45 protein-coding genes, 1 tRNA gene and 1 pseudogene are annotated in these 57,209 nt (G+C 73.4%); 16 read left to right on the forward strand and 31 right to left on the reverse strand.

What is annotated here, in order from left to right:
- The 3 genes from IE265_RS33920 to IE265_RS33930 form a co-directional block, all read left to right on the forward strand.
- Positions 1 to 289 (forward strand): phosphoglucose isomerase-related protein (locus IE265_RS33920; RefSeq protein WP_506005206.1); only part of this gene is annotated, 289 nt, incomplete at its 5' end.
- 6 nt (positions 290 to 295) lie between these two features.
- The gene (gene gnd, locus IE265_RS33925) at positions 296 to 1,174 is read left to right on the forward strand and encodes a phosphogluconate dehydrogenase (NAD(+)-dependent, decarboxylating) (protein ID WP_190039610.1); all 879 of its coding nucleotides are present in this window, start codon (positions 296 to 298) and stop codon (positions 1,172 to 1,174) included.
- A 5-nt stretch (positions 1,175 to 1,179) separates the two neighbouring features.
- Complete coding sequence (locus IE265_RS33930; RefSeq protein WP_190039611.1) at positions 1,180 to 1,767, forward strand: histidine phosphatase family protein; 588 nt, start codon at positions 1,180 to 1,182, stop codon at positions 1,765 to 1,767.
- 145 nt (positions 1,768 to 1,912) lie between these two features.
- Here IE265_RS33930 and IE265_RS33935 read toward each other — a convergent pair whose 3' ends face one another.
- Positions 1,913 to 3,706: a bifunctional sugar phosphate isomerase/epimerase/4-hydroxyphenylpyruvate dioxygenase family protein gene (locus IE265_RS33935; RefSeq protein WP_190039612.1), complete on the reverse strand. Its 1,794-nt coding sequence runs from the start codon at positions 3,704 to 3,706 to the stop codon at positions 1,913 to 1,915.
- A gap of 216 nt (positions 3,707 to 3,922) precedes the next feature.
- Complete coding sequence (locus IE265_RS33940; protein ID WP_190039613.1) at positions 3,923 to 4,825, reverse strand: shikimate dehydrogenase; 903 nt, start codon at positions 4,823 to 4,825, stop codon at positions 3,923 to 3,925.
- Positions 4,826 to 5,039: 214 nt separating this feature from the next.
- On the opposite strand from IE265_RS33940, the gene IE265_RS33945 reads away from it, so the two are divergent.
- Complete coding sequence (locus tag IE265_RS33945; RefSeq protein WP_190039614.1) at positions 5,040 to 5,705, forward strand: TetR/AcrR family transcriptional regulator; 666 nt, start codon at positions 5,040 to 5,042, stop codon at positions 5,703 to 5,705.
- Positions 5,706 to 5,928: 223 nt separating this feature from the next.
- Complete coding sequence (locus IE265_RS33950; protein ID WP_190039615.1) at positions 5,929 to 7,281, forward strand: MFS transporter; 1,353 nt, start codon at positions 5,929 to 5,931, stop codon at positions 7,279 to 7,281.
- Positions 7,282 to 7,445: 164 nt separating this feature from the next.
- On the opposite strand, the gene tgmB is transcribed toward IE265_RS33950, so the two are convergent.
- From tgmB to ribA, 7 genes are all read right to left on the reverse strand, one after another.
- On the reverse strand, positions 7,446 to 8,435 hold the full coding sequence (tgmB, locus tag IE265_RS33955; RefSeq protein WP_190039616.1) for an ATP-grasp ribosomal peptide maturase: 990 nt from the start codon (positions 8,433 to 8,435) through the stop codon (positions 7,446 to 7,448).
- Positions 8,436 to 8,451: 16 nt separating this feature from the next.
- Complete coding sequence (gene tgmA / locus IE265_RS33960) at positions 8,452 to 8,643, reverse strand: putative ATP-grasp-modified RiPP (RefSeq protein ID WP_190039617.1); 192 nt, start codon at positions 8,641 to 8,643, stop codon at positions 8,452 to 8,454.
- Positions 8,644 to 9,591: 948 nt separating this feature from the next.
- Positions 9,592 to 10,755 (reverse strand): saccharopine dehydrogenase family protein, encoded by a 1,164-nt coding sequence (locus IE265_RS33965; protein ID WP_190039618.1) that lies wholly within the window; start codon positions 10,753 to 10,755, stop codon positions 9,592 to 9,594.
- 7 nt (positions 10,756 to 10,762) lie between these two features.
- Positions 10,763 to 11,809, reverse strand: coding sequence for a saccharopine dehydrogenase (locus IE265_RS33970; protein ID WP_190039619.1), 1,047 nt, complete (start codon positions 11,807 to 11,809; stop codon positions 10,763 to 10,765).
- Positions 11,806 to 12,960, reverse strand: a complete 1,155-nt coding sequence (locus tag IE265_RS33975; RefSeq protein ID WP_268255896.1) for an NAD(P)/FAD-dependent oxidoreductase — start codon at positions 12,958 to 12,960, stop codon at positions 11,806 to 11,808. Before IE265_RS33975 ends, IE265_RS33970 begins: the two co-directional genes overlap by 4 nt.
- Entirely contained in the window at positions 12,957 to 13,112 is a 156-nt protein-coding gene (locus IE265_RS33980; RefSeq protein ID WP_190039620.1) for a hypothetical protein, read from the reverse strand. Before IE265_RS33980 ends, IE265_RS33975 begins: the two co-directional genes overlap by 4 nt.
- Before the next feature lie 380 nt (positions 13,113 to 13,492).
- Positions 13,493 to 14,152 (reverse strand): GTP cyclohydrolase II, encoded by a 660-nt coding sequence (ribA, locus tag IE265_RS33985; protein ID WP_190039621.1) that lies wholly within the window; start codon positions 14,150 to 14,152, stop codon positions 13,493 to 13,495.
- A gap of 39 nt (positions 14,153 to 14,191) precedes the next feature.
- Here ribA and IE265_RS33990 point away from each other — a divergent pair, with 39 nt between their 5' ends.
- Entirely contained in the window at positions 14,192 to 14,983 is a 792-nt protein-coding gene (locus IE265_RS33990) for a creatininase family protein (protein WP_190039622.1), read from the forward strand.
- Positions 14,984 to 15,186: 203 nt separating this feature from the next.
- Here IE265_RS33990 and IE265_RS33995 read toward each other — a convergent pair.
- The 5 genes and pseudogenes from IE265_RS33995 to IE265_RS34015 form a co-directional block, all read right to left on the reverse strand.
- A pseudogene (locus tag IE265_RS33995) lies at positions 15,187 to 16,194 on the reverse strand (lysylphosphatidylglycerol synthase transmembrane domain-containing protein); the annotation flags it as partial.
- Positions 16,194 to 17,207, reverse strand: a complete 1,014-nt coding sequence (locus IE265_RS34000) for a class I SAM-dependent methyltransferase (RefSeq protein WP_190039623.1) — start codon at positions 17,205 to 17,207, stop codon at positions 16,194 to 16,196. The pseudogene IE265_RS33995 and the gene IE265_RS34000, both read right to left, overlap by 1 nt.
- Positions 17,204 to 18,304 (reverse strand): glycosyltransferase family 4 protein, encoded by a 1,101-nt coding sequence (locus tag IE265_RS34005; protein ID WP_190039650.1) that lies wholly within the window; start codon positions 18,302 to 18,304, stop codon positions 17,204 to 17,206. The genes IE265_RS34000 and IE265_RS34005 overlap by 4 nt, the downstream gene beginning before the upstream one ends.
- A 23-nt stretch (positions 18,305 to 18,327) precedes the next feature.
- Entirely contained in the window at positions 18,328 to 18,726 is a 399-nt protein-coding gene (locus tag IE265_RS34010; RefSeq protein WP_190039624.1) for a 6-pyruvoyl trahydropterin synthase family protein, read from the reverse strand.
- 451 nt (positions 18,727 to 19,177) lie between these two features.
- Entirely contained in the window at positions 19,178 to 20,185 is a 1,008-nt protein-coding gene (locus tag IE265_RS34015; RefSeq protein WP_190039625.1) for an NAD-binding protein, read from the reverse strand.
- A gap of 123 nt (positions 20,186 to 20,308) precedes the next feature.
- Here IE265_RS34015 and IE265_RS34020 point away from each other — a divergent pair, with 123 nt between their 5' ends.
- Positions 20,309 to 21,148, forward strand: coding sequence for a CDP-alcohol phosphatidyltransferase family protein (locus IE265_RS34020; RefSeq protein ID WP_190039626.1), 840 nt, complete (start codon positions 20,309 to 20,311; stop codon positions 21,146 to 21,148).
- A gap of 531 nt (positions 21,149 to 21,679) precedes the next feature.
- On the opposite strand, the gene IE265_RS34025 is transcribed toward IE265_RS34020, so the two are convergent.
- Together IE265_RS34025 and IE265_RS34030 are read right to left on the reverse strand one after the other, a co-directional pair.
- Positions 21,680 to 24,268: an FtsX-like permease family protein gene (locus tag IE265_RS34025; protein WP_190039627.1), complete on the reverse strand. Its 2,589-nt coding sequence runs from the start codon at positions 24,266 to 24,268 to the stop codon at positions 21,680 to 21,682.
- Entirely contained in the window at positions 24,268 to 25,038 is a 771-nt protein-coding gene (locus IE265_RS34030) for an ABC transporter ATP-binding protein (protein WP_190039628.1), read from the reverse strand. Before IE265_RS34030 ends, IE265_RS34025 begins: the two co-directional genes overlap by 1 nt.
- Positions 25,039 to 25,329: 291 nt before the next feature.
- Between IE265_RS34030 and IE265_RS34035 the strand changes: the two genes are divergently transcribed.
- Positions 25,330 to 26,631 carry a sensor histidine kinase gene (locus tag IE265_RS34035; RefSeq protein WP_190039629.1) on the forward strand — a complete coding sequence of 434 codons (1,302 nt, stop codon included), beginning with the start codon at positions 25,330 to 25,332 and terminating at the stop codon, positions 26,629 to 26,631.
- The gene (locus tag IE265_RS34040) at positions 26,600 to 27,271 is read left to right on the forward strand and encodes a response regulator (protein WP_190039630.1); all 672 of its coding nucleotides are present in this window, start codon (positions 26,600 to 26,602) and stop codon (positions 27,269 to 27,271) included. Before IE265_RS34035 ends, IE265_RS34040 begins: the two co-directional genes overlap by 32 nt.
- A 271-nt stretch (positions 27,272 to 27,542) precedes the next feature.
- On the opposite strand, the gene fusA is transcribed toward IE265_RS34040, so the two are convergent.
- The 3 genes from fusA to IE265_RS34055 all read right to left on the reverse strand — a co-directional run bounded on the left by fusA (position 27,543) and on the right by IE265_RS34055 (position 32,809).
- Positions 27,543 to 29,726, reverse strand: a complete 2,184-nt coding sequence (gene fusA, locus IE265_RS34045) for an elongation factor G (RefSeq protein ID WP_268255897.1) — start codon at positions 29,724 to 29,726, stop codon at positions 27,543 to 27,545.
- Positions 29,727 to 30,226: 500 nt separating this feature from the next.
- Complete coding sequence (locus IE265_RS34050) at positions 30,227 to 31,036, reverse strand: N-formylglutamate amidohydrolase (RefSeq protein ID WP_190039631.1); 810 nt, start codon at positions 31,034 to 31,036, stop codon at positions 30,227 to 30,229.
- Positions 31,037 to 31,045: 9 nt separating this feature from the next.
- The gene (locus IE265_RS34055; RefSeq protein WP_190039632.1) at positions 31,046 to 32,809 is read right to left on the reverse strand and encodes a serine/threonine-protein kinase; all 1,764 of its coding nucleotides are present in this window, start codon (positions 32,807 to 32,809) and stop codon (positions 31,046 to 31,048) included.
- 615 nt (positions 32,810 to 33,424) lie between these two features.
- Here IE265_RS34055 and IE265_RS34060 point away from each other — a divergent pair.
- Both IE265_RS34060 and IE265_RS34065 read left to right on the forward strand, forming a co-directional pair.
- Entirely contained in the window at positions 33,425 to 33,907 is a 483-nt protein-coding gene (locus tag IE265_RS34060; RefSeq protein WP_190039633.1) for a carboxymuconolactone decarboxylase family protein, read from the forward strand.
- Between the two features lie 226 nt (positions 33,908 to 34,133).
- A complete protein-coding gene (locus IE265_RS34065; RefSeq protein ID WP_190039652.1) occupies positions 34,134 to 35,330 on the forward strand; it encodes a L,D-transpeptidase in 1,197 nt (398 codons plus the stop codon).
- Positions 35,331 to 35,551: 221 nt separating this feature from the next.
- On the opposite strand, the gene IE265_RS34070 is transcribed toward IE265_RS34065, so the two are convergent.
- Positions 35,552 to 35,636, reverse strand: a tRNA-Leu gene (locus IE265_RS34070).
- Between the two features lie 141 nt (positions 35,637 to 35,777).
- On the opposite strand from IE265_RS34070, the gene IE265_RS34075 reads away from it, so the two are divergent.
- Positions 35,778 to 37,124, forward strand: coding sequence for a DUF2254 domain-containing protein (locus IE265_RS34075; RefSeq protein WP_190039634.1), 1,347 nt, complete (start codon positions 35,778 to 35,780; stop codon positions 37,122 to 37,124).
- Between the two features lie 76 nt (positions 37,125 to 37,200).
- On the opposite strand, the gene IE265_RS34080 is transcribed toward IE265_RS34075, so the two are convergent.
- The 3 genes from IE265_RS34080 to sucC all read right to left on the reverse strand — a co-directional run bounded on the left by IE265_RS34080 (position 37,201) and on the right by sucC (position 40,933).
- A complete protein-coding gene (locus IE265_RS34080) occupies positions 37,201 to 38,742 on the reverse strand; it encodes an aldehyde dehydrogenase family protein (RefSeq protein ID WP_190039635.1) in 1,542 nt (513 codons plus the stop codon).
- A gap of 149 nt (positions 38,743 to 38,891) precedes the next feature.
- A complete protein-coding gene (gene sucD / locus IE265_RS34085; RefSeq protein ID WP_190039636.1) occupies positions 38,892 to 39,791 on the reverse strand; it encodes a succinate--CoA ligase subunit alpha in 900 nt (299 codons plus the stop codon).
- Positions 39,792 to 39,802: 11 nt separating this feature from the next.
- Positions 39,803 to 40,933, reverse strand: coding sequence for an ADP-forming succinate--CoA ligase subunit beta (gene sucC, locus IE265_RS34090; RefSeq protein ID WP_190039637.1), 1,131 nt, complete (start codon positions 40,931 to 40,933; stop codon positions 39,803 to 39,805).
- A gap of 187 nt (positions 40,934 to 41,120) precedes the next feature.
- On the opposite strand from sucC, the gene IE265_RS34095 reads away from it, so the two are divergent.
- From IE265_RS34095 to IE265_RS34110, 4 genes are all read left to right on the forward strand, one after another.
- Complete coding sequence (locus tag IE265_RS34095) at positions 41,121 to 42,806, forward strand: thiamine pyrophosphate-binding protein (RefSeq protein WP_190039638.1); 1,686 nt, start codon at positions 41,121 to 41,123, stop codon at positions 42,804 to 42,806.
- A gap of 10 nt (positions 42,807 to 42,816) precedes the next feature.
- Positions 42,817 to 44,082 (forward strand): formyl-CoA transferase, encoded by a 1,266-nt coding sequence (frc, locus tag IE265_RS34100; RefSeq protein WP_190039639.1) that lies wholly within the window; start codon positions 42,817 to 42,819, stop codon positions 44,080 to 44,082.
- Positions 44,083 to 44,085: 3 nt separating this feature from the next.
- Positions 44,086 to 46,230, forward strand: a complete 2,145-nt coding sequence (locus IE265_RS34105) for an acetate--CoA ligase family protein (protein ID WP_190039640.1) — start codon at positions 44,086 to 44,088, stop codon at positions 46,228 to 46,230.
- A gap of 123 nt (positions 46,231 to 46,353) precedes the next feature.
- Positions 46,354 to 47,742: an OFA family MFS transporter gene (locus IE265_RS34110; RefSeq protein WP_190039641.1), complete on the forward strand. Its 1,389-nt coding sequence runs from the start codon at positions 46,354 to 46,356 to the stop codon at positions 47,740 to 47,742.
- 335 nt (positions 47,743 to 48,077) lie between these two features.
- Here IE265_RS34110 and IE265_RS34115 read toward each other — a convergent pair whose 3' ends face one another.
- The 8 genes from IE265_RS34115 to IE265_RS34150 all read right to left on the reverse strand — a co-directional run bounded on the left by IE265_RS34115 (position 48,078) and on the right by IE265_RS34150 (position 56,989).
- Complete coding sequence (locus IE265_RS34115) at positions 48,078 to 49,133, reverse strand: sugar phosphate isomerase/epimerase family protein (protein WP_190039642.1); 1,056 nt, start codon at positions 49,131 to 49,133, stop codon at positions 48,078 to 48,080.
- Positions 49,134 to 49,179: 46 nt separating this feature from the next.
- Positions 49,180 to 50,724 (reverse strand): alkaline phosphatase family protein, encoded by a 1,545-nt coding sequence (locus tag IE265_RS34120; protein ID WP_229916841.1) that lies wholly within the window; start codon positions 50,722 to 50,724, stop codon positions 49,180 to 49,182.
- A complete protein-coding gene (gene eboE / locus IE265_RS34125) occupies positions 50,721 to 51,890 on the reverse strand; it encodes a metabolite traffic protein EboE (protein ID WP_190039643.1) in 1,170 nt (389 codons plus the stop codon). The genes IE265_RS34120 and eboE overlap by 4 nt, the downstream gene beginning before the upstream one ends.
- Positions 51,891 to 51,893: 3 nt before the next feature.
- Positions 51,894 to 52,823 carry a TatD family hydrolase gene (locus IE265_RS34130; protein WP_190039644.1) on the reverse strand — a complete coding sequence of 310 codons (930 nt, stop codon included), beginning with the start codon at positions 52,821 to 52,823 and terminating at the stop codon, positions 51,894 to 51,896.
- Positions 52,823 to 53,530, reverse strand: coding sequence for an EboA domain-containing protein (locus tag IE265_RS34135; RefSeq protein WP_190039645.1), 708 nt, complete (start codon positions 53,528 to 53,530; stop codon positions 52,823 to 52,825). Before IE265_RS34135 ends, IE265_RS34130 begins: the two co-directional genes overlap by 1 nt.
- Positions 53,527 to 54,639: a sugar phosphate isomerase/epimerase family protein gene (locus IE265_RS34140; RefSeq protein ID WP_190039646.1), complete on the reverse strand. Its 1,113-nt coding sequence runs from the start codon at positions 54,637 to 54,639 to the stop codon at positions 53,527 to 53,529. Before IE265_RS34140 ends, IE265_RS34135 begins: the two co-directional genes overlap by 4 nt.
- Positions 54,636 to 55,661 carry an SCO3242 family prenyltransferase gene (locus tag IE265_RS34145; protein ID WP_373303086.1) on the reverse strand — a complete coding sequence of 342 codons (1,026 nt, stop codon included), beginning with the start codon at positions 55,659 to 55,661 and terminating at the stop codon, positions 54,636 to 54,638. Before IE265_RS34145 ends, IE265_RS34140 begins: the two co-directional genes overlap by 4 nt.
- A gap of 170 nt (positions 55,662 to 55,831) precedes the next feature.
- Complete coding sequence (locus IE265_RS34150) at positions 55,832 to 56,989, reverse strand: inositol-3-phosphate synthase (protein ID WP_190039648.1); 1,158 nt, start codon at positions 56,987 to 56,989, stop codon at positions 55,832 to 55,834.
- Positions 56,990 to 57,209 lie beyond the last annotated feature (220 nt).

Raw genomic sequence — 57,209 nt, forward strand, 5'->3', positions numbered from 1 at the left:
GGACCTGGTGGCGCACCGGACGTTCGCGGGCAACCGTCCCACGACCACGATCCTCGCCCCCGAACTGACCCCGTCCGTCCTGGGCCAGCTGATCGCCCTCTACGAGCACAAGGTGTTCGTCCAGGGCGCCATCTGGGACATCGACTCCTTCGACCAGTGGGGCGTCGAACTCGGCAAGGTCCTCGCCAAACGCATCGAACCCGCCCTCACCGACGGCACCACCGTACCCGGACTCGACCCCTCCACCACCGCCCTCGTCGCCACCTACCGCACTCTCCGGAAGAAGTGAACTGACATGCAACTCGGTCTGATCGGTCTCGGCAAGATGGGCGGCAACATGCGCGAGCGCATCCGCCGCGCGGGCCACACCGTCATCGGATACGACCGCAATCCCGCCCTCTGCGACGTCGGCGGCCTCGCCGAACTCGTGCGCAGCCTGGAGGCGCCGCGTGTGGTGTGGGTGATGGTTCCGGCCGGGGCCGCGACCCAGTCCACCGTCGACGAGCTGGGTGAGCTGCTGGAGCCGGGCGACGTCGTCGTCGACGGCGGCAACTCCCGCTGGACCGACGACGAGAAGCACGCCGAGGAGCTCGCCGCCAAGGGCATCGGATTCGTCGACGCGGGCGTCTCCGGCGGCGTCTGGGGACTCCAGAACGGGTACGCGCTGATGGTCGGCGGCGACCCCGGGAACATCGCGAAGGTCCAGCCCGTCTTCGACGCCCTCAAGCCCGAGGGCGACGCCGGCTTCGTCCACGCGGGCAAGGTCGGCGCCGGCCACTTCTCCAAGATGGTCCACAACGGCATCGAGTACGCCATGATGCAGGCCTACGCCGAGGGCTGGGAGCTCCTGGAGAAGGTCCACTCGGTCACCGACGTGCGCGAGGTCTTCCGCTCCTGGCAGGAAGGCACGGTCATCCGCTCCTGGCTGCTGGACCTCGCGGTCAACGCCCTCGACGAGGACGAGCACCTGGACGGACTGCGCGGCTACGCCCAGGACTCCGGCGAGGGCCGCTGGACCGTCGAGGCGGCCATCGACAACGCCGTCCCGCTGCCCGCCATCACCGCCTCCCTCTTCGCCCGCTTCGCGTCCCGCCAGGACGACTCCCCGCAGATGAAGATGATCGCCGCCCTGCGCAACCAGTTCGGCGGCCACGCAGTCGAGTCCGCGAAGTAGGCGTCGTGGGCGACCTCCTGCTGGTCCGCCACGGCGAGACCGAGTGGAGCGCGTCGGGCCGGCACACCAGCTGGACCGACCTGCCGCTCACACGGCACGGCGAGGAGGAGGCCGCGTCCCTCGCCCCGCTGTTCGCCGGGCGCTCCTTCGCGCTCGTCCTCACCAGCCCGCGCGCCCGTGCGATGCGCACCGCGCGGCTCGCGGGCCTCGGTGGCGCCGTCTCCGATCCCGACCTGCGCGAGTGGGACTACGGCGCGTACGAAGGCGTGCCCACCGTCGACATCCACCGCACCCGTCCCGACTGGTTCCTGTGGACCGACGGGGTGCCGCCGGGGCCGGACGGGCATCCCGGCGAGTCGGCGGCCCAGGTGGGCGAGCGCGCCGACCGCGTGCTCGGCCGCGCGGCCGAGGCCCTCGCCGACGGTGACGTGGTGCTGGTGGCCCACGCCCATCTGCTGCGGGTCCTGACCGCGCGGCGGCTCGGCCTCCCCGCCGAGGACGGCCGGCTGTTCCGGCTCGGCACGGGCACGGTGAGCCGGCTGTCCACCGAGCACGGCCGTCCGGTCGTCGCGGAGTGGAACACCTCGCCGTAGGGCACGCCGGACCGGACCGGACCGCGCCCGCAACGGCGGGGCGGCCCGGTCCCACCGCGGACGCGTCCGTGACGCGGGTCGGCGGTGGCGCCGACGGGCCGGCGGGTTGCTGTGCACGAGGGGCCGGGAACCCCGTACGTCCGGGTCAGCCGACCGGCCGCCGGCCGTGCTGCGCCGCGAGCCGCACCGGGGCGTTCTGGGCGCCGTACCCCCGGTGGCCCGGGTCGCGCTGGACGAGTTCGAGGAAGACCCGGCCGACGGTCTCCGTGTAGCAGTGGCGGAACGCGCCGCCCGCGTCGCGGTCGTAGAGGATGCCCAGCTCCCGGTAGGCCTCCAGGTCGGCGTCCGGAAGGGCGTACTTCGCCGCCAGGTCGTCGTAGTAGTTGGCGGGCACCGGGAGGAGGCGGCCCCCCGCGTCGCGGAACCGGCGGGCGGCGGCGACGAGGTCGCCGGTGGCGAACGCGATGTGCTGGGCGCGGCCGGCCTCGTCGGCGGTGGGGGCGGGGCCCACCCCGAGTGCGATCCGTACGCTGCCGTCGTCGTTGGCGACGGCCCGGCTGCGCAGCAGTCCGTACGGGTCCGCGACGTCCACGCTCTCCTGTGCGGCGAGCCCGAGGACGCTGCGGTGGAAGAGGGCCGCCTCGTCGAACTGGTGCCAGGGCTGGGTGAGGGCCAGATGGTCGACGTGGAGCAGGCCGCCGGTGGGCGGCCGGTGCTCCACGGCCTCGAAGTCGCTTGTCCAACTGGGCAGTCCGGGCCGGTCCGTCGCACAGAAGAAGAGTTCGGTGCCGTCGGGCGCGGCGACCGCATCGAGTTCGACGTCCCCGGGGGCGCGGCGGCGCGGCAGGACGGGGGCGAGCAGTGCCTCGGCGCGCTGGGCCGCGCCCGCGGGGTCCGGCGACTCCAGGCCGACGGCGGCCAGCCGGGTGCCGTCGCGGCGGGCGGCGGGGCCCGTGTTGAGCAGTACGCGGGCCCCGCCCTGCTGCCACAGGTCGACGGGCTTGCTGCGGTGCCGGGCGGTACGGGCGAAGCCGAGCGCTTCCAGCAGTTCCGTGACCGGTTCCACGTCGGGGGTCACGAGTTCGGCGAAGGCGATGCCGGTGGGGACGACGGGTGCGGGCGGCGCGCTCACCCCGGCGTCCTCCTGGAGGACGAGCAGGGAGCGCAGGGCGTCCACGGCGGTGGGGCCCGCCTCGGCCTGGCGGAACACGTCGTTGAACACCTCCAGGGAGAGCGGCCCGTCGTATCCGGTGCGCAGGACGTGGCCGACCAGCCCGGCGACGTCGAGCCCGCCCTGCCCGGGGAAGCAGCGGTAGTGGCGGCTCCACTGGAGGACGTCCATCGCCATCAGCGGGGCGTCGGCGAGCTGGAGGAAGAAGATCTTCCCGCCGGGGATGTCCTCGACGCCCTTGGGGTCGGAGCCGCGGGCGAGGATGTGGAAACTGTCCAGACAGGTGCCGAGCGCCGGGTGGTCCGCGGCCTCGACGATCCGCCAGGCGTGGTCGTACGTGCTCACGTGGCGGCCCCAGGCCAGTGCCTCGTAGGCGACGCGGATGCCGGCGTCGTGGGCGCGCTCGGCGAGGCGCCGCAACTGCGAGGCGGCCAGCGCGTCGTCGTCCAGGGCGAGCGGGGAGACGCTGGAGCAGACGAGGACGGTGTCGGCGCCGAGCCGTTCCATCAGCCGGAACTTGTGCTCGGCGCGGCGCAGGTTGCGCTCGAACTCGTCCGCCGGGACTGCCTCGATGTCGCGCATCGGCTGGTACAGGTCGATGCTCAGGCCCAGGTCGGCGCAGCGCGCACGGACCTCCTCCGGTGTCAGGGGGCTGGCGAGGAGGTCGTTCTCGAAGATCTCCACCCCGTCGAAGCCCGCCCTGGCCGCGGCCGTGAGCTTCTCGGTGAGGGACCCGCTGAGTGAGACGGTGGCGATGGACGTGCGCACGGGGTGCTCCTTCGATCGGGCTCGGGGCCGGGGGCTCGGATGCGGGAGGGGTCGGGTTCGGGTGCCGGGGCTCGGACGCCGGCGGAGGCTCGGGCGCCGGCGGGAGTTCGGGGCCCGGAGGCTCCGGGGCCTGGGAGGTCGGTTCCGGTTCGGGCGCCGGTCGCGTACCGGGGGCCCGGGGCGGACTCCGACGGCGGACCGTCCGCGGCGGGTCCCTCAGCCGCGGACCCCGGCCGCGTCGGACTCCCCGGCGGCGGGGGTCCCGGCGGCCAGCTCCGCGATGTCCGCGAGCATCCGGGTGCTGTCGGGTTCCCGGCCCGTGAAGAGCCGGAACGCGTCCGCGGCCTGGAAGACGGCCATGCCGCCGCCGTCGAGCGTCGGGCAGCCCACCGCGCGGGCGGTACGCAGCAGTTCCGTCTCCAGGGGGCGGTAGACGACCTCGGCCACCCACAGACCGGGGTGCAGCAGTCCGGCCGGGAACGGCAGGCCGGGGTGGGCGGCCATCCCGGTGGGCGTGGCGTGCACGACGCCGTCGGCGCCGGCGAGCAGGGAGGCCAGCCGGTCCGGGGAGCCGGCGGCCGCGCGGCCCTCGCCGAAGTGCCGGTTCAGCGCGGCGGCGAGGTCCGAGGCCCGGTCGGGCAGCGGGTCCACGACGGTGACGTGCCCGGCGCCGAGGGTGAGCGCGGCGTGCGCGACGGCCGCCCCCGCGCCGCCGGCACCGAGCTGCACGACCCGGTCCAGCGGGGCGTCGGGCAGGCCCCGCGCGAAGGACGCGGCGAACCCGGTGACGTCGGTGTTGTGGCCGATCGCGCGGCCGTCCTCGAAGACGACGGTGTTGACGGCGCCGAGCGCCTCGGCCTGCGGGGCGAGCGCGTCGAGGTGCCCGATGACGAGCTGCTTGCACGGGTGGGTGATGTTGAGCCCGTCGAAGCCGAGGTCCCGGGCGGCGCGCACCAGGTCCCCCACCGCGTCGGGGGTGACGCCGAGGGTGTCGATGTCGATCAGGCGGTAGAGGTAGCGCAGGCCCTGCCGGTCCGCCTCGCGCTCGTGCAGCGCGGGGCTGAGCGACGGACCGATGCCGGAGCCGATGAGCCCGACGAGAAACGACTCCTGGGCCATCACGGTCCTCCTGGCTGACGTCGACGCCAATGTACGAACTGGTTCGTTAGTCGTATCACGGGGCAGGACACCGGGGAAGAGGCGCACGGCACGGAATCGCCCCCGCGCCCGGCCGGACGACCACCGCTCCGCGTCCCGGGCGGCGGCTTCTACAATCGCGGGCACCGGCGCCGCCCGACCGCGCGGGCCCTGGACCTCTGCCGAAGGACACCCGATGACCACTGTCGAAGAGCCGGCTCGCCCCGGGGGCCGCATCCGGGACGCCGCCCGCACGAAGGCCGAGATCCTCGACGTGGCGACCCACGAGTTCGCCCGGGCCGGGTTCGCCGGGGCGCGGGTCGACGAGATCGCGGCCCGCACCCGCACCACGAAGCGGATGATCTACTACTACTTCGGCGGCAAGGAGCAGCTCTTCACCGCGGTCCTGGAGCGCGCGTACACCGTGATCCGGCACGCCGAGCAGGAGCTGGACGTCGAGCACCTGGACCCGGTCGCGGCCATCAGGCGGCTCGCCGGGCTGACGTTCGACCACCACGAGGCGCACCCGGACTTCATCCGCCTGGTGAGCATCGAGAACATCCACGAGGCCGAGCACATCGCCGCCTCCGAGGAACTGGGCAGGATCGGCTCCCCGGCCCTCGACGTGATCCGCCGCATCCTGGAGTCGGGCCGCAGCTCGGGGCTGTTCACGGCCGACGTCGACGCCGTGGACCTGCACGCGATGATCAGCTCGTTCTGCTTCTTCCGGGTCGCCAACCGGCACACCTTCGGCGCGCTCTTCGGCCGCGACCTGACCGCCCCCGACCAGCGGGAGCACTACCGGACGATGCTCGGCGACATGGTCATCGCGTATCTGACGGCGGACCGCTCGGCGGACTGACGCCGGCCGGCGGGCCCCCGTCGTGCCGCGGGATTCCCGCGCCACGACCCCTTGACACCGGAGAAACGCGGGCGCAACATCCGTAGCCATCCACTACTAACTACCCAGTGGGTTAATTAATCGGGCCACGGCCCGGCACAGCCGACCCGCTCACCCCCCAGGGCCCGGCACCCCTCCCGTACGTCACTCCGCGTCCCCCGGAGTCCCCTCGAAGGAGCACGCCGTGTCAGTCCCCGCAAGCCCGCCCGCCGCCCCCGCGGGCCAGCCGAAGAAGGCCGCCACGGCCGCCTGGATCGGCAGCGCGCTGGAGTACTACGACTTCTTCATCTACGGCAGCGCCGCCGCGCTGATCTTCCCGGACGTCTTCTTCGACGAGTCGGACCCGGCGACCGCGACCCTGCTCTCCCTGGCCACCTTCGGCGTCGCCTACGCGGCCCGTCCCGTCGGCGCGCTCTTCCTCGGCCACTTCGGCGACCGGCTCGGCCGCAAGAAGATCATGGTCTTCACGCTGATGCTGATGGGCGTGTCGACGTTCCTCATCGGCTGCCTGCCCACCCGCGACCAGGTCGGCACGCTGGCCCCCGTCCTGCTGGTCCTCTGCCGTGTCCTGCAGGGCATCTCGGCCGCCGGCGAGCAGGCGAGCGCCAACTCGATGTCGTTGGAGCACGCGCCGCCGGACCGGCGCGGCTTCTTCACCAGCTTCACCCTCAGCGGCACCCAGGGCGGCCAGCTCCTCGCCACGCTCGTGTTCATCCCGGTCGCGGCGCTCCCCGAGGACCAACTGCTCTCCTGGGGCTGGCGCGTCCCGTTCTGGATGAGCATCGCCGTCGCCGTCGTGGGCTACGTCATCCGCCGCACGCTCGAGGAGACCCCGACCTTCACCCGGCAGGCCGCCACCGAGGGCGTCGCGAAGATGCCTCTCGCCGTGCTGCTGCGCGACTACTGGGCCGACGTCCTGCGTGTGGTGGCCGCCGCCCTCGTCGCCTCGGTCAGCACGATCTTCACGGTGTGGGCGCTGGCGTACTCGACCAGTGACGCCGTCGGCATGGACCGTACGTCGATGCTCTGGGTGGGCGCGCTCGCCAACCTCGTGGCCCTCGCCGCGATCCCGCTGTGGGCCACGCTGTCCGACCGCGTCGGCCGCCGCCCGGTCTTCCTGATCGGCGCCGCGGGCAGCGCGGTGATGATGTTCGCCTACCTGTGGGCCATCTCCACCGGCTCGTACCCGCTGGTCATGGTCCTCGGAATCATCACCTTCGGCGTCGTCTACAGCGCCGCGAACGGGGTCTGGCCGTCCTTCTACGGCGAGATGTTCCCGACCCGGGTGCGGTTGTCGGGCATGGCCGTCGGTACCCAGATCGGCTTCGCGGTCGCCGGGTTCGCGGTGACCTTCGCCGCGCAGATCGCGGGCCCCGACGGCGACGACTGGAAGGCCGTGGCGCTGTTCACCGCCGCGCTGTGCGTCCCGCCGGTGATCGCGGCGATCACCGCGCGCGAGACGCACACCGTGCCGACGGAGCGGCTCGGCGAGCGGGCGGGGACGAAGTCCCCGGACCGGGCTACCGTGTCGGCCTGAGCCGTCCCGGGCGACGGCCCGCACCCCTTCGACGCGGTCGGTCCGTCACGGCCGTCACGACCCGTCCGGACCCCCGGCAGCTCCCGCTGTCCGGGGGTTCCGGCGTCCCCGGGCCTCCGGGCGCGGGCTTCCGACGGGGTCCGCGACGCCCGGGTCCGTACGGCTCAGTGGCCCTCCAGGAGCCAGGCCCTGCCCCCGTTGGACGGGACCGGGTCAGGTCCGGGGGCCGCCAGCCAGTCGGCCACCGAGCGCGCGACGGGCTGGCCGGACTCGATCTGGACGAATCCGAACTGGCCCGACTGGTTGCACTCCAGGAACCACCACGTCCCGTCGCCGTCCTCCGCGAAGTCGAAGGCCCCGTAGGCGAGGCCGGCCTCCCGCAGGTAGGTGCGCACCCCGGCGGCCACCCGCGGCGGGGGCTCGACCGGGAGCCACGTGGTGTCGGACGTGGCGAAGCGCACGTCGACCTCGTCGGGGTCGGCGTCCGGGCCGACCGCCTTGCGGGCGGCGTGGATCCGGTCGCCGACGCAGGTCATCCTGATGTCCGCCCGCTTGGCGACCCGCCGCTGGAGCAGGGTCGGGCCGTAGGCGACGGCCGAGAAGTCCGCGTCCGGGGCGACCCTGCTGGTGGGCACGGCCCGCGGCGGCTCCTGCGGATGCGCGCCCGAGACGGGCTTGACCACCAGGTCCGGGAAGCGGTCCGCGAAGTCCCTGGCGGCCTGCGGGAACGTGGTGATCAGCGTGGCGGGTACGGGAAGCCGGCTGCGCTGGGCGAGGCGGAGCTGCCAGGGCTTGTGGCGGGCACGCCGGGCGGCGTCGGGGTGGTTCATCCAGCGCGCGTCCGTGGAGCGCAGCATGCCGTACAGCGCCTGCGAGGTCTCCTCGCTGAGCCAGTCGGAGGGCTCGGCCGCACGGGTCGCGGGAACGCCTGGCCTGCGCACCCAGACGGACCTCAGCCCGCTCATGCTCACCATGCGGCCGCCGGCGGACAGATGGCCGCGGAAGGCGCCGTGCACGTACTCGCCCGACAGGGCCACCGGGCCGGGCAGGTCCGCGGGATCGAGGCGGACGACCGGGACGCCACTCCCGTCGAGTTCCGCCACCACCATGTCCGCGGTCACATCCTGTTCGCACGTCAGGATCAGAACCGTCATTGTCGCGGGTCCGGATTCAGTCGTCGAAGTGGGTCTTCGAGCCCGCCGTGGACGTGGTGGCCCCCAGGTCCCGCAACACGGCGTAGTCGTGCGCGGCGAGCCGCCCGTCCGGAAGCACGTTCAACTGCAGTCTGGAGTCATAGGCATACGGAACGCTGACCTCCAACTGCTGGGCCGGACGGGCGTAGTTGAGCGCGAACGGTCGCATCGGTTCTCCTTGCTCGGTGCGTACCCGTCAAGCGGATCGTGACGCTCCGACGTCACGTCGCCCGACGGGTCTGCTGGGCTTCCACGGAGATATACGAATCGAACTGGAGAATGGTTGCCTTACTCTGCGTAGTCATCGGAGGAGTACGGTCCGTGAACGGCTCCGGCTCCCGCCGTCCTGCGCGCACAGGGCGGGCGTCCACCTCGTAGGACGTATGCCCCGGAGGTACGGATCCGGGGCCGCGCGGAGGTCGGCGCGCGGGCGCGCCCGAGCGTCTGGTGGTCGCCCAAGGCGCCGTCCGGGTGACCGCGGACCGGCCGGTCGGCATGCCGCGGCAGCCCGGCCCGTCGTGTCCGCAGGGCTCTGGCCTCGCGTTTCATCCGGAGAACACCTCCCTCTCACCCGTCACGTCCGCCAACCGGAGCCGGACGGCGCACCGTTCGCCCCGGGACGGGGACCCGCCCCGCGCGGGGCCGGGCGTCCCGGCCGGACGGTGCCGGCCCGGCCGGACCGCGACGCCGTCCCGGTGCGGACGACGCTCTTGTTCCCGGGTACCTGGGTTCCGTGTCCCGTCACGGATGTGTCGCACATCTCACGTCGAACGGGCCGCGCGACGGGGCGAACGGGGTTTGCGCGGCGGGTCGGAGGGAAACGCGGAACCCGACGCGCGCACCGGGGGCCGCAGTCGGCGCACATCGCCCCTCGACGCACATCGCCCGCGGCCGAACCGGGCCTGCCGGATGCGCGTCCTGACGGCGGCTCAGGGAGGCCCACGCGCGAACCGGTGCGCCGAGTGCACCCGGCCCTCGACCGAACGGCCCGGACAACTCGGACGGCTCGAACGGCTCGGACGGCTCGGACAATCCTGAAAACCCGGTCGGCCCGGACCGTCCACCCGACCCGGACCGCCCGGAGCCGGGTCCCGGGGTGACGTCCCGGGGGGTCAGGTCAGGCCGGCTCGTCCGTTCGCAGACCGAAGTCGAGCCCCTCGGCGGCGAGTTCGGACAGCCACCGCTCGGACCGTTCGGCCGTCTCCGCCGCCCTGCTGAGTCCCGGCGGCAGATCGCCGTCCAGGACGTGCCGCACGCCGAGCGCGAGCGTACGGGACACGCAGCGGGCCATCGCGCTCTCCCGCGCGTCCCCCTCCTGGTCCAGCAGGTACCGGCCCGACCAGGTCCGTCCCGAGCCGTCGCGCACGTCGAGCGAGACGGCGAGGACCACCCGGTCGCGGTCGGCGCCGGTCATCGGGTGGCGGGCCGCCAGTTCCGCCGCGAGCCCGGCGATCCGCTCGTCGTCCCCTCCGCGGAGTTCCTCGAAGACCGGCTGCCAGGCGTCGAGCCAGCCGTCCAGGCGCAGGGTGCCGCGGATGAAGGTACGGGGCGTCCAGGCCCGCGGCAGTCCGTACTGGGCGAGGAACGGGAGGCTGTCGCGGTTCGGGTAGGCCTCGAACGGCTCGCCGTCCACCAGGTGCGGCCGGGTGGCCTCCCAGGGCCGCTCCACCGTCGTCTCGGCCCCGTCCTCCAGGTAACGGGCGGGCGAGCGCAGCGCGTTGAGGACTCCGGTCGGAGCCCAGCTGAAGCGGTACCTGAAGGCGTTGGGGACCGCGGGGACGCCACCGCAGTAGGAGGTGAGGTCGGCCTCGGCGGTCCCGGTGCCCAGCCGCTCCCGGGCTCTCGCGATCAGCGAGTGCGCGAAGAGGTGGTCGATGCCCGGGTCGAGTCCCGCCTCGGTGAGGACGACGAGCCCCGCCTCCCGCGCCGCCGGGACGTGTTCGAGGACCGCGTCGGAGACGTAGCTGGAGCACGCGAAGTGGGCCCCACGCGCCACACAGGCCGCCAGCAGCGGCGCGTGCCCGGTCGCGGGCAGCATCGAGACCACGACGTCCCCGGGCGCCAGTTCGGCGGTGAGCGCGGGGGGTGTGAGGGCGCGGGGCTCCGCGCGCCCGGTGAGCCCGAGGGCCGCGAGGGCTTGCACGGCCCGCTCCCGCGTCCGGTGCCACAGGCGTACGCGGGCGCCCGAGTCGACGAGCGCGGCGAGGCCGCTGCCCGTGGAGAGGCCGGCGCCGATCCAGTGGACGGTGCCGGAGGCGGGGACTGCGCTCGGAGCGTTCATCGCGGGCTCATCCCTCCGTCAGTCCGAGTGCGCGGCACGTCTCGTCGAACCTGTCCCGGCAGCGCTCCCACTCCCCGCCCGACGCAAAGGCGGGCAGCCGGGGCGCCAGCGCGGCCGAGAAGTCCCTACTGGCCTCACGGGGCAGCAGGGAGGGCAGGTTGTCGATGGCGACGAGGTCGAGGACGGGCCGCTCGTGGAGACGCCGTACGGGGTCCGTCCAGTCGGTGACCGTGTCGTAGACCGGCAGGACGTTGTAAGGGGAGCCGACGTCGCAGGTCACGTCGCACACCGTGCGCAGCCGGCGGCCCGGTTCGTCCAGGTCCTTGTCGGTGAGGAAGGGGGTGACGGGCCCGGTGGTCAGGACGGTGTTGACCATCAGCTCGTGCGCGAGCAGGGCCGCGCGGTCCAGGTCTCGGGTCTCGGCGACGTCCCAGCAGGTGGGGGCGGCGCCGGCCTCGGCGAGCGCGGCGCGCGCGCCGACGCCCGAGCGGCCCAGCGCGCCGATCACCAGCGCGTCGAGGCGGTCCTCCCCGGGGACGGGCCGCAGCGCCTCGTCGAGTTCCTCCTTCGAGGTGGGGCGCAGCGGGGCCGTCAGCCGGCCCCGGTGGTGCAGGACGGCCAGCGCGGCGCCCACGTAGCCCGCCCAGTGGCCGAACGCGGCGAGCCTGCGCCCGTGCTCGTCCACCAGGTACTCCAGGTCGAAGAGCGCCCCTCCCCCGGCGGCGAACCGGGTCAGCAGGGCCCGCGCCCCCGGCTGCTCCTTGTACGCGTGCCCGAAGAAGACATGCCGGTGCCGCAACTCCGCCGGCTCGTCCGGGAGTTCCTTGAGGCCGACGACCACCGCCCGCGGAGGCGCGCCGGTCCAGGAGCCGGCCGGGACGATCCGGCAGCCGGCCGCCTCGTACTCCTCCACCGGGAAGATCCGCTGCGGGGACTCCTCGACGGTCAGCGTCACGCCGCTCCCGACGAGCCGACCGGCGTCCGCGGGCACGACCGGGGTGCGCCGCTCGGTCGTACGGGTCTCGTGGCGCAGCCACAGGTGAAGCTCGCTCATACGCAGTTGACCTCCGGTCGCGGGGCGTCTGCGGCGAACCGTTCGGCACGCAGCGGGGTGATGTCGACGAAGGGATCATGCCCCAGGAAGAGGTCGCGGACGACCTCGCCCACGGCGGGTCCCTGGAGGAATCCGTGTCCGGAGAACCCGGTCGCGTACAGGAAGCGGGAGACCGAACGCGCCTCGCCGATCAGCGCGTTGCGGTCGGGGGTGACCTCGTACAGGCCCGCCCAGCCGCCCGTCCTGCGCAGGTCGAGCAGGGCGGGGGCGCGGTGCTCCATGGCGGCGCACAGGCGCGGGATCCAGCGGTCGTGCGTCCCGGTCGCGAAGCCGGTGCTCTCGTCGGGGTCGGACATGCCGAGGAGCAGACCGGGGCCCTCGGCGTGGAAGTACAGGCTGCTGGTGAAGTCGATGGTCATGGGCAGGCGGGGCGGCAGGCCGGGAACCGGTCCGGTGACGGCGATCTGACGGCGCAGCGGCTCCACCGGGAGGTCCACGCCGGCCATCGCCCCGACGGCCCTCGACCAGGCGCCCGCGGCGCAGACGACGGTGGAGGTGGCGATCCGGCCGCGGTCGGTGACGACGGCCGTGACGGCGTCGCCGCGGGTCTCGACACCGGTCACCTCGCAGTGCCGTACGAGGGTCGCGCCGTGGCGGCGGGCCGCCGCGGCGTAGCCGTGCACCACGGCCTCGGGGGTGCAGTGGCCGTCGTCCGGGGAGAAGGCGGCGGCCAGCAGTCCCTCGGTGCCGATCAGCGGCGACAGGCGGCGGGCCTCTGCCGGGTCCGTCATACGGCTGGGTACGCCGAGGGCGTTCTGCCGTCGTACCCCGGCCTCGAACGACGCGACGTCCTCGGGCGTTGACAGCAGGAAGAGGTAGCCGACGCGGTGCAGCCCGATGTCCTGGCCGGTGTCCCGCTCGAAGCGGGCGAAGGCCTCCAGGCTCCGCGCTCCGAGCAGGATGTTGAGTTCGTCGGAGAACTGGGCGCGCACACCGCCCGCGGCGCGCGAGGTGGAGCCCGACGCCAGTTCGCCCCGCTCGACCAGCAGCACGTCCTCGACGCCGGCCCGGGCCAGGTGGTAGGCGATGCTCGTGCCCATCACTCCGCCGCCGATCACGACGACCTCCGCGCGTGCGGGCGGGGCGTTCACGCCGGCTCCCGGGCGCGGGCGGCGTCGGCCTCGCGGCGGTCCGGTGCGAAGGACACTGCTCTCACGGCCGTGCGGACCCGGGCGAGCCGTGCGCCGAGGACGCCGGGGGTGCGGTCGAGGGTGCGGGCGTGGACCAGCGGCATCGCGCTCACGGCCTCCCCCGCCGGGTCGACGGCCGTGACGGGAGTGCCGAGTTCGGCGGCGAGCAGCCGGGCGGCCCGTGCCCGGTGCTCCGGGGTCGGGTGAAGCGGGCGCGCCGGGCGCGCCGGGACTCGATCGCGGTGTCGGTGCCGGGCAGGGCGGTCACCTCGTCGTGGGAGGGGTGGAGGACGTCGTCGGTCGTCCTCTGTACCTTTCCCACGCCCGCGCCGGTGTCACTCCACCGGCGCGTCCGGGTGACGGCCCCGCGCGGTACCCGCACCCCGACGGGCCTGCCGCGCGATCCCGCGCGGCCCCGGGTGCGCGCTTGTTCGGTCGGCCCGCCGCCGCGCGCCGCCGGGGAGGTCGGCGGCGCGCGGGGCGGCTGCGGGGTTCAGGCCCGGTGGCCGACCACCGCGTCCAGGTGGGGCAGGTCGTGGTCCAGGCGCTCGCGCTTGGTCCGCAGGTAGGTGATGTTGTCCTCGCACGGCGGGATGAGCAGCGGCACCTGCTCGTCGACTCTGATGCCGTTGCGGAGCAGTGCCTCGCGCTTGCGGGGGTTGTTGGACAGCAGTCTCACCGAGCGGACGCCGAGGTCGTGCAGGATGTTCGCGGCGACGCCGTAGTCGCGGGCGTCCACGGGCAGTCCCAGGGCGAGGTTCGCCTCGACCGTGTCGAGCCCCTCCGCCTGGAGCTTCATCGCCTGGAGCTTGGCGAGCAGCCCGATGCCGCGGCCCTCGTGCCCGCGCAGGTAGACGAGGATGCCGCTGCCGTTGGCCGCGATCTCCCGCAGGGCGGTGGTGAGCTGGGGCCCGCACTCGCAGTGCTGGGACCCGAACGCGTCCCCGGTCAGGCACTCGGAGTGCAGCCGGGTGAGCATTCCCTGTTCCTGTATGTCGCCGTACACCAGGGCAACTTGTTCGTCTCCGCGATCACGGTCCAGGTATCCGACGGCCTGGAAATGGCCGTACACCGTGGGCAGCGGGGCAATCACGACCCGTTCGACACCTGAGGGGTGGACTTTCCCGGCGAGCACGCCATCTATTTCTGTCATGATTCTGGTTCCTAAGCAGAGACGAAAGGTCGCGAGAACATGGTCAATTCGGACGGTTCGGAAACTCGGTTCACGGTGTCAGGCCCCTTGCCGGGGGACACCACGGAGGATGTGCGCGCACGAGGCGCCGGTGTCGCCCGGCAGGTCGCCGTGCTTCCCGTGGGCAGCTTCGAGCAGCACGGACCGTATCTTCCGCTGTCGACCGACACGCTCGTCGCCTGCGCGATCGCCCGGGAGGTGGCTTCCGCATTCCCCGTTCACCTCCTTCCTCCGGTGACGATCTCCTGCTCGCACGAACACGCGGCCTGGCCGGGAACGGTGAGCATTTCCTCCGTGACTCTTCATGCGGTGGTGCGGGACATCGCCGACTCGCTGCGCAGGTCGGGTGTGGACACCCTCGTTCTTGTCAACGGACACGGCGGAAACTACGTACTGGGCAACGTCGTTCAGGAATCCACCGCCGCCGGTGCGCGGATGGCTCTCTTCCCGGCGGCCGAGGACTGGGAAGCGGCGCGGGAGAGTTCCGGGATACAGACCTCGTTGCTCAGCGATATGCATGCGGGGGAAATCGAGACCTCCATTCTGCTGCACACCGATCCGGAATTCGTCAGGCCCGGCTACGAAACCTCCGACTTCGTCGCCGACGACCGCAGGCATCTGCTGGCCCTCGGCATGTCCGCCTATACCAAGTCCGGTGTCATCGGGCGCCCTTCGAGGGCGTCCGCCGAGAAGGGGAAGGAGATCCTCGCCTCGTTGGCCGGCTCCTTCGGAGCGTACTTCTCGCTGCTGACATCGGAGACCGGGCTTCCGGCCGTAACTGATCGGCACTGACTGTCCCCGTCCCTTCCGGCGCGGACCGCGATCCGGGTCCCCGGCGACTCCACCTCGGAGTCCGGGCCCGGCTCGGCCGCCGCGCTGTCCACCCGCGGGCGCCGCAGCCCCGCGTACCACCGTCCGAACAGGACCGCGACGCCGGGCAGGCTCGCCACGAGGCTGAGCACCCCGTAGACCACGGCCACCGTCAGTCCCTGCGCGGCTCCCAGACCGGCCGCGCCGAACGCCCATGCCGTGACGCCCTCCCTCGGCCCCCAGCCGCCGACGTTCAGCGGCAGCCCCATCGCGATCAGCGCGAGCAGTGCCAGCGGCACCAGTTCGACGGCCGGGGCGTCCGATCCGGCCACCCGTGCGGCCAGCAGGAACATCGCCACGTGCCCCGCGAGGACGACGACGGACGACAGGGCGACACCCGGCCAGCTGCCCCGCGCGAGCAGGGCCCCGCGGGCCTCGGTGAGCGCGCCGCGCACGGCCGGGAACCGGCGCGGGACGCGCGTCCCGCGCCTCGTGCGCAGCACCACGGCCCCGGCCGCACCGCACAGCGAGACCGCGGCCAGCAGCACGGCGAGGTGCCGTGTCCGGTCGAGGACCGGCGAGGGCACGGTGAGCAGCACGCTCACGCCGACCAGGGCCAGGACGGCCTGCCCCGCGACCCGTTCGAGGACGACCGCGCGCACTCCGCGCCCGACGTCCCCGGCGCTCTGCCCGTGCCGCACGGCGCGGTGGACGTCCCCGAGCACGCCGCCGGGCAGCGCCGCGTTGAGGAACAGCGCCCGGTAGTAGTCGGCGACGGCTGCTCCCAGCGGCAGCCCGAGCTTCATGCCGCGGGCCACCACGCACCAGCGCCAGGCGCTGAACACGGTGGTGAGCAGGCCGATGCCGAGCGCGGCCAGCACGGTTGGCCCGTCGATGCGGCGCAGGCCCTCGACGAAGACGCCGGTGCCCAGCCGCCAGGTCAGCACGGTGAGGATGACGATTCCGGCGACCGTGCCGAAGTGGGTGCGCAGGACACGGGAGCCGAGGCCGGCCCGGAGACCCGCGGCGAGGCGGGTCCGACCGGCACGGGGCCGGAGGGCCGGGACGTCCGGGCGCGCATCGACTCGCGCCCGGGCGGTCCGCCCCTCCGTGCCGCCGTCACCGGCCGTGGACGACGGTGCGTCGTCCACGGCGGCTGCCCGGGCCTCGTCCGCCATGGCCTGCGCGCCCATCAGGCTCCCCCTGTCGGGCGGGCCAGTGCGAGCAGGTCGCAGTGGTGGACCACGGCGTTCAACTCGCCCGCGGCGCACTGCGCGAGGCGCTCGCGGAGGTACTCCTCGGCGCGGGGGGCCAGTTCGGGGTCCTGCTCGACGGCGGCACCGACCCAGCCCTCCAGCCACTGGGCGCTCAGCGCGGACTCGTCCGGACCGAGGCGCCACGCGCTGGGGTGCACCCGTACCGTCGCGCCGTGCCGTGCGAACGCGTCGCAGGCGGCGTCGACGGCGTCGGGGCCGAGCAGGTCGCCGCGGCGCTGGTGCGCGTTGAAGGCGGCGGCGATCTCGGCGTCCAGCGGGTGGGCCGGGGTGAGTTCGACACGGCCGACGACCGAGAGGGTCAGCAGCGCGGGGCAGCCGGCGCCCGCGCAGGCCGCGGCGAGCGCGTCGATCTCCTCGGTGGTGAGGACGTCCAGCAGGGCGGAGGCCGTCACCAGCGAGGCACCGGCCAGTGCGTCCGAGGTCAGGCGCGCGACATCGCCGCGCTGGGTCTCCACGGTGACCCGGCTGCCGTCGGCGGCCGACTTCGGCGAACCGACGGCGGCGAAGTGCAGCAGGTACGGGTCGCGGTCGTGCAGCACCCAGTGCTGGGGTCCGTCGAGCCGGGGCGCGAGCCAGCGGCCCATCGACCCGGTGCCGCAGCCCAGGTCGTGGATGACGAATCCGTTGGCCCGCTTCGGGAGGTTCGCGAGCCGGATGCGCAGCGGGTCGAGGAGGTCGGCCGCACGGGCGGCCGCGTCGGCGCTCTCGCGCAACTGGAGCCATTCGGGGGCGAAGCGCGGGACCTCGTCGGTGGCCTCGCTCCGCCCTCGGTCGCCGAGGCGAATCGTTCCGGTGTCGCGTTCCGGCACGTGGGACCCGTTCTCCTCGCCGTGACCCCGCGAGTCGGCCGAGGCCGGCCCGCCGGCTTCCGGTGCCGCTGTCGTCGTGCCGTGTCCGGGAGTCCCGGACGGCGTGGTGCTCGTGGTCATGCCGCCCCCCTGCTTGCTTCTGCCCTCAATCGCCCCAGTACACCCGACAGACTCCGGGCCGTCGTGGCCCAGCCGTCGAGGGAGGCGCGGCGGGCGCGCGCCGCGGACTTCAGCCTGCGCCGCACGTCGGGCTCGCCGAACCAGCCGCGCAGCTCGGCCGCGAGCGCGGCCGGGTTCTCCGGGGGTACGAGGAGGCCGGGCACCCCGCCGTCGGGCGCGCGCCCGACCGCCTCGGGGAGCCCGCCGACGTCCGTGGCGAGGACGGGGATGCCGCGCGCGAGCGCCTCGGTGACAGCCATTCCGTATGTTTCGGCGTACGACGTGAGGACCATGAGGTCCGCGGAGGCGTAGCTCGCGTCGAGTTCGGCGCCCTGCTGGGGGCCGGCGAGGCGCAGCCGGTCACCGAGCCCGTGCCGCCCGATCAGGTCCCGGAGCTCGGACACGTACTCGGGGTCGTGGGTGAGACCGCCGACGAGGACGCAGCTCCAGGGCAGTTCGGTGACGGTGGCGAGCGCCTCAACCAGTCGGTGCTGGCCCTTGCGCGGGGTGACGGAGGCGACGCACAGCAGCCGGGACACGCCGTCGGTGCCGGGGGCCAGGGGCGCGATGTCGGCGCCGGGGGCGGCGACATGGACCCGGTCGGGCGCGAGCCCGTGGTGCGCGACCAGCCTGCGGGCGGCCCACTCGCTGGTGGCGACCACGGCGGGCACGGCGCGCAGGGTGGCGCGTTCGCGGGCGTCGAGGTCCGCCGCGACCTCGGGGGTGAGTCCCGTCTCGTCGCCGAGCGGCAGGTGCACCAGCACGGCCAGGCGCAGCCGTTCGGTCTCCGCCGCGATGATCTCGGGGACGGAGCAGGCGACCAGGCCGTCGAGGAGGACGACGGTCCCCTCGGGAAGTTCGGCGAGGACGCGGGCGAGTTCGGCCCGGGCCTGCGCGCCGGGGTGGGGCCAGCCGCCGTCGACGGCGTGCTTGTGGACCTGCCAGCCGAAGCCGGGCAGGTCCAGGCTCACCCGGACGTCGTAGCTGTTGCCGCCGCTCGGCTTCGCCGGGTCGTCGACCCCGCCGGGCATCACGAAGTGCATGGCGCGCAGGGACATGGGGATGATGTCGGCGTGGTTCCTCACAGCTCACGCTCGTAACTCGCCCAGGCGACGTGCGATTCGTGCAGGGTCACGGTGAGGCCGGTGAGGCCTCGGGCGCCCTCGCCGAGCGCGCCCTTCCCGATCCGTTCGGCGAGGCGGTCGGCGACCACCTTGGCCAGGAACTCCGTCGAGGTGTTGGTGCCCGCGAACACCGGTTCGTCGTCGAGGTTGCGGTAGTTCATCTCGCTGACCACCTCCCCCAGCTCCTTGGTGGCCAGTCCGATGTCGACGACGATGTTGTCGTCGTCCAGCTCGGGGCGCCGGAAGGTGGCGTCCACGAGGAACGTCGCTCCGTGCAGGCGCTGCGCGGGTCCGAAGACCTCTCCGCGGAAGCTGTGGGCGATCATCAGGTGATCGCGGACGGTGATGCTGAACAACGGACGACCCTCCAGGTGCGGCGCGTCTGACCCCTCTGCCGGGGCGTGCCGTGTAGTACGGCCGGTCCGTTCTCCGTGTTCAGGGGGTTCGGGTCGGAGTTTCGGACGTGCTGTCCCGGGTGGGGGTGCCAGGTGGGCGCGTGGTGCGAACGTGCTTGACGGGGTTCGGACTTGACTCTCGGTTGCCGGCTCGTGGCCGGGGCGGCGACTTCACGGCCGGGGGACGGATCGGGCACGGGGGGCGGGGTCGGGGGCGGGGTCGGGGCGGGGGTTCAGGGATCGGTACGAACGTTTTCGGGCCGGATGCGGACGGTGGATGCAGCGGAGGCGGACCGGTCGGGGTCGGGCCGGGTCGATCCGGACAGGGTGGGCCGGCTCGGGTGAGCCGGACCGGGTGAGCCGGACCGGGTGAGCCGGACCGGGTGGGCCGGACCCGGTGGGGCCGGCTCGGTCAGACCGGTTCGGGTCGGTTCGGGGTGTCCTCGGTGTCGTAGCGCACGAGGTGGCACAGGGCCGTGGTCTCCCCCGAGGCCAGCGCCCCCATCGTCTCCGGCAGCTCGTCGAAGGCGCACTCGCCGGTGATCAGCGCGTCGAACGCCTCGTCGGCGAGCAGGTCCAGGGAGAGCGCGAGCCGGTCCGCGTAGGTGCGGCGGGACGCCCTGGCCGGGGAGACCGTGCCGACCTGGCTGCTGCGTACGACCAGGCGGCGGGAGTGGAACGCCTCGCCGAGCGGCAGGCTGACCCGCCGGTCGCCGTACCAGCTCAGCTCGACGACCGTCCCTTCCGGGGCGAGCAGTTCGAGCGAACGGGCGAGCCCGGCCTCGGTGGCGCTGGCGTGGACGACGAGGTCGAGGTCGCCCGTGGCGTCGCCCGGCAGCGCGAAGTCGACGCCGAGGGCCCGGGCGATCTCCGCGCGCGCCGGGTCCGCGTCGACGAGTTGCACCCTGGCCGCGGGATAGCGGGCGAGGAGCGCGGCGACACTCGCGCCGACCATGCCGGCACCGACCACCGCGATCCGGTCGCCGAGCAGCGGCGCCGCGTCCCACAGGGCGTTGACCGCCGTCTCCACGGTTCCGGCGAGCACTGCGCGCGAGGCCGGCACGGTGTCGGGGACGGGCGTCACGGCGCTCGCCGGGACGACGTACCGCGTCTGGTGCGGGTAGAGGCAGAAGACGGTACGGCCGACGAGTTCGGCGGGCCCCTCCTCGACGACACCGACGCTGAGGTACCCGTACTTGACCGGTCCGGGGAAGTCGCCCTCCTGGAAGGGCGCCCGCATGGCGGCGTGCTGACTCTCCGGCACCCCGCCCCTGAACACGAGCGTCTCGGTGCCCCGGCTGACTCCGGAGAAGAGCGCGCGCACCAGGACCTCCCCCTCGCCGGGCGCGGGCAGGTCGACGTCGCGGATCTCGCCACGTCCGGGTGAACCGAGCCAGAAGGCGCGGGCGGAGCGGTCCATTTCGACATCCTCCTGAAGAGTGGTGCTGAACGATCGGGCGGCGAGGCACGTACCGACCTTTGCGAAGCCGCGCACAAGGTACGCGGCAATGATCGTCTCTGTCACCTGGCCGGAGGATGTGCGGTGGCCCTGAACAACACGTACGACGCGAGGCTCTTGCAGCAGGAGACGGCCGTGGGAGCGGGCGTGCAGATCCTGTTGCTGACCGTGCTGGGCACGGCGATCGGCATGGGCCCCGCGGGCTGGCTCACCGGGCTGGCGTTCGCTCTCGCGACGTGGGCGGTGCTCTCGCGCGCCCTGCACCGCTCCCGCCCCCGGTCCTTCGGGCCGGCGAACCGGGTGACCCTGGGCCGGGCCACCCTCGTCGGCGGGGTGACCGCCCTCGTCGCGGACTCCTTCCAGAGCCCTCCGCCCATCACGGTCCTGGTCGCCCTCACCGCGGTCGCCCTGATCCTCGACGCGGTCGACGGCAAGGTCGCCCGCCGCACCGGTTCGTCCACCGCGCTGGGCGCCCGCTTCGACATGGAGGTCGACGCGTTCCTCATCCTGGTGCTCAGCGTGTACGTGGCGACGATCGTCGGCCCGTGGGTCCTGCTGATCGGTGCCATGCGGTACGCCTTCGTGGCGGCCGCCAGGTTCCTGCCCTGGCTGAACGGAACCCTGCCGCCGAGCACCGCCCGCAAGACGGTGGCCGCCCTCCAGGGTGTCCTGCTGCTGCTCGCGGGCTCGGGCATCCTGTCGTACGCCCTGACGGTGGCGGTCGCCGCGCTGGCCCTGGCCCTGCTGACCTGGTCGTTCGGACGGGACATCGGCTGGCTGCGGCAAGTGCGCCACCGCACCCGGCAGGAGGCCGGCCGGGCCGCGACGCGCGAGGAGGCCGCCGAGCCGGCCGGGCTCACCGGTCCGGAGGGACAGCACGTCGAGCCGGTGCGCCGGCCCACCGCGGTGGGCGCGCGGAGCTGACTCCGGCCGGACGCCGTGGCGGCGACCCGGACACGCTCGGACACACGGGAGGGCGTCGGCACGGCCCGGAGCCGTGCGGGCGCCCTCCCGCGCGTCTCCGTCGGGCGACCGGAGCGCCGGGACCACGGGGATCACCGGGCGACCGGGACCCGCCAGGCCACGGGGGCTGCCCGGAGCCACCGGCCCACCGGGCGCCGCGCGTCTCCGTCGGCCGACCGGACCACCGGGACCACCGGGATCACCGGGACCCGCCAGGCCACGGAGGGCTGCCCGGAGTCACCGGGCGACCAGGCCACGGGCTGCCTCCCGGAGCCACCGGCCCACCGGGCGACCAGGACCAGCCGTGCCGGCCAGGTCAGGCCAGGTCAGGCCAGGTCAGGCCACCGGGAGCTGCCCGGAGTCACCGGGCGCAGACGCCAGGTCGGGCCGATTCCGCCCGGGCGCAAGCCCCACCGGGCCGCGTCCGACTCGTGGTCGCACCGCCGGGCCTCCGGGCGCCCGGGCGGCGGGGCGACCGCACGGCGGCGTCGGCTACTCCTTCGACCCGATCGCCTCGACCGGCCTGATCCCGAGCAGGACATGCGTGGGGACCATCGTGCCCGCCACCGCGAGGACCGCCGTCCCTCCCGCGATCGCGAGGTAGCCGAGGCCGGGCACGGCGGGCCACGGCGAACCGCTCACCGCCAGCGAGACGAGGGCGAGCGGGAACAGCGACAGCAGCGTTCCGACCCCCACCCCGGCCACTACCACGACCGCGCTCTCCTTCCACATCATGGCCGCGACCTGGCGGCGGGCCGTGCCGGACAGCCGCAGCAGCGCGAACTCCCGCCGCCGGGCCGCCGTGCCCATCGCGAGCGTGTTGACGACCGTGATCCCCGTGTACGCGATGACCAGGCCGACCACGAGGTAGTTGACCCAGGCGTTCGCCCGCTGCTCCGTCAACTGCTCGTCGACCGCGAGCCCGTCCCGCAGCACGGCCCCCGGATGGTCCGCGGCGACGGCGGCCAGCGCCTCGGGCAGCCCCGACACCGCGGCGCCCGCACGCCCGCCGGACGGTCCCCCGGAACGGACGAGGACCGACTCGTCGGCCCTGCGTGTGGTGTGCGCGAGCAGTAGGTCGTGGTCGAGGGTCACGTCGGCGAAGCCGAAGCCGCGTTCGTACACGGCGACCACCCGCCCGCGGAACGGTGTGCCGTCGCCCAGGGTGAGCCGCGCGGTGTCCCCGACGCCGAGGCCCAGCCAGGAGGCCGTGGTGGTGCTGACGGCCACCGTCGAGGCCGACAGCGCGGTCAAGTCCCCTTCGCGCGTGCCCAGATCGAGGACTTCGCCGAGTGCCCGCGGGTCCACGCCCTGCGCGCCGAGCGAGACGGCCTCCTGGGCGCCCAGCAGGGTGCCCACTCCGACGACCTGGGACCGCACCAGCCCCGTCGCCGATCGTACGCCCGCCAAGTCCCGCACCTCGGAAGCCAGTTCGGGTGACACACCGTTCGGTGCCGTGATGACGTGGTCAGCGACCAGACCGGACCGCAACTGGTCGGCGGACTCCCTCAGACCGGTGGTCTGGGCGAAGACCACGGTCGCGGCGAACGACACCGCCAGCACGAGCGGGACGATGGCGCCGGCCAACCTGAGCGCGTCGGCGCGGGTGTTGGCCGCCGCGAGGTACCCGGTGACCCCCGTCCTGCCGACGAGAGGGCCGAGAAGTCCCACGGCGGCCCGGGCGACGAGCGGGCCGAGCACGGCCACGGCGATCACCAGCAGCAGTACGAGGGAGTTGGCGAGCCCGACGAGCGTGAAGAAGTCGGTGTCCCGCGCCGCCCCGGTGACGAAGACGCCCGCCGCCAGGACCAGCAGCACCCCGCCGGTGACCACGCGCCGGCGCCCCGGCCCCCGGGACTCCGGCGCCGTGTCGCCGAGTGCCTCCGTGGGCCGGATCCGGGAGACGCGCAGGGAGGCCGCGAGGACGGCGGCCAGCGCGGTCGGCACGGTCACGAGCACCGCGCCGAGGAAGGGCAGCGGGCCGACCACCAGCCCGAAGTCGGGCGGCACGATGCCGTGTCCGGCGAACCGGTCGCGCAGCAGGTGCACGAGCAGCAGGCCGAGCGGGCAGCCCAGTACCCCGGCGGCCAGTCCCGTGACGGCGGCCTCGATGGCGACGAGGCGGCGGATCTGGCCGGGCGTGGTGCCGATGGCCCGCAGCAGCGCGAGTTCCCTGCGGCGGTGCCGGACGGACAGCGAGGCCGTGCCGAACAGCACCAGGACGGCGATGAGCAGCACATTGCCGCCGACCGCGGCCGCGAGCACCACGAGGTTCGATCCGCTGACGGTGACGTCGAGGAACTCCGCGCGTCCGCGCCCCTCCCCCGTGTGCACGGCGAGCGTGCTGTCGTCGAGCGCCTCCCTGATGTCGTCGGCGGCCCGCGCGGCCGGGGTGCCCGGGTCGGCGAGGACACCGACGGCGTGGACCACGGGCCCGAGCCGGTCCATGGCGGCGTCGGACACGAACGCCACGGGCAGCCGGGGCGCGCGGCCGCCCGCCGGCGAGACCAGCCCGGCCAGTTCGAAGGAGCGGGGTGCGGAGGCGGTCTCCAGCAGGACCTCGTCCCCGGGGCGCAGCCCCGACCGGGCGGCGGTGTCGCGGTCGAGGACCAGTTCACCGGCCGTCCGGGGAGCGTGACCGGCGCTCAGCCGGAAGTCCCCGAGGCGCGCCCCCGACCAGGTGTGGGCCTCGGGCGCCGCGCCGTGCCGTCCCGTCACGGGACGCCCGTCGCCGGTGGCGAGCCGTACCGCCGCGCCCCGGTCGACGATCACCGTGCGCACACCGTCGACCAAGGCGATCCGTCCGGCCACCGAGGCCTTCAGCGGCACGCGTTCGGTCAGCGGCCGAGCCTCCTCGACGGTCGAGCCGTCCAGGTCCTTCAGGGTCAGTTCCACCTCCTGGCGTCCCGTGACCACGACGTCGGCCGCCGCGTAGCGTTCGGGCGCGGAGCCGGCGCGGATGCCCGACTCCAGCAGGATTCCGCAGGCGCTCAGGACGGCGGCGGCCAGCAGCAGGGCGACGAACGTGCCGGCGAAGCCGCCCTTCCGGGCCCGCAGTGTCAGCAGGGCCAGGCCCGGCATCAGGCCGCCCTCCGCAGGCCGGAGAGCAGGTCCGCGACGCGGTCCGCGCCCGGCGAGGTCAGTTCGTCGACGATCCGCCCGGCGCTCAGGAACACCGCGCGGTCGGTGTGCGCGGCGGCCGTCGGGTCGTGCGTGACCATGACCACCGTCTGGTGCAGGTCCGTGACGGCCCGCCGCAGCAGCCCGAGGACGTCCCGGGCGCTCTCCGGGTCGAGCGCCCCCGTCGGCTCGTCGGCGAAGATCACCTCGGGCCGGGTGACCAGGGCGCGGGCGATGGCCACCCGTTGCTGCTGGCCGCCGGAGAGCTGGGATGGACGGCGCGCGAGCAGGTCGCCCAGACCGACCGCGTGCGCGATGTCCTCGACACGGCCCGCTTCCGGCCGCCGTCCCGCCAGCCGCAGGGGCAGCGTGATGTTCTGCTCCGCGGTGAGCGACGGCAGCAGGTTGAACGCCTGGAAGACGAAGCCGATCCGGGTGCGCCGCAGTTCGGTCAGCCGCCGTTCCCGGAGCGCGGACAGTTCCTGCGGGCCGAGCCGCACCTGCCCCGAGGTGGGCCGGTCCAGGCCGGCGGCGCAGTGCAGGAAGGTGCTCTTGCCCGAGCCGGAGGGGCCCATCACCGCGGTGAACGTGCCGGGTTCGAAGCCCGCGCTGACCGCGTCCAGCGCGAGGACGGCCGCGGGGCCCTCGCCGTACCGTCTGGTCACGTCCGTCAACTGCACCGCGTACCGGCCCGCGGCGGGCCCGTCCGGTCGCGTGTCCCGAGAGCGCACTTCGGCTCCTCGACTCCTCGTACGGCGTTCCGTGGGTGGATTCCGTGGTGGCCCCAGTCCATCGGCGCCGTCGCGGCGCGGCCTCGGCCGCGCGGCCGAACCCCCGCCTCCACCGACCGGGCGAGATCCCGGCGGGGCCTCCGCCCCGTGAAGGAGCCGGGGGCGCGTTCCGCCCGCCCCGGAGGCCGGCGCCTCCTCCCTGCGGAGGATGGCTCCGCGGAGGAGACGGGCGGCGGGTTCTCCGCCTCGGGGGAGGCCGGCGGGCCCGGCGGGGCGTCTACCGTGGACCGTATGGACCTGATGGACACGCTGGCGGGGCGCCGCGTCCCTCCGGCCGTGGCCGACGCGGGTCTGGCCCTGGCCCTCGCGGCCGGCGGCCTGATCACCCCGATCGCGATGCCGAGCGGCGGCCCCGAACTGCGCGCGCCGGACAGCACGTGGGCGGTCCTCGTGCTGCTGCTGGCGCTGCCCCTGGTCGTCCACCGGCACTTCCCGCTGCCCGCGCTGACGGCGACGGCGGCGGCCGCGGGCGCCCTCCAGGCGATGCACTACGTCCCGCAGCTCTCGGGGCCCGAGGGCACCTCCATCGGCCCCGCGTACGTGGGCGTCGCCGCGGCCGTGTTCGTCACCGCGGTGCGCGGCACCCCCCGTACGGCGACGCTGGTGATCGCCGTACTGGTCCCGGCCGCCTCCCTGACCGAGGCGGCGCTCGCCCCGGACGGCCACCGGCTCACCGCGCTGCTGACCGAGGCGGTCCTCCTGGTGGCGGCGTGGGCGCTCGGCCGTCTGGCCCGGGCGCGCGCGGCCGTCCGCAACCAGGTGCTGGAACGGGCGGCGGCCGTGGAGCGCGAGCAGACGGCCACGGCGCGCGCCGCCGTCATGGAGGAACGGGCGCGCATCGCCCGCGAACTGCACGACATCGTCGCGCACAACGTCAGCCTCATGGTCGTGCAGACGATCGCCGCGGACCGCGTCCAGGACCGGGACGGCCCGAAGGCCCACGAACTGCACGGCGCGATCGAGGAGACCGGCCGGGCGACCGTCACCGAACTGCGGCGCCTGCTCGACGTGCTGCGCACCGACGAGGAGGCCGCGGCCGACCCCAGCAGGGAGCCGCCGCAGCCGACCGTGGAGGCGATCCCCGCGCTGGTCGACTCCGTGCGCGCGGCGGGACTGCGGGTCGACCTCGCCACGACGGGCACCCCGGCCGACCTGCCGGCGGGGTCCCAACTCACCGTGTACCGCGTCGTGCAGGAAGCCCTCACGAACACGCTCAAGCACGCCGGCCGCACCCGGACCGCGCTGACGCTCGCGTGGGAGCCCGACCGGCACCGGCTCACGGTCCGGCTGTGCGACGACGGACCCCGGCCGGACGACGGGGCGCCGCGCCCGCCCGCCCCGGCCGGGGGCCCGGGTCACGGGCTGGTCGGGATGCGCGAGCGCGTCGGGGCCGTGGGCGGTTCCCTGCACACCGGCGGCAGGCCGGGCGGCGGCTACTGCGTGCACGCCGTCGTCCCGCTGCCCACGTCCGAAGACCTCCCGTACGAAGGGCACTTGGCTGATGCAGTCCATCCGCGTCCTGCTGGTCGATGACCAGCCCATGATCCGGACGGGGTTCCGGCTCATCCTCGAGGCCGAGCCCGACATCACGGTCGTCGGCGAGGCCGCGGACGGAGCCGCCTCCGTCGAGAGCGCCCTGGCGCTGGAGCCCGACGTCGTGCTGATGGACATCCGCATGCCGGTGATGGACGGCGTCGAGGCCACCCGGACCATCGCCGCGAGCGGATCGGCGGCCCGTGTCGTCATCCTGACCACGTTCGACCTGGACGCCCACGTGGTGGACGCCCTGCGGGCGGGCGCCAGCGGCTTCCTGGTGAAGGACGGACCGGCCGACTCCCTGGTGGAGGCCATCCGCACGGTCGCCGCGGGCGAGGCCGTGCTGTCCCCCCGCGTCACGCACAGCCTGCTGGACCGGTTCGCGCACCTCGCCGCGCCCGCGACCCCGGAGGTGCCGTCCCGCCTCGACGCCCTCACCGGCCGCGAGCTGGACGTCCTGCGCTCGCTGACCCGGGGGCTGTCCAACGCGGAGATCGCGCTCGAACTCGGCGTGGGCGAGACCACGGTGAAGACGCATGTCGCGCACATCCTGGAGAAGTACGGGCTCCGCGACCGGGTGCAGGCGGTGATCCTGGCGTACGACTGCGGGCTGGTGGTGCCGCGCGGCGCCCGCTGATCCGCCCACCGCCCCCGCCCCGGACGGCTCCCCGCCACGCCCGGGCCGGCTCCCCGCGCCGCCGCCGCGCGCGATCGCGTCCCGCCCGCGCTCCCGGCCGGTGCCGTACGCGTGCGGGGTCCCGCCCTTCTCCGGGCGGGACCCCGCACCCCGGTCCCGGCGACCACCGGGCCGTCGGACACCGACTGCCGAATGCCGACTGCCGGCTGCCGGCTGCCGGATGCCGCGAGGCGCGACCGCCGGCCGCCGGCCACCGGCCACCGGGTACGGGCTACCGGCCACGCGTCCCGTCGGAGGCGCCGCCGGATGCGGTGCCCGGAGCCGGCGCGTAACCGGTGGGCCGGGTGGTGAAGACGCCCCGGCCCTGCGTACGGCTGCGCAACCGGGTCGCGTAGCCGAACAGTTCGGCCAGCGGCACGGTGGCCGTGACCACCACGGTGCCCGCCCTCGCGACCGAGCCGGAGACCCGGCCCCGCCGCGCAGCGAGGTCTCCGAGGACACCGCCCACGGACTCCTCGGGCACGGTCACCGTGACCTCGACGACCGGTTCCAGGACGGCCGTCGCGCAGACCCGCAGCGCGTCCCGGAGCGCCATCCGGCCCGCGGTGCGGAACGCCAGGTCGGAGGAGTCCTTCGCGTGGGTCGCCCCATCGGTCAGGACCACCCGCAGACCCGTCACCGGGTGGCCCTCCGACGGCCCTTCGGCCAGGGCGTCCCGGCACCCGGCCTCGACGGCGCGGACGTACTCCTGGGGCACCCGCCCGCCGACGACGGCGGACCGGAACTCGAAGCCGGTCGCGCTGCCGCCGTCGGCGCCCTCGGGTGCCGGCAGCGGCTCCACGTCGAGGACGACATGGGCGAACTGGCCCGCGCCGCCGTCCTGTTTGACGTGCCGGTGGACGAAGCCGGACACCCCGCGCACGACGGTCTCCCGGTAGCCGACCCTCGGCCGGCCGACGCGGGCGTCGAGCCCGTGGGCGCGCCGGATCTTCTCCACCGCCACCTCCAGGTGCAGTTCGCCCATGCCCGACAGGACCGTCTGGCCGGTCTCGGGGTCGGTCCTGACCACGAGCGACGGATCCTCCTCGACGAGCCGCGCCAGCGCCGACACCAGGCGCTCCGTGTCGGTGCTCGCGCGGGCCTCGACCGCCACGGAGACCACGGGTTCGGCCGTCGTGGGCGGTTCGAGGACCAGCGGAGCGTCCGGCGCGCACAGGGTGGCCCCGGCCCGGGCCGACTTCAGCCCGACGACCGCGACGATGTCGCCGGCCACGGCCCGGTCGAGCTGGGCGTGTCGGTCGGCACGGACCCGCAGGATGCGCCCGACGCGTTCGGTGCGTCCCGCGGTGGCGTCCCACACGGTCTCTCCCTTCCGGATCGTTCCCGAGTACACGCGCAGGTGGGTGAGCCGCCCGGTGGCGGTCGCGTTCACCTTGAACGCGAGTGCGGCGAACGGCGCTTCGGGGTCGGCTGCCCGCTCCTGCTCCGAACCGTCGTGCGTGCCCCGCACGGCGGGCACGTCCGAGGGCGAGGGCAGGTAGGCCACCACGGCGTCGAGCAGCGGCTCGATGCCCCGGTTGCGGTAGGCGGAGCCGCACAGCACCACGACGGCCTCGCCCGAACGCGTCAGGTCGCGCAGTGCCGCCGCCAGGGTCGGCGCGGAGACGGACGCACGGGCGCAGTACTCCTCCAGCGCGCCGGGATGCAGTTCCGCCACCGCCTCCTCCAGTGCCCGGCGGCGCGTGGCCGCCTCCTCGCGCAGGGCGTCGGGCACGGGGCCCTCCTCGACCGCGTCCCCGCCGTCCGGCCAGACCAGCGCCCGCATGCGCAGCAGGTCGACGACACCGGTGAAGCCGTCCTCCGAGCCGATCGGCAACTGCACGGCCAGCGGCGCCGGATGGAGCCGTGCCCGGATCGACGCGACGGCCGTGTCGAGGTCGGCTCCGGCCCGGTCGAGCTTGTTGACGAAGGCGATCCGCGGTACGCCGAACCGGTCGGCCAGGCGCCACACGGACTCGCTCTGCGGTTCGACGCCCGCGACGGCGTCGAACACCGCGACGGCGCCGTCGAGCACCCGCAGCGAGCGCACCACCTCGTCGGCGAAGTCGACATGGCCCGGGGTGTCGATCAGGTTGACGTGATGGCCGTCCCAGGTGCAGCTCACGGCGGCGGCGAAGATGGTGATGCCCCGGTCGCGTTCCTGGGAGTCGAAGTCGGTGACGGTCGTGCCGTCGTGGACCTCGCCGCGCTTGTGCGTGGTCCCGGTGAGGTACAGGATCCGCTCGGTGACGGTCGTCTTGCCCGCGTCGACGTGGGCGAGGATGCCGAGGTTGCGGACGGCTGCCGTCGGATCGGCGCGATCGGCGGAACGGGGCGCCGCCGCGGTCGCGTCGGTCCGGCGGCCCGCGTCGGACGTGGTGGTCACGGTGTTCTGGAGGTGGAGGTCGGTACGCACGGCCCATGGCCTTTCGGAAAGCTTCGAGCAGGGGTCGGCGCGATTCCCGTACGACACGGATGCGGCCCGGAGCGCTCACGGCACGCGAGGACACCCGGAGCGTCGTGCTCGAGGGCGTGCGGGGCGTGGTGAGTCGGAGGGGCGCGGGCATCAGGTGTTCGTGACGGGCATCCGGTCCCGGCCGCGCAGCCGGCACCGGGTCCGCGAAGACACGAGGATCACCTCGTACCGCGACAGGGGAACGACGACAGCGGTGCGGTACCGCATGGCCGGGCTCCTCTCGTCGGTCACGGGACGCGCGGCGAAGTGACGCGGCGCGCGTGCTGTGGCGAGTGTAGGGAACGCGTCCGCCTCACGGCACCCGGTTTTCCGCCCGGCTGCGGCCGACTCCGGCGTTCCCGGGGCGACTTGACGTCCAGGACGCGCGCCGCCGCATCGCGCGGACGGGCGGGGGCCACGCGTCCCCGCGGGGGCGGCGGACGGTGCCGCGGGCGTTCGGGTCAGGCGCCGGACGCCTCGGTCACGGCGTCGACGAGTCCGGCCAGTGCCGCCGCCACGCGCGCCAGTCCGGCACCCGCGGGCCCGCCCGGTTCGGTCATGTAGACGTCCCGCCTGATCTCGACCATCAGGGCGCCGACCCGCCGCTCGGTGCCGTAGTACCGAAGGGGTACGTAGGTGCCGGCGAAGGGGCTGTCGACTCCCGTGCCCCCGAAGTCCCCGAACGCCTTCTCTGCCAGGGCCAGCAGCTCGGCCGAGGTGTGGAAGGAGTCGGTCCCCAGGCAGATGGGCGGCCTCGGCCCGTCCCCGTGCAGTTCGTAGGGCAGCCGCCCCGTCGGATAGGAGTGCACGTCGATGACCACGACCCGCCCCGCCGCCTCCAGCCGCCGGGCCACGGCGTCGGTCATGGCGGCCGAGTACGGGTGGAAGTACCGCTCGACGAGGGGCTGTTCGTCCGTGTCCGCCGCTCGGAGCACCTCGCCGTGCGTGGTCCGCGTGTAGACCGCCCCCATGCCGACGGCCCGCATCTCCTCCCGCTCGTCGGGGAAGCGCTCGGGGTCGACGACCAGCCGTGAGAGCTGGTTGACGAACCTCCAGGGCGCCGCCCCCGACAGCGCGGCGGCCTCCTCTGCGATCGCGGCGGTGTGCGAGTCGGTGATGTGGTCCAACTCCCGCTCCAGCGCCTCGTCGTCGAGCACGATCCCGCCGCGCACCTGCGGGGGCACGGTCCGCGAGGAGTGCGGCACATGGAGGATCACCGGCGAGTCCGGGGCGCCCGGCACGAGTCGGTACGGCGCGGTCGTGTCGTTCATCGGCTCACACTATTCGACCGTCACCGTGACCTCGAGGTCGCCCGAGTTGTCGCTCAGGCAGTCCCCGTCGGCGTCGTTGACCCGGAGTTCGAGGGTGCCGGCCGCACCGGCCTCGAAGGTCCACTCGTCGCCGACCACCCGGGTCTCCCCGGCCTGCGCGCCCTCGACGAAGCGGCCGAGGAGCGCGCCGAACGGGGCCTCCGCGTCCACCTTGCAGTCCGCCGCCGCGAAGTCCAGCGCCCGGTCGGTCGCGGGGTCGTAGCCGCCCGGCCCGGTGGGCGGCATCTCCGGGTCGTCCACGGTCCACCGGCCCGACGTGAAGCGGACGGTGACGGTGTCGCCTGCCTCGACGGGGGTTCCGGTGGCCCGTTGCCAGCCCTCCGTGCTGCGGACCACCGAGGTGGTCGTGACCGGCGCCGCCGGCGAGGGGGTCCCGGAGGAGCGACCCGCGCCGCCGTCCGCGGCGCCCTCCCCCGCGCGGTCGCCGGCGCCCGAGCGGTCCGCTCGGTCCGCTCGGTCGAAAGGAGGGGTACCGGTGAGGAACAGCGCGAGGCCCGCACCCGCGAGGAGGGCGGCGCCGGCGAACGCCGACCACCGCGGGAGGGCCCCACGGCGCCGTCCGCCGTCCTGCCGCCCCAGGGCCGCGGCGGTCCGCGCGTCGTAGCGCGAGGTGGGAGGGGCGTGGTCGGCCCAGGGGGCGTGCTGACGGGTGAGGGTCTCCTCGTCCGCGAGGGCCGTGCCCGCCGCGCCGGCCGTGCTCCCGTCCTGACGCGGAACCGGACTGTCGTGCCGGGCGGGGCTCGGGCCCTCCGGGAGCGCGGGAGCCGGGCCCCGGTCCGCGGCGGACCCTTCGTGCGGTATCCGGACCACCAGTGTGGCTGGCGGCAGCGGACCGGGGTCCGCGGCACCGTCGGCGACGCGCCGCAGCGCGGTCAGGGTGTCGGCGGCGGAGGGCCGCTCCTCCGACGGCTTGCGCAGGAGCGCCTCCACCACGGGCAGGAGCGGCCCCAGCCTCGGCGGCAGGTTCGGCTCCTCGTAGGCGACGGCGTGCAGCGTGGCCACGTTGGCCGGGCGGTGGAACGGCGACCGGCCGGTGGCGGCGGTGACGAGTGTGGCACCCAGCGACCACAGGTCGGAGGCGGGTCCGACCTCCGACCCGTTGACGCGCTCCGGGGCCATGTACTCGGCGGAGCCCGCGAACTCACCGGAGTTGGAGTGCGCGTCACCGTCCTCGAGGACGGCTATGCCGAAGTCCGTGAGTACGGCGCCGCCGTCGCGGCGCAGCAGGACGTTGGCGGGTTTGACGTCCCGGTGCAGTGCTCCCACGGCGTGCACGGCCTCCAGCGCGCCGAGCAGCTGCACCCCGATCCCGGCCACCCGGCGGGGCTCCAACGCACCTTCCTGGGCGATGAGTTGCCCGAGGGAGGGCCCGTCGACCAGCTCCATGACGATCCACAGCCGGTCCTCGTGCTCGACCAGGTCGTGGACCCCGACGACATGGGGGTGCGGCACCCGGGCGACCATCCGCGCCTCCCGCAGGGCACGGCGCAGCCACCGGCGGTGGTCCTCGTCCCCCTGGGTGAAGACGTGCAGCTCCTTGGCCGCGACATCGCGTGCGAGAACCTGGTCGTGGGCCTGCCAGACCGTGCCCATGCCACCGCTGCCGAGCCGGCGGCCCAGCAGGTACCGACCGGCGATCAGACGCCCGGTCCCCCGCACCGCGTTCGCGGCCCCTCGCTGATCATCGCTGCCGGTCCACACGTGCTGCCTCACGCCCCTCCCGGTGGGAAAGAACTGCCCCACCGGCCCCATGCGCCACTCGAACACCGGCGAGCATAGCGGCGGGAACGCCCCACCGAGAGCCGGCCGGGCGGCACGGGCGCGGCGTCCGGCGAGTGGTCGCCCCACCCGCCGCGCGCTACCCGTGAGTCACATCGACCGATCGCCAACGGCGGTGCAGGCCGGGCGAGTTCGCGCACTCGGACGACGCCCCCGCCGACCGCCCCCACCACTCCACCCAGGGCTCGCCCACGGTTCGGGCTCGGCGGGACGACCGCCGCCGCGGCCACTCCTCCGAGCCGCGGCATTCGAACATGTTCCGCCGAGTCGCGGCGCCGCCGGACCGCAGGAACCGTGGGGCCGCCCGACCACCGGGGCCGGAGCAGCCTTCGGACCGGGACCGGGACCGGGACCGGGGCCGGGGCCGAAAGCGGGACCGGGACCGAAAGCGGGACCGGTACCCCGGCCCGCCACGCCGGTGACCGCGCGCCGCCTCCCGCACCCCAGGTGCTTACATGTTCAACAAGCAAGTCATGATCATAGGACCATGGTTCCGGCGGACGCGACGGAACGAGCACGGACCGGGAACGGTCCACCGAAGGAGCCGGTGTGAGCGACGCGACGAGGAACCCCGCGGACAGGCGGATCTTCATCGACAAGCAGAGTCCCGAGGCCTATCGCGCGCTGAAGCAGGCCTCGGCGGCGGCCGGCGCGACGGCGGCGGAGGCGGGCCTCGACCGCATCCTGGTGGAACTGGTCAACATGCGCGTGTCCCAGATCAACGGCTGCGCCTACTGCCTGGACCTCCACACGAGGACCGCGCTGCGTGAGGGCGAGACCACGCAGCGCCTCGGCGTTCTGGCCGCATGGCGCGACACCGAGGTCTTCACACCACGCGAGAGGGCGGCGCTGGCCCTCGCGGAGGCGACCACCGACATCGCGGACGCGCGCGCCCAGGACTCCGCGTACGAACTGGCCCGCGCGACCCTGACCGACGACGAGACGTCGGCGGTGATCTGGGTGGCCATCACGATCAACGGGTTCAACCGCGTCTCGACCATGAGCAAGCACCCCGTACGCCCGCGGCCCTGAGGGCGGCCGGAGCGGGGGTCGATCACACGCCGTGCGACCCCCGGGCGGAGTCCCGGAGACGTGCACACAACACGTGAAACCCGCCACAATCCACCCACCAAAACGGACTCATGCGCCAAAATGCCTATTTGGACCTGATTACCCCTGCGCCAACCAGCGGGGGATTCAACGACCAGCGGCATGGGAGAAGCGTTTGATCACCGTACGCAACCGACGCACCGGGCTGATGGCTGCGGCCGGCGCACTCGCACTCACGGCGCTGGGCGGTACCAGCTTCGCGGCCACCGGCGACCCCGGGGCCCGCCCGGAAACGCGGGCATCGGCACATCGGGCGGACACCCAGGACGCTTCCGACGCCCGAATAGGGATCACGCCCGGGCAGGCGCACGGCGTCGAGGTCGACGCCCCCGTTAAGGTCACCGTCAGCGACGGCACGCTCACCAAGGTGACCATGACCGCCATCGCCACCGGCAGCGAGGTTCCGGGCACCCTGTCCGCGGACGGCACCTCCTGGATGCCGGACGGCCCCCTCGCGCAGGCCACGCGGTACCAGGTCGCCGCGGAGGCCAAGGACGCGAAGGGCCGCTCCGCCACCGAGAACGCCGCGATCTCCACCGTCTCCCCGGCCAACGACTTCCTCGGGCACCTCTCCCCCGAGGACGGCTCGACCGTCGGTGTGGGCATGCCGGTGTCATTCAACTTCGACAGGACGTTCGGCGACGAGGCCGCCAAGGCCGCCATGGAGTCGAGGATCCAGGTCAGCACCAGCAGCGGCGAGCAGGTCGTCGGCCACTGGCTCACCGGAAGCCGCCTGGACTTCCGCCCCGAGCACTACTGGAAGCCCGGCTCCACCGTCACGGTCAGGATGACCCTCGACGGCGTCGAGAAGACGGCCACGTTCAAGATCGGCCGGAGCCAGATCAGCACCGTCGACGCCAGGACGAAGCAGATGACCGTCAAGCGCGACGGCAAGACGATCAAGACCATCCCGATCTCGTCCGGCAGCGCCGAGCACCCGACGTACAACGGCCGGATGGTCATCTCCGAGAAGTACCGGCAGATCCGCATGAACGGTGCGACCGTCGGGCTCACGGAGAAGGACGGCAAGCCCTCCTACGACATCGAGGCCGTGCCGCACGCCATGCGCCTGACCACCTCGGGCACGTTCATCCACGGCAACTACTGGGGCGGCGACTCCGTCTTCGGCAAGGTCAACACCAGCCACGGCTGCGTCGGCCTGGAGGACGTCCGGAACGCCGGCGACGGCAAGCAGCCCGCCGCGTGGTTCTTCGACAACTCGATGACCGGTGACGTCGTGGTCGTCAAGAACTCGGCGGACAAGGCCACCGTGGCCCCGGACAACGGCCTCAGCGACTGGAACATGCCGTGGAGCCAGTGGGTCGCGGGCAGCGCGTCGAACTGACACCACGCCCCTCAGCCCGCCTGGTCCACCCAGTCGGAACCACTTCCGGGCGGACAGTCCGAGCCTGCGCCACGGCCACCAGCCGTCGCGCAGGCTCGGACTGTTTCAGCAGGTGAGAGGCGCAGCTCCCGGACTCCCACCGCACCGACCACGCGACCCGAAGGCCCCCGAAACGACGAAACACCGGTGAGTCATACGACTCGACCGGCATTTCGTGAACGTGTCCGAGGGGGGACTTGAACCCCCACGCCCGATAAAGGGCACTAGCACCTCAAGCTAGCGCGTCTGCCATTCCGCCACCCGGACAAGGTGTCTGTCGACCGGCGGGAGCGACCCCCGCGGCGACATGGACAACAATACCAAGCTTTCGGAGTGGCCTTCACCTGCATATCCGTGGTCCGGCGGGGGCTGCCGGGGGTGTCCGGAGGGGCCGCATAGAGTCTCACCATGGGTGACTGGATGCTGACCAAGGGTCTGCCGCCGGGGCGGCGGCCCAGGCCGCTGTCACCGCTGAGGGAGCATCTGCGGGACACGTTCTGGTTCGCCCCGACCGCCGCGCTGGTGCTCGTCCTGATCGTGTGGACGGCCGCGGAGGCGGCCGACAGCGCGCTCCTCGAAGCACTGCGCTCCTCGGGCGACGAGGAGGCGGTCGCCGAGCTGCTCGGCATCGTCAACGACGCGAAGACCGTGGTCACGACGGTCAGCGCGGCGATGATGACCTTCATCGGCGTGGTGTTCACGATCTCGCTGGTCGCCGTGCAGATGGCCGCCGGGCAGTTCAGCCCGCGGATGGTGCGGATGTTCGTGCGCAGCCGGATCACCAAGGCCACCTTCGCGGTGTTCCTGGCGACGTTCGTCCTGTCCCTGCTCGTGCTCACCTCGTACGACAGCCACTCCGACCCGGAGCTCGTGTCCTCCATCCCGCTCGTGCAGTCGGTCCTCACGCTGACCCTGGTGGGGCTCAGCGTCGTCCTGTTCGTGCTGTACGTGAACTCGACGCTGCGGCTGATGCGGGTGGGGCACGTCGTCGACGTCGTCACCGCGGAGTCCTTGCGGGTGGTCGCCCGGATGCCGCTCGACACCACCGACGGGGCGCCGCCCGACCTCGGTCCCGAGTCGGACCTCGTCGCCCATCACGGGCGGGCCGGCGTGCTGCGCGACGTGGACATCACGCGGCTCGTCCGCGTCGCGCGCCGGCACGGGGTCGTCCTGCGGCTCATCCCCCGGGTCGGGGACTTCGTCGTGCCGGGCACCCCGGTGATCGCCGTCCACGGCGGGACCGTACCGGCGGGGCCTCGGGAGTCGCGGCTCCGGGTGTTCGTGGGCGCCGAGCGGACGTTCCACCAGGATCTGGGGTTCGGGCTGCGGCAGTTGTCGGACATCGCGCTGCGGGCCCTGTCGACCTCGGTCAACGACCCCACGACGGCGGTGCAGGCCGTGGACCGCATGGTGCAGTTCCTCACCTCGGTGGCGCGCCGCCCGCTGGGCACCTGCCAGTACCGGGACCGCGCGGGGACGGTCCGGCTGGTCCAGCCCGTGCCGGACTGGACCGAGCTGGTCGACCTCGCGTTCGCCGAGGTCCGGATGTGCACCGGGCACCAGGCGCAGGTCACCTCCCAGATCAGCCGGCGGCTGCTGGCGGGCTTCGACGACCTGCTGGCGGTCGTGCCGCCGGAGCGGCGCGCGCCGCTGGTCCGGCACCGCTCCCTGCTGGTCGAGGCGGTGGAGCGGTCCGTGCCGGAGGCGGCGGACCGCGCCTTCGCGCTGCGCCCCGACCGTCAGGGCATCGGCTAGCCGTGCCGCCTCGCCGCCTTCGGCACCGCGGTGCCGCGTCGGCGCGGAAGGCGACGCGGCACCGCGCGTCAGCGCGTCACGGCATCAGGTGGTGGTCGGGGAAATTGCCCGGCAGCCGCTCCCCGGCCGGGCCGCGGGTCACCGCGCGGACCAGGAGTTCCCCGCCGACGAACGCGCCCCTCCACGACGCGCCGAAGCCGCCGAACAACTCGTCGCGGTCGCCGCGCGAGCGGGGCCTGCCGTGTCCGACCTTGAAGGCCCTGACCTGCGGGGCGAGCCGGGCGTACGTCTCCTCGTCGTCCGTGGACAGGGTGGCGACGAGCGCGCCGTTCGACGCGTTCATGGCCGCGAGCAGTTCGGCCTCGGTGTCGACCAGGACGATGGTGTCGACCGGCCCGAAGGGTTCCGCGTGGTGGAGGGGCGAGGACGGCGGCGGGTTGAGGAGCGTCACCGGCTGGACGTACGCACCGGTGTCCTGGCCGGGCAGGAAGCGCGCGTCGTCCGGCCTGCCGCGGTGCAGGGGGACCGCTCCGCGGTCGATGGCCTCGGCGACCTGGTCGTGCAGCTCCTTCGCCTTCGCCGCGTTGATGACCGGGCCGAAGTCGAGGTCCGGGTACGGGTCGTCGGGCCGCGCGACGGCGAGCGGATGGCCGACCTTCAGGGTGCGGACGGCCGGCAGGTACGCGGCGAGGAAGTCGTCGAAGCTCTCCCGCTGGACGACGAAGCGCGGGTAGGCGGTGCACCGCTGCTTGCCGTAGTCGAAGAGCTTGGGCACGACGGCCGTCAGCGCGTCCCAGTCGGTGAAGTTCCAGATGCCCCAGGTGTTCAGCCCCTCCTGCTCCAGGATGTGCCGTTTGCCGAGGTCGGCGACGGCGGTGGCGACGGCGGCCCCGGTGTCGCGGCCCCCGACGAAGGAGACGCAGCCGATCTCGGGCGCGCGCACGAGCGCCTCCGACAGTTCGCGGCCGCCGCCGCTGACCAGGGTGACGGGAACCCCCTCGCGTGCGGCGAGCGCGCAGGCCAGGGTGAGGCATGCGACGCCGCCGTCGGTCGGGGCCTTGGCGATGACGGCGTTGCCCGCGAGCGCCTGGACCAGCACGGCGTGCACGAGCACGCTCATCGGGTAGTTCCAGCTCGCGATGTTGGACACGGGCCCGTCGAGCGGGACCCGGCCCTCGACCATGGGCTCGATGCCGTCGACGTACCAGCGCACGCCGTCGATGGCCCGGTCCACGTCGGCCTGCGCGAGCCGCCAGGGCTTGCCGATCTCCCAGACGAGCAGGAGCGCGAGGAGTTCACGGTGCTCGGTGAGCGCGTCGAGGGTGGCCGCGACACGGGCCCTGCGCTCGCCGAGGGGTACGTGGCGCCAGGCGCGGTGGTGGTCGAGGCCGGCGCGTACGGCCCGGTGGGCGGTGGCGCCGTCCAGGCGTGGCGGGCCCGCGACGGGGCTGCCGTCGACGGGGCTGGTGGCGGGCAGCGCCCGGCCGTCCGCCTGCCAGGCAGCGTCCCAGAGGTTGAGGACGCGGTCGTCCCGGAAGGCCTCCGGCGCGACGGCGAGGCAGCGTTGCCAGGCGTGCGCCCACGAGGTGTGGGACTTGAGGGTGAGGTTCGGTGCCATTCGGTTGCTCCGCTCTCGGTGCACAGTCGGGGGCGGTCGTTCATGGCCCGCCTCCCGTACGCGGGCACGTGTGGTCCGTCATCGCGTACGGGAGGCGTCGTAAGGGGGGACGCTAGCGAGGCCCGGGGGCGCCGGTAAGTGACCTCATGTCAACTATGAGTGACGTCACGTTCCGCGGTGAGCCGGTCCAGTACGAGCCGGGCGGTCTCGGTCGGCGTGCCGCCCACGAGGACTCCGGCCGCTTCCAGGGCTTCCTTCTTGGCCTGCGCGGTGCCGGAGGAGCCCGAGACGATGGCGCCGGCGTGGCCCATCGTCTTTCCCTCGGGCGCGGTGAAACCGGCGATGTAGGCGACGACGGGTTTGGTGACGTGGTCGCGGATGTGGGCGGCCGCGCGTTCCTCGGCGTCGCCGCCGATCTCCCCGATGAGGACGACGAGTTCGGTGTCGGGGTCGTCCTGGAACGCGGCCAGGCAGTCGATGTGGGTGGTGCCGACGACGGGGTCGCCGCCGATGCCGACGCAGGTGGAGAAGCCGATGTCCCGCAGTTCGTGCATGAGTTGGTAGGTGAGTGTGCCGGACTTGGAGACCAGTCCGATGCGGCCCGGCTTGGCGATGTCGGCGGGGATGATGCCCGCGTTGGACTGCCCGGGGGTGATCAGTCCGGGGCAGTTGGGGCCGACGACGCGGGTGCCCTTCGCGGCGGCGTACGCGTGGAAGGCGACCGAGTCGTGGACGGGGATGCCCTCGGTGATGACGACGGCCAGGGCGATGCCGGCGTCGGCCGCCTCCTGCACGGCGGCCCGGGCGAAGGCGGGTGGCACGAAGACCACGCTGACGTCGGCGCCGGTCGCCTCGACTCCCTCGCGCACGGAGCCGAAGACGGGCACGGCGCGGTCGTCGAAGTCGACGGTCCGGCCGGCCTTGCGCGGGTTGACCCCGCCGACCACGTCGGTGCCCGCGGCGAGCATGCGGCGGGTGTGCTTCATGCCCTCGCCGCCGGTCATGCCCTGGACGAGGACCTTGCTCTCCTTGGTGAGGTAGATGGCCATGTCCGTCTCCTTCAGGTGGCGTCGGCGAGCTGGGCGGCGCGGCGCGCGGCGCCGTCCATCGTGGTGGCCTGCTGGACCAGGGGGTGGGCGCGTCCGTCGAGGATCGCGCGGCCGCGCGCGGCGTTGTTCCCGTCGAGGCGGACGACGAGCGGCTTGGTCACGCGGACGGTCTCCAGGGCCCTCACGATGCCGTCGGCGACCGCGTCGCAGGCGGTGATGCCACCGAAGACGTTGACGAGGACGGACTTCACCGCGGGGTCGGAGAGGACGACGGAGAGACCGTCGGCCATGACCTGGGCGGAGGCTCCGCCGCCGATGTCCAGGAAGTTGGCGGGGCGGGCGCCGCAGCCGGCGACCACGTCGAGGGTCGACATGACGAGCCCGGCGCCGTTGCCGATGACGCCGACCTCGCCGTCCAGCTTGACGTAGTTGAGGCCCTTGGCCGCGGCCGCCGCCTCCAGCGGGTCGTCGTGCGCCGCCTGCTGGTCCCCCCAACGGGCCTGCCGGAACTGCGCGTTGTCGTCGAGGGTGACCTTCCCGTCCAGGGCGAGAATCTGTCCGCGCGCGGTGCGGACGAGCGGGTTCACCTCGACGAGGACGGCGTCCTCGCGTACCAGCACGTTCCAGAGCCGGACCAGGACGTCGACGGTCTGCGGGGGCAGGCCCGCGGCCTCGGCGATCTCGGCGGCCCTGGCCGTGGTGACGCCCTCGGCGGGGTCGATGTGGACGCGGGCCACGGCCTGCGGCCGCCGTGCGGCGACCTCCTCGATCTCCATGCCGCCCTCGGCGGAGGCGATGGCGAGGAACCGGCCGGCCGCCCGGTCGAGGACGTAGCCGACGTAGAACTCGCTCTCGATGTCGACCGGTTCGGCCAGCATGACCGTGCCGACCGTGTGGCCCTTGATGTCCATGCCGATGATCTGCCGTGCCGTCAGTTCGGCGGCGGCGGGGTCGGCGGCGAGCTTCACACCGCCCGCCTTGCCCCGTCCGCCGGTCTTGACCTGCGCCTTCACGACGACGCGGCCGCCGAGCCTGCGGGCGATCCCGCGTGCCTCCTTGGGCGAGTCGGTGACCTCCGCCCTCGGCACCGGGATGCCGTGTTCCTCGAAGAGTTCCCTTGCCTGGTGCTCGAACAGGTCCATCTCGGCTCCCTCTTAAAAGTGCCGCACGCCCCCTGGACACCACCCACCGGATGCGGGATAACAAGCTTCATACAGTATTCGTCGACTGTATGCAATGTACCGCGACGGCATCCACGAACAGTGCGCGCACACCGTTTGAGCTGCGTTTCAGCGCGCCCAATCCCCTACGAAGGGACAGGACTTCGCCATGCCCGACGACAACAGCCAGAACCTCATCTCCGGTGGGCACCTGGTCGCCAAGGCACTCAAAGCGGAGGGTGTGGAGGTCATCTACACCCTCTGCGGCGGCCACATCATCGACATCTACGACGGCTGCGTCGACGAAGGCATAGAGGTCGTCGACGTACGCCACGAACAGGTCGCCGCCCACGCGGCCGACGGCTACGCGCGCATCACCGGCAAGCCCGGCTGCGCCGTCGTCACCGCCGGGCCCGGCACGACCGACGCCGTGACGGGCGTCGCCAACGCCTTCCGCGCGGAGTCCCCCATGCTGCTGATCGGCGGTCAGGGGGCGCACACACAGCACAAGATGGGGTCCCTCCAGGACCTGCCGCACGTCGACATGATGACGCCGATCACCAAGTTCGCCGCGACAGTGCCCGACACCGCGCGCGCCGCCGACATGGTGTCGATGGCCTTCCGCGAGTGCTACCACGGGGCACCGGGACCCTCCTTCCTGGAGATCCCGCGCGACGTCCTGGACGCCAAGGTGCCGGTCGACAGGGCCAGGGTGCCCGCCGCCGGCCACTACCGGGCCTCGACCCGCTCGGCGGGCGACCCCGAGGCGATCGAGAAGCTCGCCGACCTCCTGGTGCACGCCGAGAAGCCGGCGATCCTGCTGGGCAGCCAGGTGTGGACGACCCGCGGCACCGAATCCGCCATCGACCTCGTACGCACCCTCAACATCCCCGCGTACATGAACGGCGCCGGGCGCGGCACCCTGCCGCCCGGGGACCCGAACCACTTCCAGCTCTCCCGCCGCTACGCCTTCTCCAACGCCGACGTCATCGTCATCGTCGGCACGCCCTTCGACTTCCGCATGGGCTACGGCAAGCGCCTGTCACCGGACGCGACCGTCGTGCAGATCGACCTCGACTACCGGACCGTCGGCAAGAACCGGGACATCGACCTGGGAATCGTCGGTGACGCCGGCCTGGTCCTCAAGTCGGTCGCCGAGGCCGCCACGGGCCGCCTCAACGGCGGCGCCTCCAAGCGCAAGGAGTGGCTCGACGAACTGCGGGCCGCCGAGCAGACGGCCATCGAGAAGCGGCTGCCGAGCCTGCGCTCGGACGCCTCGCCGATCCACCCGTACCGCCTGGTCAGCGAGATCAACGACTTCCTCACCGAGGACTCCGTCTACATCGGCGACGGCGGCGACATCGTCACGTTCTCCGGCCAGGTCGTGCAGCCCAAGTCGCCGGGCCACTGGATGGACCCCGGCCCCCTCGGCACGCTCGGCGTCGGCATCCCCTTCGTCCTCGCGGCCAAGAAGGCGCGGCCCGACAAGGAGGTGGTCGCCCTCTTCGGCGACGGCGCCTTCTCCCTCACCGGCTGGGACTTCGAGACGCTCGTCCGCTACGACCTGCCCTTCGTCGGCATCGTCGGCAACAACTCCTCGATGAACCAGATCCGTTACGGCCAGGCCCAGAAGTACGGCGCGGAGCGCGAGCGGATCGGCAACACCCTCGGCGACGTCCACTACGACAAGTTCGCCCAGATGCTGGGCGGTTACGGCGAGGAGGTCCGCGACCCCGCCGACATCGCGCCCGCGCTCCGGCGCGCCCGCGAGTCCGGCAAGCCGTCGCTGATCAACGTCTGGGTCGACCCGGACGCGTACGCCCCCGGAACCATGAACCAGACGATGTACAAGTGAGGTGACCCCGATGACACAGCTGCCCACGCCGACCGCCCCGACCTCGTCGACCAAGGCACTCGAAGGCATCCGCGTCCTGGACATGACCCACGTCCAGTCGGGTCCCTCCGCCACCCAACTGCTCGCCTGGCTCGGCGCGGACGTCGTCAAGCTGGAGGCGCCGACCGGTGACATCACCCGCAAGCAGCTCCGCGACCTCCCCGACGTCGACTCGCTCTACTTCACGATGCTCAACTGCAACAAGCGCAGCATCACCCTGAACACCAAGACCCCGCGCGGCAAGGAACTGCTCACCGAGCTGATCCGGCGCTCCGACGTCATGGTCGAGAACTTCGGGCCCGGCGCCGTCGACCGCATGGGCTTCACCTGGGACCGCATCCAGGAGATCAACCCGCGGATCGTCTACGCCTCCATCAAGGGGTTCGGGGACGGCCCGTACACCAACTTCAAGGCGTACGAGGTCGTCGCGCAGGCGATGGGCGGGTCGATGTCGACCACCGGCTTCGAGGACGGTCCGCCGCTGGCGACCGGCGCCCAGATCGGCGACTCCGGCACCGGCATCCACGCCGTGGCGGCCATCCTCGCGGCGCTGTTCCAGCGGGAGAACACCGGGCGCGGGCAGCGGGTGAACGTGGCCATGCAGCACGCCGTGCTGAACCTGTGCCGGGTCAAGCTGCGGGACCAGCAGCGCCTCGGGCACGGGCCGCTGGCCGAGTACCCCAACGAGGACTTCGGCGACGAGGTGCCGCGCTCGGGCAACGCGTCCGGCGGCGGCCAGCCCGGCTGGGCCGTCAAGTGCGCGCCGGGCGGCCCCAACGACTACGTGTACGTCATCGTGCAGCCCGTCGGCTGGAAGCCGCTCACCGAACTCATCGGTCGTCCCGAACTCGCGGACGACCCCGAGTGGGCGACCCCCGAGGCGCGGCTCCCCCAGCTCACCAAGATGTTCCAGCTCATCGAGGAGTGGTCGGCCACGCTCCCCAAGTGGGAGGTGCTGGAGCGGCTGAACGCCCACAACATCCCCTGCGGTCCGATCCTGTCCACCAAGGAGATCATCGAGGACCGGTCACTGGTCGCCAACGACATGGTCGTGACGGTGCCGCACCCCGAGCGGGGCGAGTTCGTGACCGTGGGCAGCCCGCTGAAGCTCTCCGACTCCCCCGTGGACGTGACCAGTTCGCCGCTGCTCGGCGAGCACAACGAAGAGGTGTACGTCGGCGAGCTGGGGCTCGGCGACGAGGAGCTGCGCCTGCTCAAGTCGAACGGAGTGATCTGATTGATGGCCGAAGACCGGGTACTGAGGGTGCGCGCGCTCCTCGACGCCGTGCGGGCCGAGGGGCGGACGGCGCTGACCGCGCCCGAGGGAAAGGTGATCGCCGACGCGTACGCGATCGCCGTCCCCGGCGAGGAGCTGGCCACCGACGTGGACGAGGCGGTGGCCCACGCGGCCCGCTTCGGCGGCCCCGTCGTCATGAAGATCGTCTCCCCCGACATCCTCCACAAGACGGACGCGGGCGGTGTGATCGTCGGCGTGCAGGGCGCGGGAGACGTACGGGCCGCGTTCCACAGCATCGTCGAGAACGCCCTGGCCTACGCGCCCGGCGCCCGGATACACGGCGTGCAGGTGCAGGAACTCCTGCCCCAGGGCCAGGAGGTCATCGTCGGCGCGGTGACCGACCCCACGTTCGGGAAGATCGTGGCGTTCGGGCTCGGCGGTGTGCTCGTCGAGGTCCTCAAGGACGTGACGTTCCGGCTGGCCCCCGTGGAACCCGACGAGGCGCTGTCGATGCTCGACTCGATCCGCGCAGCCGAGGTCCTGCGCGGGGTCCGAGGCGCGCCCGCGGTCGACCGCTGGGCGATCGCCGAGCAGATCCGCCGGGTGTCCGAACTCGTCGCGGACTTCCCGGAGATCGCCGAGGTGGACCTCAACCCGGTGATCGCCACCCCGGAGGGCGCGGTCGCCGCGGACATCCGCGTCATCCTCGCTGACTCGGTGGCAGCGCCGCGCCGCACCTACACGCGCGAGGAGATCCTCGTCTCGATGCGCCGGCTGATGCAGCCGTCGTCGGTCGCGGTGATCGGCGCCTCCAACGAGCAGGGCAAGATCGGCAATTCGGTCATGCGCAACCTCGTCGACGGAGGTTTCGCGGGAGAGATCCACCCGGTGAACCCCAAGGCCGATGACATCGTGGGCCGCAAGGCGTACAAGAGTGTCACCGACGTTCCCGGTGAGGTGGATGTGGCGGTCTTCGCGATCCCCGCCAAGTTCGTGGCCTCGGCCCTGGAGGAGGTGGGACGCAAGGGCATCCCCAACGCCGTCCTCATCCCCTCCGGCTTCGCGGAGACGGGTGAACAGGCCCTCCAGGACGAGATCGTGGCCATCGCGGAACGCCACGGCGTCCGGCTGCTCGGACCGAACATCTACGGCTACTACTCGACGTGGCAGGACCTCTGCGCCACGTTCTGCACGCCCTACGACGTCAAGGGGGGCGTGGCGCTGACCTCGCAGTCCGGTGGCATCGGGATGGCCATCCTGGGCTTCGCGCGCACCACCAGGACGGGTGTCTCCGCGATCGTGGGGCTCGGCAACAAGTCCGACCTGGACGAGGACGACCTGCTGACCTGGTTCGCCGAGGACCCCAACACCCATTGCATCGCGATGCACCTGGAGGACCTCAAGGACGGGCGGGCCTTCGTGGAGGCCGCCCGGGCGACCGTCCCGAAGAAGCCGGTGATCGTGCTGAAGGCGGGCCGTACGGCCGCCGGGGCGAAGGCGGCCGGCTCGCACACGGGCGCGCTCGCGGGCGACGACGCGGTGTACGACGACGTCCTGAGGCAGGCCGGGGTGATCCGGGCACCCGGGCTCAACGAGATGCTGGAGTACGCGCGCGCCCTGCCGGTGCTGCCGACCCCCCGGGGCGACAACGTCGTGATCATCACGGGAGCCGGCGGCAGCGGGGTGCTGCTGTCCGACGCGGTGACCGACAACGGCCTTTCGCTGATGGAGATACCGCCGGACCTCGACGCCTCCTTCCGGGCGTTCATCCCGCCCTTCGGGGCCGCGGGCAACCCGGTCGACATCACGGGCGGCGAGCCGCCGTCGACGTACGAGGCGACCATCCGCCTGGGTCTGGAGGACCCGCGGATCCACGCGCTCGTCCTCGGCTACTGGCACACCATCGTGACCCCTCCCATGGTCTTCGCCGAACTCACCGCGCGCGTGGTGGCCGAGTTCCGCGAACGCGGGATCGAGAAGCCCGTGGTGGCGTCGCTCGCGGGCGACGTCGAGGTCGAGGAGGCGTGCCAGTACCTCTTTGAGCACGGCGTCGTGGCGTACCCGTACACGACCGAGAAGCCGGTGGCCGTACTCGGCGCGAAGTACCGCTGGGCGCGCGCGGCCGGGCTGTTGGGGGGCGGTTCATGACGTGACCGAGTGCGGGGGCGGGCCGACGGTGCGCGTCGCCCCGCCCCGGGACCCGTGCGCACACGAAAGGCATTGGACAGGGGGCGCTGGCCAGATCTTTCGACGCAAGGGGTGCTACGCGACATGACGACAACCGACTTCACGACATCCGTCCCCTACAGGGAGGTGACGGACCGCAACGGCCGCCTGTACCGGATCGGTGAGACCGACCGGGACATCATGGGCCGACCACGCTGGACCATGGTGCTCTTCCCCTGGATGGGGATGATGGGCATCAGTTCCTCGGAGTACGCGTTCACCTCCGCCGAGGACACCCTGCACGAGGCCCACCTCTGGGACAGTGGGCACATCTTCTGGTTGATGGGCGTCTGGGTCTTCTTCCAGGCGGCCGTCGCCTTCCCGGCGGGGCAGCTCCGCGAGAGCGGGCGACTGCCGGCGCGGTACGCCATGATGCTCGGCGCGCTCGGCACGGTGCTCGGCTATCTCTCGCTGGCCTTCGCGCCGCACGTGATCGTCGCCTACATAGGCTTCGGCATGTTCAGCGGTATCGGCGCCGGCCTCGTCTACGCGACCTGCGTGAACATGGTCGGCAAGTGGTACCCGGAGCGCAAGGGCGGCAAGACCGGCATGGTCAACGGCGGTTTCGCCTACGGCTCGGTGCCCTTCGTGTTCCTCTTCACCTCGTACATGGACCTGTCCAACTACGAGACCGTACTGGTCCTCGTGGGCGTGATCTGCTGCACGGTCGTCGCGGTGTCCGGCTGGTTCTTCAAGGACCCGCCGAAGAACTGGTGGCCGTCGCAGGTCGACCCGCTGAAGACCTCCGACGACCCGCGCGTCGTGCGGGCCCTGGCCAAGAACCCGCCGGCGGTGAAGCAGTACACACCGCGGGAGGCCGCCAGGACGCCCGTCCTGTGGATGATGTGGTTCTGTCTGCTCTGCACGGCCGGCATCAACATCTTCGGCATCGCCATGCAGGTGCCGTTCGGCAAGGAGATGGGGTTCGCCGGCGGCATCGTGGCCACCGCCATGTCGCTGAAGGCGATCGTCAACGGCACCGGACGCGGGGTCATCGGCTGGATCTCGGACCGCTACGGACGCCGGAACACACTGGTCATCGTCTGTATCGTCCTCGGCTGCTCGCAGTTCGGCGTGTTCCTCTCCGGGAACATGGGCTCGATGCCGTTCTTCCTGTTCTGCTCCATGGTGTCCGGCTTCGGCGGCGGAGCGATCTTCCCGCTGTTCGCCGCGATGACCGCCGACTACTTCGGCGAGAACAACAACGCCTCCAACTACGGCATGGTCTACAGCTCCAAGCTCATCTCGGGTCTCGTCGGCTCCGGTGTGGGAGCCCTCGTCGTGAGCGCCTGGGGCTACGGCGGCGCCTTCGCGCTGGCCGGCTGCATCGGACTCGGGTCGGCGGTCCTCGCGCTGTTCCTGCGGGCTCCCGGCCGCCCGGACCCGCGACGGGTCGTGCCCAATCCGCATCCGATCGGTGAGGAGATGGCCTGACACGGCGGCGGACCGCCCGAACCTCCCGCCCGACCCGCGGCACCTGCGCCGCACGCACCGCACGCACCGCACGCACCGCACGCACCACCCGTACCGACCGCTCGTCCCGTTCTCCGGGGCTCCGTGACCGCTCCCCCGCCCCGGCGGCGGAACCTGCCGTTCCTGTACGCCGCACCCGTCCCCGACCGCTTCGGCGAGAACGACCGAGACCGACCCGAACAACCGAGAACGACCGAGAACGACCTGGAGGGGGCCTCCCCGTGGCCTTGGGGGAGGCCCCCTCCTCGTGTCTCACGCCGTCCGGGCGCTCCGTCCGGGAACGCCCCGAGCGGCGGTCAGCACTTCTCGCGCAGCGAGTGCAGGTGCTCGCTGGACTTCCTGGCGAACTCGAACGACTCGACGGGGTTGTCGTGCTCGGCCTGCCAGTGGTGGGCCAGGCGGTGGCCGCGCAGGCGGGTGACACCGGAGATGAACCGCTGGTAGTCGATGTCGCCGTCGCCCACGTCCGTCATCCGGTAGCCGTAGGTGTTCGACGGGTCGCTCACCCCGTCCTTGACGTGGAAGAGCGGGTAGCGGTTCGGCTGCCTGAGCACGTAGTCGAGGGGCTCGAAGGGCGCGGGAGTGCCGTCCGGCCGCTTCGAGAAGCGGAACTGCCCGGAGTACGCCCAGTAGATGTCCATCTCCAGGAACACGAGCTTCGGATCGGTCTCCGCCAGCAGGACGTCGTAGAGCCGGACCTTCGGGTTGTCGGTGGCGAAGGAGAACTCCTCGGAGTGGTTGTGCTGGTAGAACTTCATGCCGCGTGCCTTCGCCGCGGCACCGTAGGTGTTGAACTCCTCGGCTGCCCGCTTCCACGCGTCGACCGTCGAGCCGTAGCGGAACGGGCCCGAGGCCGTCCCGATGTGCTTGAGGCCGAGCGCCTGGGCGTCGTCGAGGACCTTGTCGAGGTTCTGGGCGAAGGTGTACGCGTTCGGGTCGCTGGAGTAGTAGCCGACGTGGCTGCCTATCGGATCGAGGCCGTGGTCGCGTGCCAGCCGCTTCAGCTGGGCGAGCGTGATCGGGCCCGCCGAGCCCTGGGTGTAGCCGGCGAACTCGATCTCGTCGTAGCCGTACTTCGCGAGTTCGGCGAAGACGGGCGCGAAGCCGAGCGTGGAGACCTTGTCGCGGAGGCTGTAGAGCTGGATGCCCAGACGGCCGGGGGGCAGTACGGGACGGCCGCGCCCCTTGCCGGCGGCGGCCGCCGCGGGGGTGGCGGCGGTGCCGAGCAGGGCGGCCGCGGTCGCTCCCGCGGCGACGCCGAGCATGCCTCTCCTGCTGAGGCGGCGGGCGAGTTCCGGATCGTCGTTCTTGCTGGTGGCGGCTGTGTGGGTGGTGCGGCTCAAGCGGGTCATGCCGGGTATCTCCTCAGGTGGAAGGGCGTTGTCGGTGGCGGGTGCTTCACTGGTGACCGGTCGGAGGAGACGGGTCACGGGAATCCGCGGGCGGTCCCGCGGGCAGGTGCCGGCGGTCGAGGCCGGCGAGACGGAGCAGCAGTGACTTCACATCGGTGGCCGCGACGCGGTCGCCGACTGCGCGGGGCGTGGAGCAGATGATGAGCGGACCGTCGTCGTCACTCAGCGGGAGGCGGCCGTGGCTGCCCCTGATGGGCGAGGGGTCGAGAGGCACGACCGCCATGCGGTAGCGCATGCCGAGCTTCTTGCGGGCCAGCGCGGTCGCGGCCTTGACCTTGACGTACGGGTCGAGCGGGTCCATGAACAGCTCGACCGGGTCGTAGCCGGGTTTGCGGTGGATCTCGACGAGCTGCGCGAAGTCGGGCGCGAGGGCGTCGTCGAGCCAGTAGTAGTACGTGAACCAGGCGTCCGGCTCGGCGACGGCCACCAGCTCGCCCGACCGGGGGTGGTCGAGGTGGTGGGTCTTCTTGCCCTCGTCGTCGAGGAGTCGCTCGATGCCCGGCAGATCGGCGAGCGCCGCCTTCGTGGCCTCCAGGTCCTCGGGGCGGCGCACGTAGACGTGGGCGATCTGGTGGTCGGCGACGGCGAAGGCCCGTGAGGCCATCGGGTCGAGGTACTCCATGCCGTCCTGCGTGTGCACTTCGAGGAGTCCGGCGCGGCGCAGGGCCCGGTTGATGTCGACCGGGCGGTCGGCACGGGTGATGCCGTACTCGGACAGGGCGACGACCGTACGGCCCTGGGCGCGGGCGTCGTCGAGGAGGGGCGCCATGGCCGCGTCCAGGTCGGCGGCGGCCTTCAGCGAGCGCGGGTCGTCGGGACCGAACCGCTGCAGGTCGTAGTCGAGATGGGGGAGGTAGCAGAGGGTCAGGTCCGGGTCGCGGGTGCTCATCACGTGCCGGGTGGCGTCGATGATCCACCGGCTGGAGACGAGGTCGGCGCCGGGTCCCCAGAAGTGGAACAGCGGGAACGTGCCGAGCTTCGAGGTGAGTTCGTCGTGCAGGGCCGGGGGGCGGGTGTAGCAGTCGGGTTCCTTGCGGCCGTCGGCGTAGTAGACCGGTCGGGGGGTGACGGTGTAGTCGGTGTCGGCTCCCATGGCGTACCACCAGCAGATGTTGGCGACCGTGTAGCCGGGGTGCGCGCGCCGGGCGGCGTCCCACAGCTTGTCGCCCGCGACGAGCCCGTTGTGCTGGCGCCAGAGCAGGACGTCGCCGAGCTCCCGGAAGTACCAGCCGTTGCCGACGATGCCGTGCTCGGCGGGGTGGGTGCCGGTGAGGAAGGTGGACTGGGCGGCGCAGGTCACGGCGGGCAGGACGGTGCCCAGCGGCGCCTGCGAGCCGGTCTGCGCGAGGGACTTGAGGTGGGGCATGTGGTCGAGGAGGGGAGGCGTGAGGCCGACGACGTCCAGGACGAGCAGCTTGGTGGGCGCCGCGTACCCGTCGTTCGGGCCGTGCGGGTCCTTCCGGTCCTTCCGGTCGTGCGGGTCGTTCGCGTCCGCGCTCGGCGGCGGTGTCGGGCTCGTGCGGCCGCTCATGGCAGCTCCTTCAGGCCGAGGTCCGTCAGCAGGTCGCGGGCGAGCATGAGTTCGGCGGCGATGCCGTCGGCCAGCTGGGTCCGGCCGCGGGGGCGCAGCTCGGGCGGGAGCGCCTGCCAGGTGTACGTCTCGACCTCCAGGTGGCGGGTGAGCGGATGCGGTCCGCCGACCAGCCGGGCGAGGGTGTCCTTGAGGACGGGGAGGGTGGAGGTGAGGGGCGCGGCGGGGGCCGCGTGGAGCGGGACGTGGAAGTGGGCGCGCCAGGGCGAGGCGTCGGGCAGCGCGTCCGCGCGGAGCGCCTCGCCCAGGTCGTCGGTGCCCCTGAGCCCGGCGGCGGTGAGGGTGCGGGTCTGGTGCAGGAAGCGGGGTTCGTCGAAGGCGGCGAGTGCCTCGCGGACCTCGGGGAGGTGGGGGTGCTCGGCGTGCAGCGCGGCGGAGAGCTGCGACTTGACGACCGGGACGCCGGCGGCGGCCAGTGCCGTCAGGGCGGTGTGCGGGTCCTCGAAGGAGGTGGCGAGGTGGCAGGTGTCGACGCAGACGCCGATGCGGTCGTGGGCGATCGCGGTGAGCGGGGCGATGGCGTCGGCCGTGGTCTCCACGGTGCAGCCCGGTTCGGGTTCCAGACCGACTCGGATGGAGCGGCCGGTCAGCTCCTCAAGCGCGTCCAGGCGCTCGGCGAGCGTGGCCAGGGCGGCCCGCGCCCGGGCGGCCGACGCGTCGTCGTACACCGTGCGCCAGGCGAGCGGCAGCGTGGAGACGGTGCCCTCGGTGACGTCGTCGGGCAGGAGCCCGGCGAGGACGCGGGCCAGCGCGGTGGTGTGGTCGAGGCGCTCCGGGTCGGCCCAGTCCGGCTTGTAGACGCGGTACTTGACCTCCTCGGCGCCGAACCCCTCGTAGGGGAAGCCGTTCAGGGTGACGACTTCGAGGCCGCGGCAGTCGAGCTGGGTGCGCAGTCCCCGCAGTGCGGACGGGTCCGTGACGAGGGCGTGGGCGGCGTCCTTGGCGAGCCACAGGCCGATGCCGAGCCGGTCGCGTCCGAGCCGCCTGCGCACGGGTTCGCAGTGGTCGCGCAGTTGGGCGAGGACGCCGTCGAGGGTCTCCGCGGGGTGGACGTTGGTGCAGTAGGCCAGGTGGACGGTGGAGCCGTCGGGGTGGCGGAAGCGCATGGCTCACGCCTCCGGGCTGGCGGGGACGGCGGCCGTCTCCTGGGAAGCCGGGGACGCCTGGGTGGCCGGGGACGCCGGGTCCGTCCTGGGGGCGCCCCGGAGGATGGAGTTGCCCTCGTGGGTGGCGTCCGTGCCGGCGACGTCGAGGTCGAGACGGCCGCTGAGGCCGTAGAAGGCGACGGGGTTGCGCCACAGCACCCGGTCGACCTCGTCCTCGGTGAAGCCCGCCTTCAGCATCGCGTCGGCGACCCGCCGGGTCTTGAGGGGGTCGCTTCTGCCCCAGTCGGCGGCCGAGTTGACCAGTACCTTCTCCGGGCCGTACTCCCGCAGGACGGCGACCATGCGCTCCTCGTCCATCTTGGTGTCGGGATACACGGAGAAGCCCAGCCAGCAGCCGCCGTCCTTGGCCTCGGCGACCGTGGTCTCGTTGAGGTGGTCGATCAGGACGCGGTCCGGGGCCAGCGCGGACTCCCGGACGACGTCGAGGGTCCGGCGCAGACCGGCGAGCTTGTCGCGGTGCGGGGTGTGGACCAGCGCGGGCAGGCCGTGGTCGGCGGCGAGCTGGAGCTGGGCGGAGAGGGCGGCGTCCTCCGCGGGGGTCATCGAGTCGTAGCCGATCTCGCCGACGGCCACGACGTGGTCCTTGACGAGATAGCGGGGCAGTTCGTCGAGGACGGGGAGGCAGCGGGGGTCGTTGGCCTCCTTGGGGTTCAGGGCGAGGGTGCAGTGGTGGGCGATGCCGTACTGGGCCGCCCTGAACGGCTCCCAGCCCAGCAGGGCGTCGAAGTAGTCGAGGAAGGAGGCCGGGGAGGTGCGGGGCTGGCCGAGCCAGAAGGAGGGTTCGACGACGGCGCGGACACCGGCGTCGTACATGGCCTCGTAGTCGTCCGTGGTCCGTGACGTCATGTGGATGTGGGGGTCGAAGATGCGCATCAGGACTCCTCGCCGTCGGTGCCGTGGGGGGTGCGGGGGCTGCGGGGGCCGGCCGGTGCCGCCGGATGCCCGGTCAGGGCGAGCACGCGGTCCAGGTCCTCGGGTACGGGACGGCCCGCGGCGGTGCGCTCGGCCGCGTAGTCGCCGAGCATGCGGGCGAGTTCGGGGTCGTCGTGGGCGCGGCGGGACAGCTCTGCCACGGAGTCCACGGGGACACCGGTGAACAGGCACTTGAGGACGGCGTGCCGCCAGGCGTGGGCGTCGAGGTGACGGGCCGCGTACGGTCCGACGGCGGCGGCCACCAGGCGGGTGTCGTTGGTCCGCAGCGCGTCCTCGACGACCGGCAGGGCGTCCGGGCCGCGCACCAGGTGGGGCAGGGCCCGCAGCACGGCGCGGCGTTCGTCGGCGGTGCCCTGGCGGTAGACCCGGGCCAGCGTGGGCGCGTCGGCGCGGGCCGCGTGCAGCAGCAGGACCCGCGCGGCCTCGGCGTGCTCGGCCCCGCAGCGACGGCCCGCCTCCGCGATCCGCAGTTCCCACACGGAGATGGGCCCGTGGCTGCCCGGATGGGCGGCGGCCTCGTCGAGCGCCTGGTCGAGCCAGGCGCGGGCACCGCCGTCGAGCGCGACGTCCAGCCGGGTCCGCAGGACGGCGAGCGCCGGCGGGACGGTGTCCGCCCCGGTGCCGAGGGTGTCGTGGCGGTGGTTCACGGGGTTCTCCCTTCGGGGACGGGATCGCTCTCACCGGGGATCGGCCGGTCGGCGGAGCGCGGTCGGACGGTCGCTGCCGCGCGGTGGAGGAACGGGAGGGACCGCCGGGCCTGGTCCGGACCGGCGTGGGAGTGGCGGGGCAGTTCGACGGAGACCAGGCCCTGGTAGCCCACGTCGGCGAGGGCTTCGAGGACGGGCGGGAAGTCGATCTCCCCCTCGCCGAAGGGCAGGTGCTCGTGTACGCCTCGGCGCATGTCCTCGATCTGGACGTGGCGCAGCCAGGGGGCGGCGGCCCGGACGCAGTCGGCGGGCGGCCGGGGTTCGAGGCACTGGCAGTGGCCGATGTCGAGGGTGAGGCCGAGGGCGTCCGGGCCGCCGAGTTCGGCGCGCAGCCGGTGGAAGTCGGCGAGGGTGGCCAGGAGGTGGCCCGGTTCGGGTTCGACGGCCAAAGGGACACCTGCGTCGGTGGCGGCGTCGAGCACCGGGTCCAGGGCTGCGCCGAGGCGCTTCCAGAGGACGTCGTCCACCCACTCCCCGGCCGGTCCGCCCTGATGCGCCCCGGCCGGTCCGACCCGGGGCCCACCACCCGTGTCCCACTCCCCCGCGTGGGTCGCGGTCGCATGAGCCGCGCCGGGCGTCTCCCGCGCCGCGACCGCTTCAGGGGCGGGCGCGCCCTGCCCGGGAGCGGTTTCCGGGCGGATGCCGCTGAAGCAGTGGACCGCCTGCGCTCCGAGGTCGGCGGCGACCCGTACGGCCGTGACCAGCAGGTCGACGCGCCTGGCGCGCTGCTCGGGGTCCGGGTCGAGGAGTGAGGGGCCGTGCTTGCGGGCCGGGTCGAGGACGTACCGGGCACCCGTCTCCACCGTGACGCCCAGGCCGAGTTCGCCGAGCCTGCGCGCGATCCGCCGGGTCCTGGCCGTGAGGTCCGGGGCGAGCGGGTCCAGGTGCATGTGGTCGAGGGTCAGGCCCACGCCGTCGTAGCCGAGGTCGGCGAGGAGCGCGAGGGCGTCGTCGAGGCGGAGGTCGGTGAGCCCGTTGGTGCCGTAGGAGAAGCGGAGGGGGCCGCCGGTGCGGACCGGGGCCGTCCGGGGGTTCGGCTGGGGGCTCATGTCACGCTCACCTTCCGGCCGAAGCGGCGGGCGGCCGGGGCGAGGGCCGCCGTCAGCAGAGCGGTGACGGGGGCGCCGGCCCGGGCCGCGAGCGCCGCCTGGAGGGGGATCATGGCCCGGATGCCGCCGCCCACGGCACGCTGGGTGAGCGGGGGCGAGGGGTTCAGCGCCGCGTGGAGGAGGGGGCGGGCGGAGGTCGCGGCGTACGCGGCGGCGAGCCCCGTCCGCAGGACCGCCTCGGCGGACACCGCGGACCGTGGGGTGCCGTCCCGCCTCCGACGGCCGGCGTGCTCTGGGCCGGTCGCGCGGGCCACCGACCAGGTCAGTAACGCCGTCGTGGCCAGCGCGCCGAGCGGGGCCCGTACGGAACCGCCCCGGGTCTCGTGCCGGGAGACCGCGGTGACGGCGAGTGTGTGCCCGGCCAGGGTGAGGGCGGACGGCCATGCCTTCCGGGTGCCGCGGTCGGCGGCGGCCCCGCCCAGCAGGAGGTCCAGCCCCCGCGCCGCGGCCATGGCCGCGGGGCCCGCGGGTGTGTGCTTGAGGACGAGGTCGTACGACCAGACCGTGGCCGCCAGTGCTCCGGCGACCGCGAGCGGAGCGCGGCCCGTCCGGGACGCCAGGGCCAGACCGGCGAGGGTCAGTCCTCCGGCCGCCGCGAGGGCCGCGTTCGGTGCGACGCGCCCCGACGGCAGCGGGCGGTGCGGGCGGTCCACGGCGTCCTCGGCCCGGTCGGCCCAGTCGTTGAGGGCCATGCCCGCCTCGTAGAGGCACAGGGACGAGGCGACGGCCAGCAGGGTCCTGGAGTCCGGGCGGGCGCCGACCGCGGCGGCGCCCGCGAGCGCATCACCGGGGACGGTGAACAGCGCGGGCAGCCGCAGGAGTTCGGCCCACGCGCGCAGGTCCGGACCCCTCGCGGCGACAGCGGCCGGAGCGGGGTCGGGGGCCGGCGCGGGGTCGGGGGCGGGCGCGGGGGCGGCGGCCGGCGCGGGGTCGGACGCGGCGGCCGGGTCGCGGTCGGTCACGGGGACCGTGCCCGCGTCCCCGGACGCCGAAGGAACCGGAACCGACACAGGCACCGGCACCGGCACCGGCACCGGCACCGGCACCGGCACCACCCCGCCGACCGGCGACGGCTCCCGCCCCGGTCCAGCCCCCGCTGCCGGCAGCCCGGTGCCGCGTCCCCGCGTCCCGCTCATCGCCGCACCTCCGGGACGCCGTCGCGGCCCCCGGGTCGGCGCAGGCGCTCCGCGAGGCCGAGCAGGCGCGCGTACTGCTCGCCGAGGGCGGCGGGCCCGTTGCCCACCGGATCCTTGAAGTAGAAGCCGAGTTCGCCCAGCGGTCCCGACAGTCCCGCCTCGTGGGCGCGGGCCACCAGCCGGACGAGGTCGAGGACGAGCGGGGCGGCCAGGGCCGAGTCGCAGCCCTGCCAGGTGGTCTGGAGGACCATCCGGGTGCCGAGGAAGCCGTCGAACGCGATGTGGTCCCAGGCCGTCTTCCAGTCGCCGAGCGCCGGTACGTCGTCGATGTGGACCTCGCCCTCGGGAACCGTGCCGAGGGTGTCGGCGAGGACACGTTCCTTGCCCGCGTTCTTCGCCGCCGCGGCGGCCGGGTCGGCCAGGGCGGCGCCGTCGCCGCCGCCCAGCAGGTTCGTACCGGACCAGGCGCGGACCGCCAGGGCGCGCTGGGCGAACATCGGGCCGAGCACCGACCGCAGCAGGGTCTGGCCGGTCTTGCCGTCGCGTCCGGCGTACGGCAGCCCGCTCGACCCGGCGGCCGTCGCGAGCGAGGGGTGGTGCAGGCCCGCGGACGGTGTGAAGTTGACGTACGGACAGCCGGCCCGGAGCGCGGCCGCCGCGTAGAGGGAGCTGGCGGGCAGCGCCGACCCGGTGGGCACGGGCTCGGTGGAGGCCACGTTGACGACGACCGCTCGGGCCAGACCGTGCCGGCCGACGAAGTCGCGCAGGTCCGAGGCCAGGGACTCGACGAGGTCGTCCTCGTCCCGGGTGTCGCCCGGCAGCGGTCCGCCGATCCGGATCTCCCGGTCTGCGGCGGCCAGTTCGGCGTGGACGGCGGAGGGCAGGCCCGGCGGCAGGACTCCGCCCGCGGCCAGCGCCTCGGCCCGTTTCGGCAGGGGGCAGTCCACGACGTCGTGGCCGCCGAAGACGAGGGCGGACAGCGGGGGGAGTCCGCAGTCGGCGAAATCGGGGGTCTCGGTGACCATGCCGGTCGGCGGGTGCAGTCCGGCGGTCACGGCGGCGCACCCCGCGACGGCCGTGGTGGCGACGGAGCCGCGGGCCCCGATCAGCCACACCCCGACCCGGGGACGGACGACGGACGGTTCGGCGGACATGGGCAGCCTCCTTGTCGTACGGGGACCTCAGCAGCCGGATGGGGCGGCGGGGCGTGCGGGTCCGGGCACCGGAACGGGCGGTCCTGGACGAACCGCCCGGGGGACTCCGGGCCTGGCCGCGACGCCCGCCGGGCACGACCGCGACGGCCCGGGACGGGGCCGCGGCGGATCGGTGCCGGGGGCCGAGGCGGTGGGCGGGAGTCCGGCGTCTCCCGCCCAC

Source organism: Streptomyces fructofermentans (genome assembly GCF_014651055.1).
GTDB classification, from domain to species: Bacteria; Actinomycetota; Actinomycetes; order Streptomycetales; family Streptomycetaceae; genus Streptomyces; species Streptomyces fructofermentans.

What these genes read in the sequence shown, in the direction of transcription:
- IE265_RS33990 (WP_190039622.1), top strand. Translation starts at nt 14,192, where the DNA reads ATGGTCAATTCGGACGGTTCGGAAACTCGGTTCACGGTGTCAGGCCCC.
- IE265_RS34120 (WP_229916841.1), bottom strand. Translation starts at nt 50,724, where the DNA reads ATGAGCGGCCGCACGAGCCCGACACCGCCGCCGAGCGCGGACGCGAAC.
- IE265_RS34065 (WP_190039652.1), top strand. Translation starts at nt 34,134, where the DNA reads ATGGCTGCGGCCGGCGCACTCGCACTCACGGCGCTGGGCGGTACCAGC.
- tgmB (WP_190039616.1), bottom strand. Translation starts at nt 8,435, where the DNA reads ATGACGGTTCTGATCCTGACGTGCGAACAGGATGTGACCGCGGACATG.
- IE265_RS33970 (WP_190039619.1), bottom strand. Translation starts at nt 11,809, where the DNA reads ATGAGCGAGCTTCACCTGTGGCTGCGCCACGAGACCCGTACGACCGAG.
- IE265_RS34000 (WP_190039623.1), bottom strand. Translation starts at nt 17,207, where the DNA reads ATGACCACGAGCACCACGCCGTCCGGGACTCCCGGACACGGCACGACG.
- ribA (WP_190039621.1), bottom strand. Translation starts at nt 14,152, where the DNA reads ATGACAGAAATAGATGGCGTGCTCGCCGGGAAAGTCCACCCCTCAGGT.
- IE265_RS34015 (WP_190039625.1), bottom strand. Translation starts at nt 20,185, where the DNA reads ATGGACCGCTCCGCCCGCGCCTTCTGGCTCGGTTCACCCGGACGTGGC.
- IE265_RS34080 (WP_190039635.1), bottom strand. Translation starts at nt 38,742, where the DNA reads ATGGCACCGAACCTCACCCTCAAGTCCCACACCTCGTGGGCGCACGCC.
- IE265_RS34110 (WP_190039641.1), top strand. Translation starts at nt 46,354, where the DNA reads ATGACGACAACCGACTTCACGACATCCGTCCCCTACAGGGAGGTGACG.
- IE265_RS34105 (WP_190039640.1), top strand. Translation starts at nt 44,086, where the DNA reads ATGGCCGAAGACCGGGTACTGAGGGTGCGCGCGCTCCTCGACGCCGTG.
- tgmA (WP_190039617.1), bottom strand. Translation starts at nt 8,643, where the DNA reads ATGCGACCGTTCGCGCTCAACTACGCCCGTCCGGCCCAGCAGTTGGAG.
- IE265_RS34005 (WP_190039650.1), bottom strand. Translation starts at nt 18,304, where the DNA reads ATGTCCCTGCGCGCCATGCACTTCGTGATGCCCGGCGGGGTCGACGAC.
- IE265_RS34050 (WP_190039631.1), bottom strand. Translation starts at nt 31,036, where the DNA reads ATGAACGACACGACCGCGCCGTACCGACTCGTGCCGGGCGCCCCGGAC.
- IE265_RS34075 (WP_190039634.1), top strand. Translation starts at nt 35,778, where the DNA reads ATGGGTGACTGGATGCTGACCAAGGGTCTGCCGCCGGGGCGGCGGCCC.
- IE265_RS34095 (WP_190039638.1), top strand. Translation starts at nt 41,121, where the DNA reads ATGCCCGACGACAACAGCCAGAACCTCATCTCCGGTGGGCACCTGGTC.
- sucC (WP_190039637.1), bottom strand. Translation starts at nt 40,933, where the DNA reads ATGGACCTGTTCGAGCACCAGGCAAGGGAACTCTTCGAGGAACACGGC.
- IE265_RS33940 (WP_190039613.1), bottom strand. Translation starts at nt 4,825, where the DNA reads ATGGCCCAGGAGTCGTTTCTCGTCGGGCTCATCGGCTCCGGCATCGGT.
- IE265_RS33945 (WP_190039614.1), top strand. Translation starts at nt 5,040, where the DNA reads ATGACCACTGTCGAAGAGCCGGCTCGCCCCGGGGGCCGCATCCGGGAC.
- gnd (WP_190039610.1), top strand. Translation starts at nt 296, where the DNA reads ATGCAACTCGGTCTGATCGGTCTCGGCAAGATGGGCGGCAACATGCGC.
- IE265_RS34150 (WP_190039648.1), bottom strand. Translation starts at nt 56,989, where the DNA reads ATGTCCGCCGAACCGTCCGTCGTCCGTCCCCGGGTCGGGGTGTGGCTG.
- frc (WP_190039639.1), top strand. Translation starts at nt 42,817, where the DNA reads ATGACACAGCTGCCCACGCCGACCGCCCCGACCTCGTCGACCAAGGCA.
- IE265_RS34035 (WP_190039629.1), top strand. Translation starts at nt 25,330, where the DNA reads ATGGACCTGATGGACACGCTGGCGGGGCGCCGCGTCCCTCCGGCCGTG.
- IE265_RS34040 (WP_190039630.1), top strand. Translation starts at nt 26,600, where the DNA reads ATGCAGTCCATCCGCGTCCTGCTGGTCGATGACCAGCCCATGATCCGG.
- IE265_RS33965 (WP_190039618.1), bottom strand. Translation starts at nt 10,755, where the DNA reads ATGAACGCTCCGAGCGCAGTCCCCGCCTCCGGCACCGTCCACTGGATC.
- IE265_RS34140 (WP_190039646.1), bottom strand. Translation starts at nt 54,639, where the DNA reads ATGAGCCCCCAGCCGAACCCCCGGACGGCCCCGGTCCGCACCGGCGGC.
- eboE (WP_190039643.1), bottom strand. Translation starts at nt 51,890, where the DNA reads ATGCGCTTCCGCCACCCCGACGGCTCCACCGTCCACCTGGCCTACTGC.
- IE265_RS34130 (WP_190039644.1), bottom strand. Translation starts at nt 52,823, where the DNA reads ATGCGCATCTTCGACCCCCACATCCACATGACGTCACGGACCACGGAC.
- IE265_RS34115 (WP_190039642.1), bottom strand. Translation starts at nt 49,133, where the DNA reads ATGACCCGCTTGAGCCGCACCACCCACACAGCCGCCACCAGCAAGAAC.
- sucD (WP_190039636.1), bottom strand. Translation starts at nt 39,791, where the DNA reads ATGGCCATCTACCTCACCAAGGAGAGCAAGGTCCTCGTCCAGGGCATG.
- IE265_RS34025 (WP_190039627.1), bottom strand. Translation starts at nt 24,268, where the DNA reads ATGCCGGGCCTGGCCCTGCTGACACTGCGGGCCCGGAAGGGCGGCTTC.